A 57,671-nucleotide genomic window follows, 5' to 3' on the forward strand; every position below is an offset into this window, starting at 1 on the left:
CAGGTAGGTGAACTCCCAGTGGCCGGTCATGATGTCGACGCCCAGGCGGTTGCAGGCGCCGACCATGTCCATGCCGCGGGTCCAGTAGGCGGTGCCCGAGCCCTGCCAGGTGTCGCCGCCGTCCAGCAGCAGGCTGTTGCCGTCGCCGCGGTCCGCGCGAATACGGTCTACCAGCGTCTTTAGATGCGCGAAGCCGCCGACGGCGCCGTACTGCTCCGCCGCCTCGGCAAAGTTCAGAAACGAGAACGCATGCGCCTGGATGCCGCCCGGCTCGATGTCAAAGTGCTTCAGCAGCGCCTCGCCCACCAGGTGCGGCGCTTTGCCGAAGGCCGGCCCGATGCCGATGTTGACGTTCGGCTCCCGGAAGTAGATCGGGTTCAGCTGCGCGTGGCAGTCCGTCATGTGCAACAGGGTCACATTGCCGAACTTGGGCACTTCGTAGAGATCGCTCGGTTGCTTCGCCTGGGCGAACACCGAGCGGGGCAGCATGCCGGCGGCGCCGGCGAGTCCCATCAGGCGCACGAATTCGCGTCGTGAAATGGACATTCGGTTATGATCTCCTCTGGTTTTCACTTAGGGCGGCTGGGGCAGACCCGGAGCGCCGCAGCCTCAGGGCGCGAGGGGCGGGACACCGACAGGGGCGCAAACATCACCGCCGCTGCACAGATCCGGATGGGATCGAAGGCCGCAATAGTATGCATGTGCAGGTGTCGGATTTGCCAACAACAGGCCACCGCCGCAGCGCCGACACCGCCAGGACCGCCGCCAAACGCTTGACCGCCCGCCAGATGCCGGCATCGATCCTGTTTCTTGCTTTGCTTGTTTGCGCGGCGCTGCCGGGCGCTGCGCCAGCCGATGCGCCAACGGCCACCGACCGGCAGGTCCTGATCGGTGTGCTGAGCCACCGCGGCGATGCCCGCACGCGCAGCGCCTGGCAGCCTACCGCGGACTACCTGAGCGCACAGGTGCCGGGCGCTCACTTCACTGTCGTCCCGCTGGACTTCGCCGCCGTCGAGCCAGCAGTGGCCGCGGGCAGCGTCGATTTCGTGCTGGTCAACCCCGCAATCTACGTGGCGTTGGAGCAGGAGCACGGCGTGTCGCGCATCGCAACCTTGCGCAACGGCTCCGGCGAGCACGCGCGCAACCTCTTCGGTGGCGTCATCTTCACACGCGCGGAGCGCGACGATATCCAGCGCATCGAAGACTTGGCCGGCAAGCGCTTCATGGCGGTGGACCCCAACTCTCTGGGCGGGTTCGAGATGGCGCAGGCCGAGCTGCTGCAGCGCGGCATCGACCTCACCGACGATCTGAGCTCCCTGGCCTTCGGCGGCATTCACGACGCCGTCGTGCTGGCCGTGCGCGACGGCGAGGTGGACGCCGGCACCGTGCGCACCGAGGTGCTGGAGCAGATGGCCGCGGCCGGCGTCATCGACCTCGCGGACTTCAAAGTGCTCGGCGCCCGTGACACACCGGGCTTCGCGCCGCTGCACAGCACCCCCCTGTACCCGGAATGGCCCTTCAGCAAGCTCGATGGCACGCCCATGGACCTGGCGCAGTCCGTGGCCGTGGCGCTGCTGCGCATGCCCGCGGACGGGCCCGCCGCACGCGCGGGCGGCTATGCGGGCTGGACCGTCCCCCTGGACTATCAGCCCGTGCACCAGCTGCTGCGCGCGCTCCAGCGTGCACCCTACGACGACGCGACGCCCTTTACGCTGGCGGACGCGCTGGCCAAGTATTGGCTGGCGGTGGTCATCGGCACGCTGGCACTGCTGACCATGGCCCTGCTCACTAGCCGGGTGCTGCAGCTGAATCAGCGCCTGAGCCGCGCCAACACCCGCTTGGAGCGGCGCCACCAGCTGATCCTGGACTCCGTCGCCGAGGGCATCTACGGCGTGGATCTCAACGGCTGCACCACCTTCGTCAACAAGGCCATGGAGCGCATGACCGGCTGGCGTGCCGAAGAGCTGATCGGCAACGAGACCCACGAGATCCTCCATCACACCCGCCCCGACGGCGAGCCGCATCCGCGCGAGGACTGCCCGGTCTGCGCCACCTTCGGCGACGAGCAGTCGCGCTTCGTGGACGACGACATCGTCTGGCGGCGCGACGGCACCAGCTTTCCCGTGGAGTACAGCGCCACGCCCATCCGCGACGAGCAGGGCCAGACCCTCGGCACCGTCGTCGTCTGCCGTGACATCACCGAGCGCCGCGAGGCCGCCGAGCGCTTCCGCCGCCAGGAGGCCGAGCAGGCGCACTTCACGCGGCTGTCCACGCTGGGTGAAATGGCCTCGGGCATCGCCCACGAGCTGAACCAGCCGCTGACGGCCATCACCACCAACGCCCGTGCCTGCGTGCGTATGATCGACGCCGCGCGCGCCGACACCGGCACCTGCAAAGAGGTGATGGACAAGATCGCCGAGCAGGCGGAGCGCGCCGGCGAGGTGATCCGCCATATTCGGCGCTTCGTGCGCAAAGAAGAGCCGGAGATGGCCCCCGTCACCGTGACGGACATGTTCGAGACCGTGCTGGTGCTCATGCGCCAGGACGCCCGCCGCGCCGGTGTCGCCCTGCATCGCCAGATCGGCTTCGGCGCCGACACCGTGATGGCGCAGCGCACCCAGATCGAGCAAGTCCTGCTGAACCTGGTGCGCAACGCCGTCGAGGCCATGGCCGATCAGCCCCGCGAGCGGCGGGTGCTGCTGCTCGCCCGGCGTAACGGCGATGTGGTGGAGATCCGGGTCGTGGACACCGGCCCGGGACTCGGCAAAGGCTCCCCGGAGCACCTGTTCGAGCCCTTCGTTACGACCAAGCCACAGGGACTCGGTGTCGGACTCTCCATCAGCCACGGCATCGTCGAAGCCCACGGCGGGCGCCTGCGGGTGGACTCGACGCCGGGCATCGGTGCGACCTTCTTCTTCAGCCTGCCCTATGTCGACAAGCGCCACGGGGTGACTCCCACCGCCGTGCCATTACAATCCGACGGTAACGAGACCGACCATGCCGGAGAGCACGCATGAGCAAAGATCCGACGGTGTTCATCGTCGATGACGACGACGAGGTCCGCGAGGCCATCGGGCTGTTGATGGACTCCGTGGGCCTCGCCGCCGAGACCTTCGATTCTGCCTGGGCGTTTTTGAACTGCTTCGACCCCGAGCGCCCGGGGTGCCTGGTGCTCGATGTGCGCATGCGCCACATGAGCGGCCTGGAGCTCCAAGAGCGCCTGTCCGAAGAGCCGCTGCATCCGCCCATCATCATCATCACGGGCCATGGCGACGTGCCCATGGCCGTGCGGGCGGTGAAAAATGGCGCGGTGGACTTCATCGAAAAGCCGTTCAACGACCAGGCCATGTTGGACGCCGTGCACCGCGCGCTGGAAGTGGACGGCGACCAGCGCGGCCACGCGCTGGAGGTCGCCCAGATTCAGGACCGCGTCGAGCGGCTCACCAAGCGCGAGCGCGAGGTGCTGGATCAGATCCTCGCCGGCAAGCGCAACAAGGTCATCGCTGCCGATCTGGGCATCAGCCAGTCCACGGTGGAAGCCCATCGCGCCAAGGTCATGGAGAAGCTGGAGGCCCGGTCCTTGTCCGAGCTGATGCGCATGATGCTGATGCTCTATCCGGACCGCGCCAAGAGCGCCCAGGAGGGCTGAGATCGGCGCGGCGAAGCCCCTGCGCACGCCGTCGGCATGCACCGCTGCGGTGCATGCCGACGGCCAGGCCGGGGAATTTATCGAGCTGTATGGCGTCTGACTCCGACGTGGCCGCAACCGGCGCGGCAAAACCTTGCGTTTTGTCTATGGCGCGGGCACCATCCGCGGCGTCGAGCGGGCAGCACAATGACAAAACGCGGGGCTCGCACCACCGCCGACCCGCCACTGTCCCTCACGGTCAAATCACAACAACCAAGCCACTGCGCCCTGCTCGGTCCCATGACCGGCGTTGCACGACAAGGGCCAAGCGAGCCAACCGGTGCCGTCGCAACGACGGTGTCCGTCGAAACGAGCCATAACCCGACAAACCTCAGGAGGTATTGCATGCCCTTCAAACAGCCGTTGCTCGCCGTCTCGGCGGCGACACTCCTGACCCTGGCCGCCGCCGGTGCCCAGGCCGAAATGCCCGAGATGGAGCTGAACGGCAACGTGGAAGCGGGCAAGGAAGTCGCCCTGGACCGCTCACGCGGCAACTGCATCGCCTGTCATGTCATGCCCGATGGGGAGGCACCCGGCGCCATCGGGCCGGCCTTGGTCGCCATGCAGACCCGCTATCCGAGCAAGGAGGATCTGGCTGTGCAGATCTGGGATCCAACCATTAAGAACCCGGGAGTCGTGATGCCGCCCTTCGGCAGGCACGGCATTCTGAGCGACAAGGAGTTCATCGACGTCGTCGAGTACATCTGGCAGCTGTGACCGCCCGGCACGCGCGGGCGTCGGCACGCCCGCATGACGCCGACAGCGGGGAATACGGCAGCCCGCCGTCAGCCGCGCAGCGGCCATAGCACCGCCACCGGCGACGACCCCGCGAACTTCTCATCGGAGACCGCAACCCCATGAACAAGACCATCACCACCATCACCGCCGCCTGTGTCGGCGGACTGCTGGCCGCGCCCCTGTTCGCCAGCCCGGAGGAAGACCGCGAGGTCTGGCAAGCATACTTCCAGCAGCGCTTCCCGCAAGTCGAAAAAGACGAGTTCGTCAACGGCGTTTATTCCATTGACCCGGTGGGCCGCGAGAACTGGGAGGCCATCGAAGAGTTCCCGCCCTACGAGGCCGCCATCTCCGACGGCGAGGAGATGTGGGGCACGCCCTTCGCCAACGGCAAGACCTACAAGGACTGCTTCCCGGAGGGCCCGGGTGTCGCCGCCGACTACCCCCATTGGGACAAGGAAAAGGGCATGGTCATGACCCTGCCGCTGGCCATCAACAATTGTCGCGAGGCCAATGGCGAGGAGCCGCTCAAGTACAAAAAGGGACCCATCAACGACATCCTGGCCTATATGGCCTACGAGTCCCGCGGCGACGTCGTCGATGTCGAGATCCCCGAAGACGACCCCCGCGCCCTGGATGCCTACCAGAAGGGCAAGGAGTTCTACTTCGCCCGCCGCGGCCAGCTCAACTTCTCCTGCGCCAGCTGCCACGTCGGCAACTCCGGCAGCACGCTGCGCACCGAGATCCTGAGCCCCGCCTTCGGCCACACCACCCACTTCCCGGTATACCGCTCCAAGTGGGGGGCCATGGGCACGCTGCACCGCCGCTACTCCGGCTGCAATAAGCAGGTACGCGCCAAGCCTTTCCCCGCGCAGGGCGAGGAGTACCGCAACCTCGAGTACTTCATGACCTACATGAACAACGGCCTGGAGCTGAACGGCCCAGGCGCGCGTAAATAACGAGCCACCCGACTGAGCCCGGCCGACGCGCTGGCTGTGCCCGCACGCACGCACGCAGCGCAGCTCGGACCGGGCTCGACCCGCACGAGAGGAGTTGCAAATAGATGAAAATGACCAGGCTTGCCACAGACCTGATCCTGATCGTTCTGCTGGTCGCCGTACCGCTGACCAGCGCCTGGGCCACCACCCGCACCGAAGCCGAGGAAGCCATTGCCGAAGCCGAAGCAATGCATGAGAAGGCCCTGGCCGCAGGCGCCGAAGACAGCCAAGCGCAGGACATGATCGACGAGGCCAAGTCCCTGCTGCCTTCCCGGCAATACACCAAGGCGCGAATGATTGCGCAATGGGCAGTCCGTCAGTCGGAGTTCGCAATCAAGGTCGCTGAAGGCGATGCCACCGTCGAGGAAGACAAACAAGCCCAGGCCGAATCCCTCATCGCAGCGGCGGAAGAGGCCCGCAAGAAGGCCGCTTCCGTCGGGGGCGAGTGGCGCGACACCGCCAAAATGATCAAGAGCGCGCGCACGCTGGCTGGTGCCGGCGAATTCGACGAGGCCATCAAAGCCGCCGCAGCAGCCAAGTTCCAGGCAGAGCGCGGCTACGAGCAGGCCATGGAAGAGAAGGGCGCTGGCTTCCCCGACTTCATGCGGAAGGCCATACAGGAATGACGCCCGCCCAGCGCCTGCTGCGTCCCGACCTAATTCGCCCGCGAGAGGAGACAGAAACAATGACCAATGCCATCACCCGTCCCGCGCTCCAACGCCAGGCCCTGCGGCTGGGTGCCACGGTCTGCGGCCTGCTGGCCGCCGGCCTCGCCTGGGGTGCCGACAACATGATCGCGCCGGGCCTCGAATCCGTCGAGGTCGCGCACGACGGCGAGATGGTCGTCGTCAAGCGCGGCCACAACCTCGATGCCACGCTGCCGGAGGCATTCCAGAAGACCGAGCGCGGCTGCCCGCCCTTCTGTGTGCAGCCCATGGAGGCCCTACCCGGCATCGACACCGTCGGCGAGCTGGAGGTGCTGCAGTACCTGGAGCGTATGACGGCCGGCGACGAGCGCATCATGCTCATCGACTCCCGGACCCCGGATTGGGTCATGCGCGGCACCATTCCGGGGGCCGTCAATGTCCCCTGGAACAAGATCAACACCGACGCCGCCGGCACCTTCGAGACCCCCGGCGAGGCGGACACCCTGGTGCAGATCCTCGCCGATCAATTCGGGGCGGACTACGACGCCGGCAGCGACAAGTGGGACTTCAGTGAGGCCAAGACGCTGATCCTCTTCTGCAACGGTATCTGGTGCCCGCAGTCCACCGCCAACCTCAGGACCCTGGCCGACATGGGGTATCCCCTGCACAAGCTGAAGTGGTACCGGGGTGGCATGCAGGACTGGGTGAGTGTCGGCCTGACGACCGTCAAGCCCTGAGCGTCTCCCCGCTCACCCACCCGCACTTCCCAAGGCGCCCGCGGGGCGCCTTTTTTGTCTCCCACCTTTTTTCACCCAATCACCGGCGCAGCCGCCAAGCCGGCCACCCAGCGAACCGCATCCCACCGTCTCACCCGCCGTCTCCCCCACCATCTCCCTGGAGCGCCGGGCGCTCAATCCTCAGCATTGACGCTGGTCGTCTCGGGCGCGCCGGCGTTCGGCTATATTGCGGCGTTACTTCCAACGGGTTGCGAGTCCGTCACGGGCGCGCCCGACCACCGCGCTGAGGCCTGCTGCAATGACCGAATCCGTACGTTGGCTTTCCGAACTGGGCATGGACGATGTCGGCATCGTCGGCGGTAAGAATGCGTCCCTCGGGGAGATGATCCAGCACCTGACGGCCGTGGGCGTGCGCGTGCCGGGGGGCTTCGCGACCACGGCGGCGGCCTATCGGGAATTCCTCGCCGCCAGCGGGCTGGCCGAGCGCATCGCTGCAGAATTGGACAAGCTGGACGTGGATGACATCGCGGCGCTCAGCGAGGCGGGGCCGAAGATCCGCGGCTGGATCATCGAGCAGCCCTTCCCGCCGAGCCTGGACGCGGACATCGAAGCCGCCTACCACGAGCTCGTGGGCCGGGACGGCAACGACGGGGCCTCCTGGGCCATCCGCTCGTCGGCCACGGCCGAGGACTTGCCCGACGCCTCCTTCGCAGGCCAGCAAGAGACTTTCTTGAACATCCAGGGGCTCGACAATGTCAAGCGCGCCATCCGCGAGGTGTTCGCCTCGCTGTACAACGACCGTGCTATCTCATACCGCGTGCACAAGGGCTTCGCACATGCCGATGTGGCATTGTCCGCTGGCGTGCAGCGCATGGTCCGCAGCGACCTGGCCGCCGCGGGCGTGATGTTCACGCTGGACACGGAGTCCGGCTACCGGGATGCGGTTTTCATCACCGCCAGCTACGGCCTCGGCGAGATGGTGGTCCAGGGCGCCGTCAATCCGGACGAGTTCTATGTCCACAAGCCGACGCTGGCAGCCAAGCGCCCGGCCATACTGCGGCGCAGCGTCGGCGACAAGGCGATCCGCATGGTCTACGCGGAGCCCGGCACACCCGATGCCGAGCGATCTCCGGTGCGCACCGAGGACGTACCGCAGGCCGAGCGTCAGCGCTTCAGCCTCACCGACGCCGAGGTCGAAGACCTCGCCCGCCAAGCCATGCTCATCGAGGAGCACTACGGCCGGCCCATGGACATCGAGTGGGCCAAGGACGGCACCGACGGCCTCCTGTACATCGTGCAGGCCCGACCCGAGACGGTGCAGAGCCGCCCGGGCCAAGTCATTGAGCGCTATATCTTGAACGCGCAAGGCGAGGTCCTCGCCACCGGGCGCAGCATCGGCCACCGCATCGGCGCCGGCAAGGCACGGGTGGTGGAGTCCATCCGCGACATGGAGCACGTGGAGCCCGGCGACGTACTGGTCACGGACATGACCGACCCCGACTGGGAGCCCGTCATGAAGCGCGCGGCGGCCATCGTCACCAACCGCGGCGGGCGCACCTGCCATGCGGCCATCATCGCCCGGGAGCTGGGTGTGCCCGCCGTCGTCGGCTGCAACGACGCCACCGACAGAATCCCGGACGGCGCGGATGTGACCGTCTCCTGCGCCGAGGGCGACACCGGCTACATCTTCCAGGGCGCCTTGGACTTCGAGCACAAGACCGCCGAGCTGGACAAGATGCCCGAGGTGCCGGTCAAGGTCATGATGAACGTCGGCAACCCGGAGCGCGCCTTCGCCTTCGCGGCGACACCCAACGCCGGCATCGGCTTGGCCCGGCTGGAATTCATCATCAACAACACCATCGGCATCCATCCCAAGGCGCTGCTGGAGCTCGACGCCCTGCCAGAAGACCTCCAGGCGCAGATCAGACCGCGCATCGCGGCCTACCTGAGCCCGACAGGCACGCCGCGGGACTTCTATGTGATGCGCCTGGCCGAGGGCATCAGCATCCTCGCGGCGGCCTTCGCACCGAGCCCGGTCATCGTGCGCATGTCGGACTTCAAGTCCAACGAGTACGCCAACCTCATCGCGGGCCCGCGCTACGAGCCGGACGAAGAGAACCCGATGATCGGCTTCCGCGGCGCCGGGCGCTATGTGGCGGACGACTTCCGCGAGTGCTTTGCCATGGAGTGCGAGGCGCTCAAGTACGTCCGCGACGAGATGGGCCTCACCAACCTCCAGATCATGATCCCCTTCGTGCGCACCCTGGGGCAGGCCAAGGCCGTGACCGAGGCGCTCGCCGAGCAAGGACTCGAGCGCGGCAAGAACGGCCTCAAGCTGATCATGATGTGCGAGATCCCATCCAACGCGGTGCTCGCCGAGCAGTTCCTGGAGTACTTCGACGGCTTCTCCATCGGCTCCAACGACATGACCCAGCTCACCCTCGGCATCGATCGCGATTCATCCTTGGTGGCCGCCGACTTCGACGAGCGCGACCCGGCCGTCAAGGCCCTGCTCTCCATGGCCATCCAGGCCTGCCGCAAGCAAGGCAAGTATGTCGGCATCTGCGGCCAGGGTCCCTCCGACCACGCCGACTTCGCCGACTGGCTGGTCAAAGAAGGCATCGAGAGCGTCTCCCTGAACCCGGACACCGTCATCGACACCTGGCTGTATCTGGCGGAGCACGCGGGGAAAGGCTGACGCCTGCGGAAGCAGTGCTAGAGTTGTGGCTGAGCTTCCTCGAGAATCCCACCCCGGCTGACCCACACAGACCATGGCAGCACCAAACGCCAGCGCGACCCAACCGGTGCATTTGCGCCTGCCGGCCGGCATGCGGATGGACGATGAGCAGTTCTTCGACTTCTGCGAGGCGAATGCCGATTATCGAATCGAGCGCAACGCGAACGGAGACATCGAGATCATGCCACCCACCGGCGGAGAGACCGGCCGCCGCAACTCGGACCTGATTACGGACCTGAACATCTGGGCACGCCAGGACGGCCGCGGCGTCGTCTTCGACTCATCCACCGGCTTCCGGCTGCCCAATGGCGCCACGCGCTCACCAGACGCCGCTTGGGTCTCCCGGGCGCAGCTCGCGCGCCTCAAAGACGCCGACAAGGACCGTTTCCTGCCCCTGGCACCGGATTTCGTCCTGGAGCTGGCCTCGCCCAACGATGATCCGGTCGCGCTGGACGCGAAGATGCAGGAGTACCGGGCAAACGGTGTGCGTCTCGGCTGGCTACTGATCCCGGCAGACAAGCAGGTGCGCATCTATCGGCCGGCGACACTACCGGCGACGCTGGATGCGCCTGCGAGCTTGGACGGCGATGATGTCCTGGCGGGCCTTGAGCTCGATTTGACACGGATCTGGGAGCCTGCCCTCTGATCCCGATCCGCGGACGCTGCGGCGGGCGGGAGGGCGGAGAAAAGTGTTGGCAGGTCGCCCCGCCCTGCAGGCCCTGCGGATATCGCTGCGTCGCGTTGACGCGGCCTGCCGCGCTTGAGCGCCATTCGAGCCTGGCCCCTTTTCCCTTTTCCGCTGGCGCCTTTTCCGCTGTGTGCGCCCCCCGTAACGCCGGCGCCTAAGCCAACGCGCCTAATCAGAGCGTCCGCGGAACAGGTCGGCAACAGGCAATGTGAAGCGGGGCAGCATGGGCTCTGCCGTGAGGATACCCGCTGGACCGAGCACCTCCAGATCGCCAGGACTATGGTGGCAACTGACGCAACGGCGTTGCGGATCCACCAGCCACACCAGCTCAACGCCGATGCTGAAGTAGTCATCCAGCTTGCTCGCCACCGCCGTCCAGCGGTCGCTGGGGGAGATAATCTCGACAATCAGTTCCGGGGCGACGTCCAGGTAGCCCGCTGGAGATGCCTGCGCGATGCGCTCGTTGGAGACGAAGGCCAAGTCCGCACCGCGCAGCGTATCCGGGCTGCGGCGGATGATGATGCCGGCCTCACCGCTCAGCACGACACCAATCGGGTTGGCGTCCACGTACTGCTGGAGCCTGGCCGTCACCCGGGCCTCGGTGGATGCATGCGGCCAGCCCGTGGGCGGCATCGGCACAAACCTCCCTGCAATGAGCTCTCCGGAGGCGTCGCCGACGAGGTCGGGCAGCTCCTCGATGGTCAAGAGCCGTTCCTGTTCCGGTTTCCAGGCAGCTAGGGTGGACATAGGCGCAGTCATGGCGGCAGGCGAGACGCAGCGCGCAGGTTGCACAGACACTCGCACCTGCTCGGCGTCGAGGTCAGATCATCCCAAGCTTAGTCTGCTGCACGCACGCGTGTCATCTTGATCGCACCTGTCGGCGAATGGCCGCGCAGGCCTGGGCTAGGGAGACGCCGATTATTGGCCGTCCTGGCCCAAAATCGGCACGGGATTCGAAAACGCGGTTTCCGAACGCCTTCATCTTCAGCGGCTTAGGCCGCTGAAAATGGCGGGGCACCCTGCCCCGCACGGGAAACGCCAATAAATCGGCGTTTCCCTAGCTGAGCGAGAAGCCCTAGTTATACGCCACTTCGGCTTGTCTGTGATGTTGAAGCTGGCGCCTGACGGCCTCGGGCAGGTCAAGCTCTGCGAACATCCCGGCACTGTAGAGATAACCTCCGGGCTCGGAGGTATCTTCATCCAGCACGCGGAGCATGGCATGTTTGGCGGCGGCGGAGTCCTCTACCGTTTCGTAGACTTTGCCGACGATGAGGCTGGCCTCGTTGCCGCTGTTGTCGATGCAGATAACAAATTTGCTCATGGAATCAGCCGCTTGATTTTGAGGTCGCGCCGACCTAACCCGTGGGCTTCGAACCAGTGGATTTCAGCGTCGCTGATGGTGCCATCGGCGAGTCTCACGGTGGCGAAACCCTTCATCTTCCGCCAACGCCCGCTGCCGTAGCTGCGATTGAGGTGTTGCCTGATCCGTACCCCGGAACCACTGGCAATGACGACAGCGCCGGTGATCGGGGTGATTATCTCGAATCTCATGCTGTCCGGCTGGCCACCTAACGCTGCCCTTGCAGTCTAGCAGGGGCGGGCCGCGCGGGAGAAAAGGGCGGCAGACCGCCGACACGAATGCGTGAACGGCGCAGCATGCTGGAAGTCCAGCAAGAATTGAGCCCGGTCCCTTGTCCAGCCCCGTTTTCAAGCCGATCGACAACGGCTCGCCCCGTACACGTGAGATGCAGCGCGGCTCAGCGTACCGCATAACCGGCCTGGCGGGGCCAGCCCCACACTCGGCCTTGCCGCGGATTAGCCAAATTCGGAGCGAACTGCCGGCGGCGATGTGCTCAAGCGCTGCGTTGGCAGCCTGCCGCGCCCAGAGGCCGCTGCCACGGCGGCAATGCCGGGCGAAGTCCCCGCCGGAATCTGAGACAATATGCAGCGTTTGTCAGAACGCACGAGGTATTGCATGAGTAAGTACGACGTCTACGCCCTGGGTAACGCACTGGTGGACATGGAGTACGAGGTCCAGCCCGAGGATCTCCAGCACCTGAGCATCGACAAGGGCGTGATGACGCTCGTGGACGAGGCGCACCAGCTGCGCATCATGGAGCATCTGCGCGAGCGCCATCACCAGCGCGGCTCCGGCGGCTCCGCAGCCAACTCCGTGATCGCGCTCTGCCAATTCGGCGGCACCGGCTGGTATTCCTGCAAGGTCGCCAACGACGAGCTCGGCCACTTCTACCTCAAGGATCTCTGCGACGGCGGCGTCGGTACCCGCGACACCACCTTCCTGGAGGAAGGCGACACCGGCCGCTGCGTGGTGCTGGTCACGCCGGACTCCGACCGCACCATGTGCACCTATCTGGGCATCAGCGGCAACCTGTCGCTGCACGAGCTGGACCAGGAGGCGCTGACGGCCTCCGAGTGGTTCTACACCGAGGGCTACCTGGTCACCTCCGACACCGCCCACGTCGCCGCCATCGAGGCCCGCAAGCTCGCCGAGCGCAACGGCGTCAAGACGGCCCTCTCCCTGTCCGACCCCAACATGGTCAAGTTCTTCAAGGACGGCCTCAAGGAGATGATCGGCGAGCGCATGGACATGGTCTTCGCCAACGAGGAAGAGGCCATGGGCATGGCCGAGGCCGACAACCTCGACGACGCCGTCGCCTACATGAAGACCATCGCCCGCGAGTTCGCCATCACCCGCGGCCCCAAGGGCGCGCTGGTTTGGGACGGCGAGCAGGCCATCGACATCGACCCGGTGCCGGTGAAGCCCGTGGACACCGTCGGCGCCGGGGACATGTTTGCGGGGGCCTTCCTCTACGGGCTGACGCAGGGTTGGAGCCATCAGCGCGCAGGCGACTTGGCGTCAGCCGCATCGGCAAAGCTCGTGACCAGTCTTGGACCGCGCATCGGACGTGATGAGACACAGGCCATTCTCACGAAATTCGGGTGAAACCAGTGTATCTTTGCCAATGCTTCGATGAGTATGGACTCACGATCCGACAAGCACGCTGTCAGGCACTTGGAGCGCACCCATGAGACCATTTTTCGCATTTCTACCGGCCCTTCCCCTCTTAGCCACAGCGGCGCCGGCGTTTTCCGATTGTCCCGCTGAAGGTTACGAGACGCTTCTCGGCGCTGCTGCTCTGGGAACAAACATCGCGGGCGAATCCATCAACGCGAACGCACCTGACGGCGAAAACTGGAAGGAGATCCATTGCGGGTCGGGCACCAGCGGTGATCTGCAAAAAGTCGGTCTCGGCCCAAGCGACCCAGTTGATCCACAACGCAAGGTCGGCACGTGGAGCATCGTCGGCGACACCATGCAGTACGCTTACGATGGTGGCGGTGGTACCTACCAATGGCGCATCTACCGCGACGAGAATGCTGACGCCAGCAATGCGCTGTGTTGGCAGGAAAACACCGATGGTGGGGGCGTAATTGCGGAAGGTGATATCACGTCCGTGTCATGCGTGCCGTAAACAGCCACTAATCGACTGTGACCAGGCGGCGAGCTTAGCTCGGACCGACCGTTAGCAGACCGCGACCGACCTAGTGGTCTGCAAGACATCGACGAGTCAGGGCAACGCGGCGGCTGTCATCCCGCCTGAGCTTGGTCAGGCGCTTGCCGGCGCCGCCAGCACGGTGGCGCGGCTGTCCATCGGGCTGCCCGCGCCGCCAGCCGCCCCCTGTGTCTTTCGGCGCCGCCGACGTTGATCGGCCCCACGCAACAGTAGCGTGGCGCAAAACGCCCCCAGATAGAACAACATCGCAGTGCGCGGCGCATCCACGGTGCTGCCGAGCAGACCGACGCTCAGAAATCCCGCCAGCGCACCGGCAAAGGCCACTGCCTCGTAGCGTCCGCCGCGGATCGCCGGCACCACCACAGAGGTCGCAGCGATGAGTAGCACCGCCGTGGCGAGCAAGCCCAGCAGCCCCTGCGCAAAATATGTCTCCACGAACTGCTCGTGGATATGCCAAGCGAGGTCCTGGTCCGTGACGAAGAGCCAGCGCTCTGCACCCTGCTCAAAGCCACCGTTGGTAATCAACTCCTGCCCATCCGGCGACTTCAGGCTCACGTCGTCCAGATCGAGACGCCCCTGCCCCGAGTTGTAGAGGGACAGCTTCACCGGACCATGGGGCCAGCGCCCGCCTCGGCCGACCTGGTCGGTCTGGATGCTTGCGCTCAGTGTCTGCCACTGATCCGCAACTTCCGGCGTCACGCTGCGCCACACGCAGGTAAATGAATACAACAACGCCTTCTCGCACAGCGGAACGCTCAGCTTGGCCTGGACCGCCTCTGCACGTAACCGAACCGTCAGCTCATATGTCGTCCCTGCGCGCGCGGGGACACGCTGATCTAGGTAAACGGGTTCGCCCTTCCCGAGACGCAAGAAACCGTTACCGCCCTCCTCCAGCACTTCGTACGTACCGGCCGGGGTGTCCGGACGCGGCGAGAACAAATAGAGTGCCGGATAACGGCCATAGCCTTCGCCGAAGAGCAAGGTCGGCAGATCGTTATCCATGAGCGCAATGGCGTGTCGCCAATGGGCCAGTCTGGTATCCATATCGGCGCGAGCTTGGGCCAGTCGTTCGCTGGCGAAGCCCGTGGACAGAGCCGGCACGGCAGCGATGCTCACCACACCCAGCAGGCCCAGCAACACCAGCCATTGGCTGCGCACCAATCGGACCCGACCGACCAGCAGGCCGCCCATCACGACCAAGGCGCTGACGGCAAATGCGCCATAGCCTGCGCGGGAGAAGGTCACCAGCATGACGTAGGCCGCCACAGGAACAAGCAAGCCACCTAGCACCTGGAGCCACCGCTGCTGGGCCATCAAAATCCACACCAACAGCATCGGGAAAGTGAACGCCACGTAAGCCTCGATATAGGCACCGCCGTCATTCATGCTCGCGAACGGGCCGGTGACGCGAAACACGTCGTCGAAATCGAACAGCCCGACGTGGACCAGGCGCTCATACAGCACGTTGGCGCAGACCAGAGCGAGTCCGGCTACCGCCCCCGGCAGCACCAACCGAGCCGCGGCCGTGGAGCCCAGCCAGCGCCGATAGCGGCGCAGCAGCGGCACCGCCAGCAGCGCCCAGAGCAGACCCTTGCCCAGGTGCCAGGGCGCAAGCGGCGGATGCGACGACGCCACCGGCAGGTCGCTCCCAGCCGCCGGTGCCAGCCCGATACCCATGGACAGGAGCCAGCTCACCCAAAGCAGCAGCAGCGCCAGCGCGAGCCAGGCATTGGGCAAGCGGGCCGGCTTGACGCCGGAGAGTCGCAGCCCCGCCACGGCGAGCCCCACCAGCACGAAAAGATCGAAGGCGTTGAGCAGGACAAGACCGCTCCAGGGCGTCAGGTCCAGCACCGGCAGTGCAGCCGGCACCACCGCAAGCCAGAGCCAGGGCCAGCGCCAGAGCGCCGCGCCAAAGAACAGCAGCGCCGCTGCGAGCCAGAGCTGGCCCACTGGATAGAGCAGCAGCCCGGCAATGACCGCAGCACCACCGCCGAGTAGATACAGGTAGCCGATGAGCGTTGGCTCGGGCAGCGCCTGCTGCTGCGGCAGCGAAAACGCGATGCCCTGTCTGGCACTGCCCCGCCTGCTGGGCGCAGCCATCGCTGGCTTGGCCGGTGCCGGGGCGTCGGCCGGCACCCGCGAAACAGCTGACAGCGCACCAGAGTCCGCAGCCGATTCCGGACTCGGACCCCGCCGCCCGCCCAGAAGCCCGTGTGCGCTCGCCGGGGTCGGCTCGGCCGACCACCGCGGCACCGGCGCATGCCCGGGCCAGGCTGTCGGGACCTGCCCTGCCCGCGCTGGCTTTATCTGCGACACTACCCGCGCAAACCAGCTTGCCAGCGCCTGCGCCAGCCAGGCCCCGGCGGGGGCGATGAGCAGGTTCGTGGGGTCCGGGCGCGCGCCCGGCGCGAAGAGCTTGCCCGCCTCCACCACCAGCGCCAGGCCGACGGCGATGAGCGGCGCCTGCCAGGCATGCGCCGCCCGCAGCCGACCGCCGTAATGCCAGGCCCAGACAGCCAGACCCACCGGCATATAGAGCGCCAGTTGCGAGAGCAGACTGGTCATGGCCACCGGCTCGGAGGTCCAGTAGTGATAGTAAAACGGCACCCACCCCAGCTCGTCGAGCCTCGCCAGCCCTTGGGCGAGCGACCGCCAAGCGCCGCTCCACCAGCCGGACAGCGCGGTGAGCGCGAGCAGATACGGCACGGCGAGCCCCGGCAGTGCTCGCCGGGTCAGCCCGGCCAAGACCACCAGATCGAGCCGGGTGCTGAGCAGATACCCCACCCAGGCGCCGAACAGCGTTCCAGCCCCGCGCAGCAGCACCGAGAAGCCCTGCGCCTTGCCGGACACCAGGAGCAGCTGCAAGGGCTCCAACAGGAGCCCTGCCCCGATACCCACCAGCGCGAAGCGCACCCAAGACCAGCGCGGATACAGCAGCGCCAGCAGGAATCCGAGCGGCGCGATGGCGAGGACTTCCGCCAGCCAGAACGCAGCACACCGCAGCCATTGCCCGCAGCCGCTCATGAGCCAGGCGTGATTCCGGCTGGTCAGCTGTTCGGCGAGCTCGTCGCCGGAGACGACAAAGTCAAACGGAAAGAGCGAGAAGAGGCCGTAGGCCAGCACGAAGAGCACGAGCGCCGCGAGCACCGACGCACGACCGCCCTCTGCGAACGCAAGCCCCAGGCGCACCACCCGCCAACGCCCGAACAGCCAAAGGCCGACACCGATGCCGGTGCCGAGGGTCTCCGCGAGCAGATCGTTCAACGAGACCGTGCGCGGCGCGAAGAAGATCTGCGCGAGCTCCACCGCGGCCGCCAGGGCCACACCAAGGACGAAGACCGTCAGTGCCCCGATCAGCGCCAGGGCACCATAGGCACGGATGCCGAACAGGGCCGCGCAGGCGAGAAAGCCCAGCGGCACGTAGAGGACGATATTCGCGACCCAGTCCGCGCGGGACGCGGTCCCGAGCTCGAGGAAACGGATGTTGGCGAAGCGCGAGAGCGCCTCGTCGAAGGGCACGGCACGCCATTCCAGCGGCACCAGGCTGCCGTAGACCACGAACCCGAGATAGACCAGGCAAAGCAGCCACCAGCGCGGCTCACGAAAGCCGGCCGCTGGATCTGGATACCGCCCGGCGGGCTGTACGGTATCCCAGTGCATGGTCACGGCCAGGCGGGCCGGTGCGCCAAAGCACCGGCGCCGCGCAAAGCCAGGGCGGCCGCCGCTGAGACCTCACGGCACCGACACCTCCGGCCCCTGGACTGGTGAGTCCTACGGGTGTGCGGGGCTGGAGCGCTCGCGCCCCCGACGAGCCGACGCGCCGTGCTCGCAGGCATCAACCGGCGTCGTTGGAACCCGCGCCTGCGGCCTCGTCGGCGGGCACCGAGCCGAGCGGTGCGGGGCTTGGCTTGCGCGCGAAGCGCCGCGTCGAGTACGCCACCCAGACGGGGTACTGCGCAAAGGTCAGCAATAGCATCACGGCGACATAGGCCGCCGCGTAGCGCAAGAAGAGCTGCAGGTCACTCAGGCCGTACTCGTTGCGGCTGGCGCTCAACAGGAACTCCAGCGCTGAGAGGCGGGAGTCCGGACCCAGCACTTTCGGCTCCGTCGCCAGGAAGGCAACGCTATAGGTCACCACCAGCAGCAGCACCTGTGCGAACACCGCGGCCAGGGTACCGGCAAAGACGCCGGCGAGCCGCTCCGCCAGCACCGACGCCCCAAAGGCCATCAACAACATCCACAGCGAGATGGCGATCCAAGACAGGGGATTCGCGTCCCCCCGCAGCAGCAGGGTCACATTGTCCGTGGCAGCGAGCACGACCACGACCCAGTAGCCAAAGCCCAGAAAGACCACCGCGTAGAGCAGCCACCACAGGAAGCGCAGGGGCTCGTAGGAGCGGTTGATGGCGTAGAGCATCGCGGTGCCCCCGGCGATGGCCACCGAGAACACCAGAAAGACGGCGATGAAGCGCACCAGACGCTCCAGCTCCGCGGGTACGGGCCACAGCGGCATGCCAACCAGGTCGTGCACGCTCTCGATGGGCGTCGCAAACCGGAAGATCAGGAAGATGACCACGGCGTGGGCCAACAGTGCGATCGGGAACAGCCAAGCCCAGGGCTTGGGCTGGCGGATGAGCTGGAGCCCAAACAACGCAGGCGGCCCGAGCGCCAACAGCACCATCACGGCGAACAGCAGCGCTTGCAGCGGCGTGGGACCAGACCCGAAGAGCTCGCGCACGTGATAGGGCACGCCCGGCGTCACCGCCACGGCATAGAGTAATGCCGCGGCCGCCAACAAAATGGCGAGCACGCGGACCGCAAGAAAGGCCAGGGCCTGGCGCCGCTCGGCTCTGCCAAAGACGTGTCGAGGGTTCATGATGCTGTCCCTATGCCGCGCGTCAATACGCCGTGTCGGCGTCAGAAGGCCGCCTCGCAGAGCGCCAAGAGCGTCGCCGGGAACATGCCAAGAACCAGCATGGACAGTCCATTGACGCTCACGGCGATGCGGGCATCACGCGAGCCGTCGACAGCGGCATCCAGCTCCGGCTTGTCGAAGTAGATCATCTTCACCACCCGCAGATAGTAGAAGGCGCCGACGATCGAGAACACCACTGCGACGATGGCCAGCCACACCAGGCCGATGTCGATGACCGCCTGCAGCACCAGCAACTTTGCCATGAAGCCCACCAGCGGCGGCACCCCGGCCATCGAGAACATGACCAGGGTCATCATCGCCGCGAGCCAGGGGTCGCGCTCGCCGAGGCCCTTGAGGTCGTCCAGGTTCTCGGCCTCGAAGCCCTGGTGGGAGATCATCACCAGCACGCCGAAGGCGCCTGCCGCCATCAGGGCATAGACCACGGCATAGAACATGGCCGCGGCATAGCCGTCCGGGGTGCCCGCCAGCAGGCCCAGGAAGATGAAGCCCACATGCGAGATGGTCGAATAGCCGAGCATGCGCTTGATGTTGCTCTGGGCGATGGCGACAACATTGCCGATGGCCAGCGACAGCACCGACAGGATCACCAGGATCTCGGACCACTCGCTGGCCAGGCCCGGCAGGCCATCCACCAGGATGCGCACCGCCATGGCGAAGGCCGCCACCTTCGGCGCGCTGGACAGGAACAAGGCCACCGGCCCGGGCGCGCCCTGGTAGACGTCGGGAATCCACATGTGGAAGGGCACGGCTCCGAACTTGAAGGCGATGCCGATGATGACGAACACCAGCCCGAACACCAGGAAGCGGTTCTCCATGCCCTGGATCGCTACTGCCTCGGCCACCGGCGCGAAGCCCAGCGCCCCAGTGGCGCCGTAGAGCATGGAGATGCCATAGAGCAGCATGCCCGAGCCGAGCGCACCGAGGACGAAGTATTTCATCGCCGCCTCGGCGCCGGTGCTGGAATCCCGATTGAAGGCCACCAGCGCATACAGGCACAGCGCCAGCAGCTCCAGCCCCAGGTACATCACCAGGAAGCCGTTGGCGGAGATCATGATCAGGATGCCGAGCAGCGCGAAGAGCACCAGCACATGGAACTCGCCGACCCACATGTCGCGCTCGCGCATGTAGCGCGCCGAGTAGGCGAAGGCGAGCAGGGTCACCACCAGCACGGCACCCTTGAGCAGGTCGCTCATGGGGTCGCGCACGAAGGCATCGCCGAAGGCGTAGGTCGGCATCGGCCCCCAGGCGAGACCGACGACGCCGACGGCGGCGATGGCGATGCCCAGCCCGGCGAAGCTGATGAGCTGATTGACGTCCTTGCGCTCCTGCGGCAGGTAGAGGTCCACGATCAGCACCACGCAGGCCGTGATCAGCACCACCAGCTCCGGCAGGAGGGTGAAGAGGTCGATGGCTTGGAATCTCATCGGCGGTTTCCTGTCAGTCGGCCTGCGGCGTTACCTGCGCGAGGCCCGCCGGCTGGCCGGCGGACGGCGGCGCGGCCTGCACGCGCACGGCGGCGCTCTCGGGCAGCTTGCTCACCTGCACGTGCTGCACCAAGTGCTGGATGGACGGCTCCATGACGTCCACCAGGGGCTTCGGCCAGATGCCGATGGCCAGCGTCGCCGCGGCGAGCGCGCCCAGATTCAGGGTCTCGCGGCGATTGAGGTCCTTCAGGGCCGCCACTTGGTCGTTGCCCACGGGGCCGAAGACCACCCGCTTGACCATCCACAACGTGAAGGCCGCCGCCAAGATCAGCGTCGTGGCCGCCAGCAGCGCGTACCAGAAGTCCGCCCGGAAGCTGGCGAGGATCACCATGAACTCCCCGACGAAGCCCGACGTGCCCGGCAGCCCAGCATTGGCCATCGCAAAGAAGACCACGAAGGCCCCGAACCAGGGCATGGTGTTGATGACCCCGCCATAGTCGGCGATCTGTCGGGAGTGCATGCGATCGTAGAGCACACCGACGCACAGGAACAGCGCCCCCGAAATGAACCCGTGGGAGATCATCTGCACCATGCCGCCGGAGATGCCCATGGCGGCACCCTCGGCGCTGCCGGTGTGGCGCACGATGCTGAACACCACGAAGAAGCCCAGGGTCACGAAGCCCATGTGGGCGATAGACGAATAGGCGATGAGCTTCTTCATGTCGTCCTGCACCAGCGCCACGAAGCCGATATAGACCACGGCGATGAGCGACAGGGCGATGATGAGCCAATCCAGCGACGCGCTGGCGTCCGGCGTAATGGGCAAGCTGAAGCGCAGGAAGCCGTAGCCGCCGATCTTGAGCATGATGGCCGCCAGGATCACCGAGCCGCCGGTGGGTGCCTCCACGTGCGCATCCGGCAACCAGGTATGCACCGGGAACATCGGCACCTTGACGGCGAAGGCGATGAGGAAGGCCAGAAAGATCAGCACCTGCGCCGTCATGCCGAGCTGGAGGCCGTGGAAGTCCGGAATGCTGAAGCTCTCGGCCTGGAAATACATGTAGATGAGCGCCACCAACATGAACACCGAGCCGAAGAAGGTATAGAGAAAGAACTTGATGGTGGCGTAGACCCGGTTCGGGCCGCCCCAGACCCCGATGATGAGGAACATCGGGATCAGCATCGCCTCCCAGAAGAAATAGAACAGGATGGCATCCAGGGCGGAGAAGACGCCCACCATGATGCCTTCCATGATCAGGAAGGCGCCCATGTAATAGGACGGCCGATAGCTGATCACCTCCCAGCCGGCGACGATCACGAAGATGGTCACGAAGGTGGTCAGCAGGATCAGCGGCATGGAGATGCCATCGACCCCCAGGTAGTACTCGACGTTGATCGCCGGGATCCATTGGGCGCGCTCCACGAACTGCATGTCGGCGGTGCCCGCCTCGAACAGCAGCCAAAGCGGCAGGCTCGCCAGGAAGGCCGCCACGGCCACGCCAAGCGCGATGCGCTTGGTTTGCTCGGCGTTCTTGTCGCCGTTGGCGATCACCGCCAGGCCGCCGATGATGGGCAGCCAGATGACCAGCGTCAGCCAGGGGAATTGGGGCAGCATCCGGGTGTGACTCCTTGCTCGTTATGCTCAGAAGGCGACGAAGAGCGTCAGCAGCGCCACCAGGCCCACGATCATCGCAATGGCGTAGTGGTAGAGGTAGCCGGTCTGCAGGTGGCGCATCACCCCTGCCAGATAGCCCACCATACGCGCCGAGCCGTTGACCACGGCGCCATCGATCAGCGTGCGGTCACCGGTCTTCCACAGGAAGCGGCCGATGTCGAGCCCGCCGCCGGCGAAGACCTTTTGGTTGAAGTCGTCGAAGCCGTACTTGTCCTGCAGCACCCGGGTGAGCCAGCCGCCCTTGGCCTGAAGCTCGGCATCGATGCTCGGATTGCGCTTGTGCAACACCAGCCAGACCACTGTCGCCAGCACCAGCCCGCCCATGGACAGCCAGAACGGCAGTGCACCCATACCGTGCAGGATGAACGCCACCTGCCCATGCCAGTGCTCCGCCAGGTGGTGCAGGGAGTCGTGCTCGGGCTTGACGTAGATGGCGTCGCCGAGCCAGTTGTTGACCAACAGGGGCTCAACAGTCAGCCAGCCGATGGCGATGGAGGGCACCGCCAGCGCAATCAGCGGCACGGTGACCACCCAGGGCGTCTCGTGCAGGTGCGAGCGGGTGTGCTCGTCCATGCGCGGCTTGCCGTGGAAGACCAGGTAGTACATCCGGAAGCTGTAGAGCGCCGTCACGAAGGCGCCGACGGTGAGCAGCAGCCAGGCGATGCCGGCGCCGACGATATGGGAATCACCCACCGCCTCGATGATGGCGTCCTTGGAGAAGAAGCCGGAGAAGCCCGGAAAGGCGATGAGCGCCAGGGAGCCGATGAGCGCCGTGGCCCAGGTGATGGGCATGTACTTGCGAAGCCCGCCCATGTTGCGGATGTCCTGATCATGGTGCATCGCGATGATCACCGACCCCGCCGCCAGGAACAGCAGCGCCTTGAAGAAGGCATGGGTCATGAGGTGGAAGATGCCGGCGGCATAGGCCGACGCGCCCAGGGCCGCGGTCATGTAGCCGAGCTGCGAGAGGGTCGAGTAGGCCACCACCCGCTTGATGTCGTTCTGCACCAGGCCGATGAGCCCCATGAAAAAGGCGGTGATGGCCCCCACCAGCAGCACGAAGGACAGCGCGGTGGCCGAGAGCTCGAACAGCGGCGACATCCGCGCCACCATGAAGATGCCGGCCGTGACCATGGTGGCGGCATGGATCAGCGCCGAGATGGGCGTCGGGCCTTCCATGGAATCCGGCAGCCAGACATGCAGCGGCACCTGTGCCGACTTCCCCATGGCGCCGATAAAGAGCAGGATGCACACCAGCGTCATCAGCGACACGCCACCGAAGACGGCCACTTGCGTATCCGCCAGCTCGGGGGCCTTGGCGAAGACCTCGGCATAGTCCATGGAGCCGAAATACATGCCGATGGCGGCGATGCCCAGGATAAACCCGAAGTCACCCACCCGGTTCACCAGAAAGGCCTTGAGGTTGGCGAAGATTGCGGACTCCCGCACCGACCAGAAGCCGATCAACAGATAGGATACCAGGCCCACCGCCTCCCAGCCGAAGAACAACTGCATGAAGTTGTTCGACATCACCAGCATCAGCATGGAGAAGGTGAACAGCGAGATATAGGCGAAGAAGCGCTGATAGCTGTTGCGCCCGGTGAGCGCCCCCTCCGGCCAGTTGTGGTCGTCGTCGGCCATGTAGCCAATGGTGTAGACATGCACCATCAGCGACACGAAGGTCACGGTGGCCATCATCAGCGCCGTCAGCCGGTCCACCAGGAAGCCGATCTCGAAGTGCATGCCGTCGGACACCAGCCAAGTGTAGACGGCGCCGTTGAAGGTCTGGGCGTCGCCCCAGATGAAGCGCGCCAGCACCCACAGCGACAGCACGGCGGACACACCCACGCCGGCGATGGTGGCCCGATGCGACCAGACCCGGCCGATGCGACCGCCGAAGAAGCCGGCGGCGATGGCGCCCGCCAGCGGCGCCAGCACAATGATGAGATAGATGAGCTTCATCGCCGTCAGCCCTTCAGCAGGTCGAGGTCATCGACGTTGATGGTGCCCCGGGCGCGGAACAGCACCACCAGGATGGCAAGACCGATGGCGGCCTCGGCGGCGGCGACGGTGAGGATGAAGAACACGAAGATCTGCCCGGCCCCGTCCTGCAGGAAATGCGAGAAGGCGACGAAGTTCATGTTCACCGCAAGCAGCATCAGCTCGATGCACATCAAGAGCACAATGACATTCTTGCGGTTCAGGAAGATGCCCGCCACCGAAATGGAAAAAAGCACGGCGCCGAGCAGCAGATAATCCGAGAGCGCAATCATGGCGCCATCTCCTTGTCCTCGTCGTTCTGTGTCTTGGGCTCCTCGGCGGCCACCGGCCGCGGGATCTGCTCCGCCGGCATGGAGACCATGCGAATGCGATCCGGCCCTTTACGCACCTTCACCTGCACGCCCGGGTCCAGATACTTGGTGTCCGGGCGCCGGCGCAGCGTCAGCCGTATGGCCGCGACGATGGCCACCAGCAGGATCACCGCGGCGATCTCGAACTGATAGACGTAGACGGTGTACAGGTTGAGCCCCAGCTCCGAGGTGTTGCTGAAGTCCGCGGGCTTGGGCGCCGGCTTGGGGAAGGCCTCGAGGCCGAAGCTCGACGGTCCCAGCACCAGAAAGAGGTTGAACACCATGAGCGCGGCGATGCCCAAGCCCAGCGGCAGATGCTTGATGAATTGCGCACGCATCGCCGCGATGTCGACATCCAGCATCATGACGACGAACAGGAACAGCACCATGACGGCGCCGACGTACACCAGCACCAGCGCAATGCCGAGGAACTCGGCCTCGATGAGCAGCCACAGCGCCGCGCTGCTGGCGAAGGCGAGCACCAGATAGAGCACGGCGTGCACCGGGTTGCGACGGGTCACGACCATCCCCGCTGCGAATACGGTTATGGCCGCGAACACGTAGAACAGAAACTTCTCGAAACCCATGGGATATCCGCTGCTGAGCCCGGGCGATCGTCCATGATCGCATCCGGGCGGAGATGGCGCTCGAAAACGGCGCCGCGCAGAAGGGGATGGCTGCGCGCGCCGCGCTAGCCTGTTGTGCGCTCGGGCGCGGCGCGCTCGGCCTTGCGGAGCGGGCGGCGCGCTCGCGCCCGCACCGTTGCGGCTCGGATTGCCGTTACCGCGACCTCAGCGATAGGGCGCATCCGCGGCGCGGGCCGCGGCGATGTCGGCCTCGTACTTGTCCCCCACGGCGAGGAGCTTGTCCTTGGTCATGATGTTCTCGCCGCGATTTTCGAAATGATATTCGTAGATGCCGGTCTCGACGATGGAGTCCACCGGGCAGGACTCCTCGCAGAAGCCGCAGTAGATGCACTTGAACAGGTCGATATCGTACCGCGTCGTCCGCCGCGAGCCATCGGCGCGGGGCTCCGCCTCGATGGTGATGGCCAGCGCCGGGCAGGTCGCCTCGCAGAGCTTGCAGGCGATGCAGCGCTCCTCGCCGTTGGGATAGCGGCGCAGGGCATGCAGTCCGCGGAAGCGCGGCGAGATGGGCGCCTTCTCCTCCGGATACTGGACCGTGAACTTGCGCTTGAAGAGGTAGCGACCCGTGAGCCCCATGCCGCGGAGCAGCTCCGTCAGCAGCAGGCTGTCGACGTATTGGCGTGCGGTGTCAAGCATAGTGTCGGGTGTCGGGTGTCGGGTGTCGGGTGTCGGGTGTCGAGTATCGAGTTGCGAGTTTCGGGTTTCGAGTTTCGAGGATCGAGTACCGAGGACGGCGTCCAGGCTGTGTCGGAGCCCGCGGCCTTGTTCTTCCTCGTCACTCGCAACTCGCAACTCGCCATCAATTCCACCACGGCGGCAGGCCCACCAGCACGGCTAGGGCCACCACCAGGATCCAGACGATCGTGATGGGGATGAAGACCTTCCAGCCCAGGCGCATGATCTGGTCGTAGCGGTAGCGCGGGAAGGTCGCCCGCAGCCACAGGAACACGAACATGAAGAAGAAGGTCTTCAGCACGATCCAGACGATGCCGGGCACCCAGGCGGTGGCCGCCCCGAGCACCGGAATGCCCTGCAAGGGCGACAGCCAGCCGCCGAAGAAGAGCAGCGTCGTCAACATGGCGATCAGCACCATGTTGGCGTACTCGGCGAGGAAGAAGATCGCGAAGGCCATGCCGGAGTACTCGACATGGAATCCGGCGACGATCTCGGACTCGCCCTCGGCGACATCGAAGGGGGCGCGGTTGGTCTCGGCGACGCCGGAGATGAAGTAGACGCCGAACAACGGCAGCAGAGGCAGCCAGAACCAGGTCAGGAAGCTGCCGGACTGGGCCTCGACGATGGCGCTCAGGTTCAGGCTGCCGGCGGCCACCAGCACCCCCACCAGTGCAAAGCCCATGGCGATCTCGTAGGCCACGATCTGCGCCGCCGCGCGCATGGCCCCCAGCAGCGCGTATTTGGAGTTGGACGCCCAGCCGGCGATGATGACGCCGTAGACGCCTAGCGAGGTCAGCGCCAGCACGTACAGCAGCCCGGCGTTGATGTCCGCCAGCACCACGCCGGCATCGAAGGGCACCACGGCCCAGGCCGCCAGCGCCGGCACGATGGAGATCAGCGGCGCCAGCAGGAACAGGCCCTTGTTGGCCTTGCTCGGGACGATGATCTCCTTCACCAGGAGCTTCAGCGCGTCGGCGATGGGCTGGAGCAGTCCGCGCCAGCCCACCCGGTTGGGGCCGATGCGCACCTGGATGTAGCCGATGACCTTGCGCTCGGCGTAGGTGTAGTAGGCCACCACGCCGAGCAGCGGCAGGACGATGGTCATGGCCGCGATAATGCTCTGAAGCGGCAGCGGCAGGGCATTCCAGAGATCCATCATGCCGGCTGCCCTCCGAGCATCTGGGTGGCGGCGAGCTGCGAGGCGTCGGCCTTGGCAACGGCGATGGGTCCCATTGCCGGGCCGAGGACGCCGCTGCCGGGCACCGCCGCCGGCACGCGGGCGGCGCCCGGCGCCACGGCATCGTCGATCACCACCGGCACCACGGTATGGCGCTCGCCCTGGGCCACCTCGGCGGCATCGCCGTCGGCGAGACCGAGGCCGGCGGCGGTATCCGGATGCAGATGCAGCGCCAGGGGCTCGGCCAGCGGCGTGTGCTGAAGCGCCGGCGCCGCGCGCACCGTTTGATCCCCCGCGTAGATGGGCACATTGCCCACGCGCATCAGCCCGTCGGGCGCCGGCAGCGGCTGTTTCAGACCGTAGTCGCCACGGCGGGCGTTGTCCGGCTGAGTCCCGCCGTCGCAGACCTGCGCGCCCCCGCCCCGGGTCTGCGCACACAGCGCGGCCAGCTCGTCGTGCACCTGCTTGCCGCTGCTGTAGTGAAAGCCGTCCAGCTCCAGTATGTTGCCCAGCACCCGCAGCACCTTCCACCCGGGACGGGCGTCGCCCGCCGGCGGCACGGCACCCTGGAAGCGCTGCCAACGCCCTTCGGCGTTGACGAAGGTGCCGGAGGTCTCGGCGAAAGCGGCGATGGGCAGCAGGATGTCGCAGGCCGCCTCGAGGTCCGGCGTGCGGAAGGCGCTGCAGCCGATGACCTGCGCCGCGCCCGCCAGCGCCTCCCGCGCACGCGACGGATCAAACAGGTCCAGCTCCGGCGACAGCCCCCAGAGCACATAGGTCTGGCGGGGCTCGGTGATCATCGCCAGCGCATCCAGCCCGGGCGCCTCCAACGCCTGCGCACCCGGCCCGAGGTGCGGCGCGGCACCGGCGAGGGCGGCACCGACGCTGTTGGCCGCCACCGGCAGGAAGCCGAGCCGGCAGCCGGCGGCATCGGCCACCAGGTAGGCCAGCTCCTTCAGCAGGGTGTAGTCCGGGTCCGCCTCGGCCAGGGCGCCCAAGAGCACCAGGCCGCGGCCCTGCTCGCCGGCGGCTCGGAGCTCCTCGGCGAGGCGCGTCTCGGCCTCGGCGGGCTGCGCACCCGAAATCAAGCTGCCGGCGGCCCCCTCGGCACTGGCGGACAGCGCTCGGGCCACGGCGGCCAGGCGCACGCTGAGGCGCCCGGGCGGTGCCGTGAGTTGTCGCGCCGGATGGGTCAGCGCCAGCTCATAGGGGTTCAAAAAGCTGACGGCGGCATCGTCCAGCACCGCTTTGCGCAGCCGATGGGCCAGCAGCGGCTGCTCCTGGCGAATGTCGCTGCCCACCACGAGCACGGCCTGCTGGCGCTCCAGCTCGGCGATGGGCAGGCCGAGCCAGGGTACGGCGGGATCGGCGCGATCGCCGCGGAAGTCCTGCCGGCGCAGTCGGGTGTCGATGTGGCGCCCGCCGAGGCCGCGCAGCAGGCGCTGGGCCAGATAGGCCTCCTCCAGCGTCGCATTGGGCGCCATGAGCCAGCCGATCTGGTCCGGGTCGGACCCGCGCAGCACATCGGCCGTCAGATGCAGGGCTGCCTGCCAGTCCAGGGCCTCCCAGGTGCCGTCGGCACGCTTGCGCAGGGGCTCGGTGAGCCGGGTATCGCTGCTCAAGCCCTCGTAGCTGAAGCGGTCGCGGTCGGAGATCCAGGTCTCGTTGACCGGCTCGTTGTCCCGCGGGTGCACGCGCATGACCTGCTCGCCGCGGATGTGCAGGTACAGGTTGGAGCCCACCGCGTCGTGGGGCGCGATACCCTCCTCGGACGTGAGCTCCCAGGCCCTTGCCGTGAACCGGTAGGGCTTGGAGGTCAGCGCGCCCACCGGGCACAGGTCGATGACGTTGCCGGAGAGCTCGTGCGCCACCGCACTCTCGACATAGGTGCCGATGCGCATGTCCTCGCCGCGGCCCGTAGCGCCGAGCTCGCGCACACCGGCGATCTCCGCACCGAAGCGCACGCAGCGGGTGCAGTGGATGCAGCGGGTCATGTCCGTGGCGATCAGCGGCCCCAGGTCCTCGTCCTTGACCACGCGCTTGCGCTCGGAGAAGCGCGAGACGTCTTCGCCATAGCCCATGGAGACGTCCTGCAGCTCGCACTCGCCGCCCTGATCGCAGATGGGGCAGTCCAGCGGGTGGTTGATGAGCAGGAACTCCATGGTGCCGCGCTGGGCGTCCAGCGCCTTCGCCGAGCGCGTCTGCACCTTCATGCCCTCGGCCACCGGCGTGGCGCAGGCGGGCACGGGCTTGGGGAAGGGCCGTCCGCCGGCTTCCGCTTCCACCAGGCACATGCGGCAATTGGCCGCAATGGAGAGCTTCTCGTGGTAGCAGAAGCGCGGAATCGGGATACCCTCGCGGTCGGCCACTGCGATGATCATCTCGCCGGCGGCCGCCTCGCAGGTCCGGCCGTCGATCTCGATGCTGATCTGCTCCGCCATGATGGTCTGCTTCCGCTCCAAGGCCCATTCGGGGCTGCTGGTTGTAGGCACCCATCCTTTGGGATCTGTCTCGCTTTGAGCCGGGCCCGTGCTGACGCCAGCCCGGCGGCGGCGTGCGGCGGCCGCGCCGACCGCCGCGAGCCGTTCGACCTAGGCCGCCTCCACCAGCGGCGTGCCATGCTCGATGAGGTGCTCGAACTCGTGCCGATAGTGCTTCAAGAAGCTCTGCACCGGCATGGCCGCCGCATCCCCGAGCGCGCAGATGGTGCGCCCGCCGATGCGACCGGCGACATTGTCCAGCAAGTCCAGGTCGGACGGGCGCCCCTGCCCGTGCAGGATGCGCTCCAGCACCCGCTCCAGCCAGCCGGTGCCCTCGCGGCAGGGCGTGCACTGACCGCAGGACTCGTGGGCATAGAAGTGCGCCAGGTTGGCGAGCACCTTCACCATGCAGGTGCCCTCGGCCATGATGATGACGGCCCCAGAACCCAGCATGGACCCGGCCTTGGCGATGGAGTCGTAGTCCATGTCCGTCTCCATCATGACCTCGCCGGGCACCACGGGCACCGACGAGCCGCCGGGGATGACCGCCTTCAGCCTGCGCCCGCCGCTGACGCCGCCGGCCAGCGCCAGCAGGTCACGGAAGGGCGTGCCCAGCGGCACCTCGACATTGCAGGGCTTGTTGACGTGCCCGGTCACCGAGAACAGCTTCGGTCCGCCGTTGTTGGGGCGGCCCTGCTCCAGGAACCACTGCCCGCCCTTCTCCAGGATCACGGGCACCGAGGCCAGGGACTCGGTGTTGTTGATGGTGGTGGGCTTGCCGTACAGGCCGGCCTGCGCCGGGAACGGCGGCTTGAAGCGCGGCTGACCCTTCTTGCCTTCCAGGGATTCCAGCAGCGCCGTCTCTTCGCCGCAGATGTAGGCCCCGGCGCCGAGATGGGTGTAGAGATCGAAGTCGATACCGGAGCCCTGCAGATCCTTGCCGAGCAGGCCGGCCTGGTAGGCCTCCAGCAGCGCCTCCTCGAAGCGGTCGATGGGCTCGTAGAACTCGCCGCGGATGTAGTTGTAGCCAACCGTTGCGCCGATGCAGTAGCCCGCGATGGCCATGCCCTCGATGAGCTGGTGCGGGTTGTAGCGCATGATGTCGCGGTCCTTGCAGGTGCCGGGCTCGCCCTCGTCCGAGTTGCAGACGATGTACTTCTGCCCCGGCTTGTTGCGCGGCATGAAGCTCCACTTGAGCCCGGTCGGGAAGCCGGCGCCGCCGCGCCCGCGCAGCGCCGAGAGCTTGATCTCTTCGATCAAGGTCTCGGGCGAGGGCTTTTCGCGCAGGATGCGCTCCCATTGCACATAGCCGCCGACGCTGCGATAGGCCTTCAGCGTATGGCGGATCTTGGGCCGCAGGCGCATGGTGCGGAAGCAGACGGTGTCTTGATGGTCGACCATGGCGGATGTTGCTTGTGGCTTGTCCGGGTGGCGGCCGCGACGGCGCAGGCGCGTGGGCCGCGGTCAGTCCAGCTTGGAGATGATTTTGTCGATGCCGTCCCGCGTCACGCACTCGTGGTACTCCTGGTCCACCATGACCACGGGCGCATGGCGACAGGCACCGAGGCACTCGAACTCCTTGAGCGTGAACTTGCCGTCCTTGGAGGTCTCGCCCGGCGCGACGCCGTGGCGCGCCTCGACGTGCTCGAGCAACGCCTCGGCACCGCCGAGCATGCAGGAAATGCTATTGCAGACGCAGATCTTGTGGCGCCCCACCGGCTCCAGGTCGTACATGGCGTAGAAGGTGGCGACCTCGTAGACCGCCACCTCCGGCATGTCGAGGTAGGCCGCCACCTGATCCATGAGGTCCTGCGTGAGCCAGCCGCCGTTGTGCTCCTGCACCAGCGTCAAGGCCGGCATTACTGCGGATTGCTTCCACTCCGGCGGATATTTGCCGACATGTCGGTCGATCTCGGCGCGCAGCTCCGGCGTGAGCAGCGTGCTCTTGTCCACGTCGTGGACGACGGCGAGGGGTGCGGTGCGAAAGCTCATCAGCGGTCGATCTCCCCGAAAACGACGTCCATGGTGCCGATGATGGCCACGACGTCCGCCAGCATGTGCCCCTTGGACATTTCATCCATGGCGGCGAGGTGTGCGAACCCGGGCGCCCGGACCTTGAGCCGGTAGGGCTTGTTGGCACCATCGGAGACGATATAGCAGCCAAACTCCCCCTTTGGCGCCTCCACCGCCGCATAGGCCTCGCCCGGCGGCGGGCAGTAGCCCTCGGTGAAGAGCTTAAAATGGTGGATCAGGGCTTCCATGTCGTCTTTCATGTCCACGCGGCTCGGCGGTGTCACCTTGTAGTCGTCCACCATCACCGGACCGGGGTTGGCGCGCAGCCAGTCGATGCATTGCCTGATGATCCGGTTCGACTGGCGCATCTCCTCGATGCGCACCAGATAGCGGTCGTAACAGTCCCCGTTTTGGCCCACCGGGATGTCGAAGTCCATGTCGGCATAGGCGGCATAGGGCTGTTTCTTGCGCAGGTCCCAGGCGAAGCCGGAGCCGCGCAGCATGGGGCCCGTGAAGCCCAGGCTCAGCGCCCGCTCGGGGCTGACGACACCGATGCCCACCGTGCGCTGCTTCCAGATGCGGTTGTCCGTCAGCAGGGTCTCGTACTCGTCCACCAGTCCCGGGAAGCGGTCGGTGAAGTCCTCGATGAAGTCCAGCAGCGAGCCGCTGCGGGGCTCGTTCAGCTTGCGCACGGCGCCCTTGCCGTGCCATTGGGTGCTGGAGTCCGGGAACCGCGGCATCTGCGCCGGCAGGTCCCGGTAGACACCGCCGGGGCGGTAGTAGGTAGCGTGCAGGCGCGCCCCCGAGACCGCCTCGTAGCAGTCCATCAGGTCTTCGCGCTCGCGGAAGCAGTAGAGAAAAACGCTCATGGCGCCGACATCGAGCGCATGCGCCCCGAGCCACATCAAGTGGTTCAGGATGCGCGTGATCTCGTCGAACATGGTCCGGATGTACTGCGCACGGATCGGCGCCTCGATGCCGAGGAGCTTCTCGATGGCGCGCACATAGCCGTGCTCGTTGCACATCATGGACACATAATCCAGCCGGTCCATGTAGCCGATGCTCTGGTTGAACGGCTTGGACTCGGCGAGCTTCTCGGTGCCGCGATGCAGCAGCCCGATGTGCGGGTCGGCGCGGTCGATGACCTCGCCGTCCATCTCCAGCACCAGCCGCAGCACGCCGTGGGCGGCGGGGTGCTGGGGGCCGAAGTTCAGCGTGTAGTTGCGGATCTCAGGCATTGGCGGCTTTCCCCGTGGCGTCCTTGGCCTCGCGCGCGGCCTGGGCCTGCTCCTCGGTCAGATAGCGGCTGTCGTTGCGGATGACCTTGGGCACGAGCACGCGCGGCTCGATCTCCACTGGCTCGTAGAGTACGCGCCCTTGCTCAGGGTCGTAGCGCATGGCCACGTGGCCGCTGAGCGGGAAGTCCTTGCGGAACGGATAGCCGACGAAGCCGTAGTCCGTCAGGATACGGCGCAGATCCGGGTGGCCGCGGAAGAGGATTCCGAAGAGGTCGAAGGCCTCGCGCTCGAACCAGTCGGCGGCGGTCCAGATGTCCAGCACCGAGTCCACCATGGGCTGAGCGCCGCCGGCGTACACCTTGACCCGCAGCCGGCGGTTGTACTCCAGCGACAGCAAATGGTAGACGACGGCAAAGCGCTGCGGGTCGTCTGCGTCCAGCTCCACGTCACGGTCGACGCCGCGCCCGAAGCCGGTGGTGCTCGCCTCTTCGGTGGCCCACTCGGATTTGCCGTAGGCGGCATAGTCGACGCCGCAGAGATCGATCAGCTGCTCAAAGCGCAGTGCGCTGTCGTCGCGCAGCTGGGTGCAGACGCCCTTGACCTCGGCCGCCGGCACCGTGAGGGTCAGCTCGCCGAGGGCGGATTGCAGCTCGAATCCCTCGCCCTGCCAGCGGCTTTGCAGCACGTGCACAAGGGCATCGAGGCGGGCGTCGCCGGTGGAAGCAATGGTGTCAGACATGGAAGTGGTAGTGCCGCGTGCGCATGTCAGCGCGCGATGGTGTTGGTGCGCCGGATCTTGTTCTGGAGCTGCAATACGCCGTAGAGCAGTGCCTCCGCCGTCGGCGGACAACCGGGGACATAGACGTCCACGGGCACGATGCGGTCACAGCCACGCACCACCGAATACGAGTAGTGATAGTAGCCCCCGCCGTTGGCGCAGGAGCCCATGGAAATCACCCAGCGCGGCTCCGCCATCTGGTCATAGACCCGGCGCAGCGCCGGTGCCATCTTGTTGACCAGGGTGCCGGCGACGATCATGACATCGCTCTGGCGCGGACTGGGCCGGAAGATGATACCGAAGCGGTCCAGGTCGTAGCGCGCGGCGCCGGCGTGCATCATCTCCACGGCGCAGCAGGCGAGGCCGAAGGTCATGGGCCACAGGGAGCCGGTCCGCGCCCAGTTGATCAGCTTGTCGGCGGTCGTGGTGACGACGCCCTCGTCGAGCACGCCCTCAATACCCATGGTGCGCTCCTCCGATTCGGGGCAAATGCAGCTGTTGGGAGCCGAGGCCGACCTGCGGGCGGATCACTCCCATTCCAGGGCTCCCTTCCGCCACTCGTAGATGAAGCCGACCACGAGAATCCCTAGAAACACCGACATGGCGATGAAGCCGGCCATGCCAAGGTCTTCCAGCACAATGGCCCAGGGAAATAGGAAGGCAATCTCCAGATCGAAGATGATGAAGAGGATCGCGACCAGGTAGTAGCGCACGTCGAACTTCATGCGCGCGTGCTCGAAGGCCTCGAAGCCGCACTCGTAGGGCGAATCCTTGGCTTGATCCGGCCGGCGCGGGCCCAGCAGTGCACCCAGCACGCGCGGCACGAAGCCGATCAGCAGCGCGATGATGAGGAAAATCAGGATGTGGAGATAGTCTTCCAGCACGCGCCGCTCACTCAGTGATCTGTTGTTGTGTCGGCGCTGTATTGCACAACGCCTGGGGCGCGCGGGAGTCTAGTGCAGGGGGTGGCGGGTGTCAAGCTAACAGAGCACCCAGAAACCCTTTTCTTTCAGTAAGTTGTTGCTACAGACCCAGTCCCTGCGGGCATTGTCCGGAACGCCCGTGGGCGCCCGGTCAGAGTCGAAAATGGTGCCGACGGCCGGACTCGAACCGGCACGGCTCGCGCCACTGCCCCCTCAAGACAGCGTGTCTACCAATTCCACCACGTCGGCAAAATCGTCTTCCGGCGGGCCACCCTGGTCAGGCCATGGGGACAGGCCATGGTGGCGACGCCGGCTCAGTTCGTGCCCGTCGGCTGCTCCGCGGGAATGGGCGGCAGATCCGACCCACCGCTTTGCGGCACCGCATCCGGCGAGACCGGCACGTCCACCGGCGGCAGATCGCCACCGCCCGACCCGGCATCCGCCGCGGGCACGTCGGCCTCTGCGGCCGGCGCTGGCACCGTCGGTGCGTCGGTGTCCGCCGGCTCGGGCGCCGGCTCCGGCCCGGGGCCCATGGGTGCCGGCATCTGGACGTCGTCCATCAGGCCTTCGGGCTCGCCCACCTGCGCCGCAAAGTAGGCAAGCGCCATACTGGTCAGGAAGAACGACGTGGCCATCACCGCGGTCATCCGCGTCAAGAAGGACGCCGAGCCCTGCGAGCCAAACACCGTCGACGACGCACCGCTGCCGAAGGCGGCACCGGCATCCGCGCCCTTGCCGTGCTGGATCAGGATCAGCCCGATCAGCCCGAGGGCGAGCACCAAGTGCAATACGGTCAGGAAGAGCTGCATGATCTTCGGCGGTTCGAGTCGGTGTGGCCGGTTTTCAGCACTTAGGCAGCACTTAGACGCCGTCGTCGCCGGCCTGGCAAATGGTGATGAAATCGGTGGCCTTCAGCGACGCCCCGCCGATGAGGCCGCCGTCGATATCCGGCTGCGCAATGAGCTCGGCGGCGTTGCCGGGCTTCATGCTGCCCCCGTAGAGCAGACGCAGCCCCTCGGCGATGTTCTTGTCCCTGGCGGCGATGCGCTCGCGCACGAATGCGTGCACTTCCTGTGCCTGCTCGGGCGTCGCTGTAACACCGGTGCCGATGGCCCAGACCGGCTCATAGGCCACGATGCCGGCACCAAACGCCTCGACACCGGAGCCGCTCAGCACCGCGTCGATATGCCTGGCCACGACCTCCTCGGTCTTGCCGCTCTCGCGCTCTTCCAAGGTCTCGCCAACACAGAGGACGGGCACGACGCCGCTGGCGACTGCCTGCGCGTATTTGCTCGCGACCAGCGCATCGCTCTCACCGTTGAACTGGCGGCGCTCGGAGTGGCCGACGATGGCATAGCGACAGCCGAAGTCTTTCAACATGGCCGCCGAGATCTGGCCGGTGAAGGCGCCGCCCGCGTGCTCGGAGACGTCCTGAGAGCCCCAGGCGATGGCGCTGTCGGCGAGCAGCTGCTCAGCCAAGTATAGGTACGGGAACGGCGGACACACCGCCACATCCACCCGCTGCATGCCGGCGACACCCGCCTTGATGCCGTTTAGCAGCTCGGCGGCTTCGGCCTTGGTGCCGTTCATCTTCCAGTTGCCAGCAATCAGAGGCCGTCGCATCGGTTATCTCCCGGTGAAAAGCCGTCTAGTGTAGCTGGGCGAGGATCACCGCGCAACAATGGTTACCGGCGCCCCGCTTCCAACAGCCCGGCCGCATAGCTTACACTCCCGACCATGGCAAAGGGAAAAAAGAAAAAGTCCGCCACCGGCGGCAGCACCATCGCGCTCAACAAGAAGGCCGGTCACGAGTATCACATCGAGCAGCGCTTCGAGTGCGGGCTGGCCCTGGAGGGCTGGGAGGTCAAGGGCCTGCGCGCCGGCCGCGTCCAGCTCAAAGAGAGCTACGTCAAGATCCTACACGGCGAGGCCTTCCTGATCGGCGCCCACATCTCGCCGCTGACTTCCGCGTCCACCCATGTGACCCCGGACCCGACGCGCTCCCGCAAGCTACTGCTGCACAAGAGCGAGCTGAACCGGCTCATCGGCCAGACCGAGCGCGCCGGCTACACCTTGGTGCCCACCGCGATGTACTGGAAGCGCGGCCGCGCCAAGCTGGAAATCGGCCTCGCCAAGGGCAAGAAGCTCCACGACAAGCGCGCCACCGAGAAAGACCGCGACTGGCAGCGCGAGAAGGAGCGGCTGTTCAAACAGGGCTGACCCGGCGGCGCCGGTTTCCCGATGCGGCGGCTCGGGCTACGGTACCCGGCTGCTTTAGGCCACCTCCGCCCGCACACGATGCCGCATCATGAGCCAGAACAGCACCGCGCCGAGCAGAATGCCCACGGCGTCCGCCGCCAGCGGCAGCGTCTTGTCCACCGCCGCGGCACCACCGCCGCGAAACTCCCAATAGAGGGCGCCGCCCGCCGCCAGCGCGATGCCGAAGAGCGCGCTGCGCGCCGGCGTGAGGCCCCGCCGCCAGTCCGATGGCATGGTGTGCAGCGAGAAGTGCAGGAAGACCAGGAGCAGCACCAGGACGATGGCTGCATTGATCCACAGCGACTCCGCCGCGCCCCAGGCTGCGCGCTCGGTGGCGGCGAGCGGCGCGGCACAGGCGAGCGCCAGGATGGGCAGCGTGACAGTCATGTAGACGCGGATACAGCGCGAGCGGAAGGCGTCCACATAGGCAAGCGCCAGGATGGCGCTGCCGGCGAAGATCAGCGCCCGGGACCAGTGCGCCGCATCCAGCCCGAACAGCCCGCCCTGCGGAGACGAGACCCCGATCCCGACGAGCACGGCCGCCAGCAGCACGGTGAGCACGAAGGGCAGGCGCCGGCAGTCGGCTTGGGTTTCACTCATCGGTGGTCCTCTGCCTCCAACGGGATGAGATGGTAGGAGCGCCGCGCCGAACGCTGCGCGAAGCGGTCAGCGGGGATGGGCGATGCGCCTGACGGCGCGGCTGCGGTGTCCCGCCGCGAATAGGCTACGACTGCGGCGTCGGCTCGATCAGCCCGGCAGCCTCGCGGCACAACGCCGCATGATCGACCGTCCAGGCGAGCTCGCTGTCGTCGTCGCGGCCATGGTCGATGTGCTCGCGAAGCTCGTGCAGCTCTTCCATCCTGTTGGCTCCAGGATAAGGGCACTCGTCGGATCCATCCTAGACCGATTGCGCCGTGAGCACGACGGGCCCGGGACTTAGCCCCGCCCCGCCCGCTTGCGCTCGTGCTCCTTCAGGAAGCGCTTACGGATGCGGATCGCCGTCGGCGTCACTTCCACCAGCTCGTCGTCCTCGATGAACTCCAGCGCCTGCTCCAGGCTGAACTTGACGGGCGGCGTGAGCAGGATGTTCTCGTCACTACCCGCGGCGCGGATGTTGGTGAGCTGCTTGGCCTTGAGCGGATTCACGACCAAGTCGTTGTCGCGGGAGTGGATGCCCACCACCTGACCTTCGTAGACGGCATCCCCCGGCGAGACCAGCATGCGTCCGCGCTCCTGGAGATTGAACAGCGCATAGCCGAGCACCTTGCCCTGGGCGTTGGAGATCATGGCGCCGTTGTGTCTGGGTGCGATGCCGCCCTGGTTGGCGGGGCCGTAGTGGTCGAAGATGTGGTGCTTCAGGCCCGTGCCGGAGGTGAGCGTCATGAACTCGGTCTGGAAGCCGATGAGCCCCCGGGACGGAATCTGATAGTCGAGGCGCACTCGGCCCTTGCCGTCCGGCACCATGTCCTTGAGCTCGGCCCTTCGCTCGCCCAGCGCCTGCATGATCGCGCCCTGGCTCGTCTCCTCCACGTCCACGGTGAGCAGCTCGTAGGGCTCGCAGATCTGCCCGTCGATCTCGCGGAAGATGACCTCCGGGCGCGAGACGGCCAGCTCGTAGCCCTCCCGGCGCATATTCTCGATCAGAATCGACAGGTGCAGCTCACCGCGGCCGGACACCCGGAACTTCTCCGGATCCGTGCCCTCCTCCACCCGCAGTGCGACGTTGGAAATGAGCTCCCGCTCCAGGCGGTCCTTGAGCTGACGGCTGGTCAGATACTTGCCCTCCTTGCCGGCGAAGGGCGAGGTATTCACCTGGAAGGTCATGCTCACCGTCGGCTCGTCCACCGACAGCGCCGGCAGCGGCTCCACGGCCTCCGGGTCGCAGAGGGTATCCGACACATTCGGCGCCTCGATACCGGTGATGGCGACGATCTCGCCGGCGCCGGCGTCTTTGACCTCATAGCGCTCCAGGCCGAGGTAGCCGTACACCAGCCCGATCTTGGCCCGGTGGCGGTCGCCGTCGCGCTTGACCAGCACGATCTGCTGGTTCGGCTTGACCCTGCCGCGCTGGATGCGGCCGATGGCGATGGCGCCGACGAAGGAGCTGTAGTCGAGCGTCGAGACCTGCATCTGGAAGGGCCCCGACGGGTCAACATCCGGCGCCGGGCAGTGCGCGACGATGGCCTCCAGCAAGGGTGTCATGTCGCCGGCGGAGACCGTGTCCTCCAGCCCGGCGTAGCCGTTGATGGCCGAGGCATAGACGATGGGGAAGTCCAGCTGCGCGTCGCTCGCGCCGAGCTGGTCGAAGAGGTCGAACACCTGGTCGATGACCCAGTCCGGGCGCGCGCCCGGCTTGTCGATCTTGTTCACCACCAAAATGGGCCTGAGCCCGTGCTGGAAGGCCTTGGCCGTCACGAAGCGCGTCTGCGGCATGGGCCCCTCCTGGGCGTCCACCAAGAGCAGCACCGAGTCCACCATCGACAGCACCCGCTCGACCTCACCGCCGAAGTCCGCATGTCCGGGCGTGTCGACAATGTTGATGCGGTAGTCGGTGTCACCGAGGGAGACATCGAGCGCTGTATTCTTGGACAGGATGGTGATACCGCGCTCCTTCTCCAGGTCATTGGAGTCCATGACCCGCTCCACGGGCCCGAAGCGCTCGCCGAGGGTGCCGGACTGCTGCAGCAGCTTGTCCACGAGCGTGGTCTTGCCGTGGTCGACATGGGCGATGATGGCGATGTTACGCAGGTGATCGATCAAGGGGCCGTGAGTCCGGGGCTCGGTTCGGGCAACGAAGGCGATGGCTATGCGCGACGGCACTGGGGTTCTGCCGGGAGCGGCGCAGCGCAAGCCGGGCCGGCCCAGCAGGCATGCGCCGCGGCAGGGCTCACGCCGGGCAGCGGCCCAGTATAGCGGGAACATGGTCCTCGCGGCGCCAGTGCGCGCAAACAAACCGACAAAGGGCGGGAGTATGCGTGCCACCATGCCGAAAACAGCCACTTACAGCCCGAACCTCCAATAGTTTCTCCCCTATTACAGACAAGGCATTTGGCCGTCATAAGATCTTCGCATCCGCCAACAACCCCTGTGGACAAACCTGTGGATAGTCATTGGGGGAAGCGCCTAAACCCCGGAAAACAGGGGGCGCTCTTCGGATTGGATCATTGCTGACCAGCAACCCAAGTGATTGATTCTTAGACAATCATGACATTGCGCCGCGCGCCGTGCGGCGAGGAGGCGTGCAGCCGCTGCGCGGCGCCGCAGCTGTGAACAACCCCAGCACCGAGAACGCTGCGGGTGGCCCTTGTCAACAGCGTCACCGCACCCGGCTGACAGCAAATCCCTTAGAGTGAGGCGCCAGAGCGGCCGCCCGACTGCAATCCAGCAGCGGTCTTTCCACGGGGCAACAGCAGCGCCAGGGGCCCCAGTATCAGCGTGCTACCCAGCAGAAACAGGTGCAGGCTCACGGTACCGGCCAGCGCGGCGCCGACACCGACGCCCAGGGGCACCATCGCGGCCATCCCGGTGAGCTCATAGGACCCTGCACCGGCAATGCCGTGAAAGGGCAGCACGCTGGAGAGCTCCGCGCCAAGCACACCAGCGAGGCGCTGCCAGAGCGCCGCGTCCACGAAGTGCCCGAGCACCAGCGCAAATGCGAAGAGCTTGGCGCCCCAGGAGAGAAGGGTCCAGAGATAGAGCCGGTACAACAGCGGCGTATCCCGCGGCGCCGCGTCCAGCAGGAAGAGCAGCACATGGCGCAATCGCCCCGCAGGCAGCCGACTCACCCAACCGCTGCGGCGCACCGCGAGCCCCAGGGGCACCAGCGCCAGCCAGAGCGCGCCGAGCACGGGCCACCACCAGCCAGGCAGCCGCAGCCACAGCACCACCAGCGCGGCCAGCACGAGGCAGTGGAGATCCATGATCCGAATCCACAACAGCGAGGCGCCCGATGCCAGGAAGCCGTGCCCGAAATAGCGGTGCATGAGCCAGGGGAAGACCACCTCGCCGATGCGCATGGGCAGCAGATTGTTGGCGGTGTTGTGCAGCATCGACAGCCGCAGCACCGCCGTGAAGCGCCCCACCACCAGCGGGCCAAAGTACTCGTAGACGCGGAGCCCGCGCAGCACATAGCTCGCCGCCGTCAGGGCGAAGGCGGACACCAGCAGCGACACCGACAAGGTCTGCCAAGGCGCGATGAGCGCCCGCCAGCCCACCCGGTGCTCCACGGCGATCACGAGCCCGATCAACAAAGTGAGACCGATGAGCCAATCGCGGGCGCGCCCGAGCCGGGGCAGCCGCGACGCGCCGGACCTGCTCGGGGCGTCGCCCCGGGATGCGCCCCGCGATGCGCCCGGGCCGCTCATGTACCGAGGCTGTCCGCACCTGCCCGTGCCCGGCGCCGACGCGCGCGGCGGCGCGACACCGGATAGATCGGTGGCGCGCCCGCCGGGCGTGTCTTGAAACGCCGGTGGACCCAAAAATACTGCGCCGGCATAGCGGCCAGCCGGGCCTCGATGACTCGGTTCATGCGCGCGGTATCCGCCGCCTCATTGCCGCTGGGAAAATCCGCCAGCGGCGGATCGAAGCACAGCTCCAGTCCCTCGCCCCGCGGCAGGAAGCGCGCGAAGGTCGGGATCACAGCTGCGCCCGAGAGCCGCGCAAGGCGCCCCAGGGTGGGCACCGTCGCCGCAGCGACACCGCAGAAGGGCACGAAGATGCCCCGCCGCCGACCCGGATCCTGATCCGGCAGGTAAAAGAAGGGAACGCCCCCGCGGATGCGCCGGATCAGGCCCCTGAGATCATCGCTGCGCTCCACCGGCACGCTGCCGAAGCGCGTGCGCCCTTGCCGCACCTGGGCGTCGAAGACGGGATTGCGGATGCGCTGGTACATGTACATGCCCGGATGTACCAGGGCCGTGAAGGCGGTGCCGCCGAGCTCCAGCCCCACGAAATGCGGCACCAGCACGATCACCGGTCGGCCCGCGCCGAGACAGGCGTCGATGTGCTCGCGGTTGGCGATGCGCACGATGCGCGCGAGCCGTCGCCGCCCGGCATGCCAGCTGAGTCCCTGGCAGACGGCGGCGACGCCGAGCCAGCCGAAGTGCTCGCGCAGCAACCGGCTGCGGGCCCTGTCGTCGAGCTGCGGCTGACACAGCGCGAGGTTGGCCCGGGCCACCGCGCGCCGGCCGGGCAGCACCAGCCAGCCCAGCCGCCCCAGGGCCTGGCCCAGTGCCCAGAGGACACGGAAGGGTAGCAGCGCCAACAGGGAGAAGACTCCGACCGCGAGCCACGCGGGCCACTGCTGCGGTGCCGCCAAACCCCGGCTCCGGGGCACCGGCCGGCTACTCGAGCCAGGCGCGTTCGATGCGCTCGACATAGGGGAGATCGGCGAGCCGCTGCAGGACGAAGGCGAAGTCCGGACCCTGGGTGTTACCCAGCACCAGCACTTGATCAGGCCCGCAGCCGATGCGCCCCGGCGAGTGCGGCTGGAAGCGCGCACTGTCGTCGATGGCCTGCACCTCGGCGACAAAGCGCTCTCCGACCGGGATACAGAGCTCATAATCCAAGGCCACCTTGCCGCCGGGCGGCCCGACGAGGCCATCGGCATCGATTTCGCACAGATCAAAGCCGATCACACCGAGAACAGGTCCCTGCGGCTCCACGGCCGCCGCAGCGACCGCGACGAGCGCCAGCACCGCCGCGAGCACCGACGCTGCCGCCCCCGGCGGGCAGCCGCCGGCGCCGCCGCGTGGACTGGGATCGCGTCGCGCCGAGTCTGCCGGGATCTGGGCTGTCACGCAATCACAAGGCATGGGTGCACCGGAACAGGGCAACAACAGGGCACAACAGGGCGACATAGGGATGGCGCGATGTTCGACGCAATGCCGGCCTAGATCAAGCCCTGCTCACACCGAGGCGGGGGCGCCGGCCCACGCGCATGATGGCCGCGGCGCCCCTGCATTGGCGACAGCGTGTCATTCTCTCTGGCGTCAGTTCTCGAACTTGAAGAAGATGTCGGCGCCCTGGCTGTCGCCGGTTTCGGTCTGGAGCTCGATATTCTTCGACACGTCATAGCGCATCTTGACACTGTCGGTGGTGTCGCTGGTGGCTCCTTCGTATTCCATATACAGCTTGGGGGCGACATAAGTGCCGACGGCAACAGCGCGCTTGTCCGACTCGGCGTCGCGCTTTGGCGGGATGCCGGTGACCAGATACTGGGTCACCTCGGCCTGCGTCAGGTTGGGATCGGACTCCGAAAAGAAGGCGAGCTTCGGATTGCGGATGGTGCCGAGCACCTGCACCCCGGCGGTGATGTCGCCGCCCTCGCGCTGGGCGTTCAGAATCAAGCCCGGATTGCCGATGGGCGTCTTGGCGAAGACGACGAAGCCCTGCTCGATGGTGAGCGGCTTGCCGATGGCGGTCATGACGCCGAGCGTCGGCAGGGTCACGCGGTAGGTGCCGTCGACGATCTCCAGCTGGCCGTCGCCGAGGATCTCGCCTTGCGGGGATTTCAGCACCCGCAGCTCACCGCGCAGCCGCCCGCGCAGTCCGAAGGCATCGATGCTCACCTCGTCGCCGAGCTTGGCCACCACATCGATGCTGAGCGGCATACCGCCGTCGTCGTCCGCCGGCGACTCCATCACCACGTCCGGAGACGGCCGCACCGCCCCCGTGGGGATCGAGCGCGGCTTGATCCGGGCCTCGGGGACTTCGATCCGACCCTTCACCGCGGTACCCGCGGCCCCCACGCCCACATTCATGTCCAACGACACCAGGGCGAAATACTCGCTGCTGTCCGCGACCTTGAGGTCCTGGCCGCTGAGGCTGATCTGCGCCGCCGGCGCGCCGGCGCCGAGATCGATATCCCCGGCGAGGGTCGCCCGGCCGCCGCCGATATCGGCCCCGCCGCTCAGCGCCAAGGCACTGGCGCCGCGGCTCGTGAGCGTGAAGTCGCCGTCGGACAGCGCGAAGCCGTACAACGGCAGCCGCAGCGCAAGCCCCCGTGCGCGCAGCTCGCCGCGCAGATCGGGCTGGCCCAGCGTGCCCGCAAGGCGCAGATCGCCGTCGATATCGCCGCTGATGTCCGTGATATCCGGCACCAGCTTCGACACGCGCGCCAGACCATCCAGCGACACCTGTACATCGCCGCGCAGCGCCTGCGCAGGGCCGGTATCGAGCCGAAAGCCCGGCAGCGACAGGGTCGCCCGGACGCCGCCCAGGTCGGTCACCGGCAGATTCAGGCGCGCATCCACACCGCCGGCGCCCGCATCCAGGTCGAGACGCGTACTGGAGAACACGAGACGATCGCGCGTCTGCTCATCGCCCTCGCCGAGGGCCATCATGAGCGCACCCGTGGGCACCTCCACCCGGGCGCTGCCGCTGAGCCGATTGCCCTCGCCGGTGAAGCGCCCCTCGGCACGCACGTAGCCCTCCATGACCATGAGCTCCGGCAGCAGCGGATTGACAATGCCAAAGTCGAGCCGCTCCAGATCCAATGACACCTCGAAGCGCCCCGGCTGCGGCTGCTGGAAGCTGACACAACCGCCGGAATCGCGGCCGTCGCCGAGGCAGAGCGGCCCGACAGAGACGGCGCCGTCGCCGAAGGCCAGATCCGCAGGCCGGCGCAGGGTCCAGTTACCGAGCTCCTCGGTCGCAAGCTCCAGGGTCGCGAGCCGACCGGTATAAGCACCATCGGCGCCGAGCCCGCCGCTGGCGCCGAGCTCCAGCGCCAGCAGATCACCGGCGACGGCGGCGCGCAGCTGGTGGCGATCCATGCGCCCGCTGCCCGTGACGGCAAGGGTCTCGAAGCGCTGGCCACCGGCGATGAGATTCTTGCCGCTGATGTCCACCTGGAAGTCGTCGTCCGGGCCGAGACCCACATCGGCGCTGGCGGTCACCTCGGCGATCCCCTGACCGTTCAGCTCCGCATCCCGACCCTGCAGGTTGATCTGCACCCTGGGGGCGGCGAGGGTCCCGCCGAGCTCACCGGCAACATCCAGGCTGCCCCCGGCACCGGGCAGCAGCGCCGCGAGGTCCGGCGAGGCGAGATCGAAGCGCAGATCCAACCGCTCGCCGCCGACGCCGCCGGCTGCCGTGAGCTGCGTCGAGCCGGAGCCGGCGCTCAGGTTGCGCAGACTGATGTCCTGACCCGTCATACCGAGCTCGGCCGCCAGGCGCACCGGATAGCCCCGCAGGGTGCCGGCGATATCGCTGATACGGGCCGTCAGATCCGGCCCCTCGTCGGTGATTCGCCCGCTGCTCTCCACCAACCCGCCGATGCGCCCGGGCCAATCCGCCAGCACGGTGCCCGGGTCCAGCTCGGCCAGCCGCAGCGCCGCCTGCCATTGCACGGCCGGCGCCCAGGCGATGCGCCCGTCGCCGCTGATGCGCCCGTCCAGCACCTGGATGTCCAGGGTCTGTATCCGGGCAGACTCACCCGTGCCCTCGCCGCTCAGGTCGATCACCGCCGGTGGATAGCTCGCGAGTGCGGCACTGGCCTGAAGGGCATAGTCGAACCCCGCTTCCAAGCCGCCAGCACTGTTCAGCGCGAAGCCCACCCGGCCCGTCAACTCCGGGTACTGCTGGCCGGGGTCGAGGTCGTCGGCCCGCAGCGCCAGATCCCAGGCGAGCGTCGGTGCCCAGGCGACCTCGCCGCTGCCGTCCACGAGCCCGCCCAGGGTCTCCACCGTCAGGGTCTCGAGCTGCACCCGCTCCAGATCGCCACTGCCGGCTGCGTTGACCACCGCATCCGGATAGGCGCTCAATGCCGCGCTGAGATTGGCGTCGAAGCTGTAGCCGTCGTCGAGCCCACCTCGGGAGCTGGCCTTCAGGGCGAGGGTGCCGTCGAGGCCCGGGATCTGCACGCCGGGGTCCAGGTCGGCGGCGGTGACCGCCAAGTCCCAGGTGACCGCAGGCGCCCAAGCGGCGGTGCCCTTGGCCTCGATGCGCCCGCCCAGGGTCTCCAGCAGCAGGGCGTCGAGCCGGGTGTCCTCGGCGCTGCCGCTGCCGGCCAGGGTCAGCGTCGTCGCCGGGATGTCGGCGCCTCGGACGGCGCCGTCCAGCCGGTAGTCGAAGGCGTCCAGGTCGCCGCTGACGGACAGCGTGCCGCTGGGCGCCGTCACCAGGGCATCGCCGGTGAGGGGCCAGCGCAGCTGCTGCCACTGCCCGCTGAGGTCGAAGGCCGGCACGGCACCGGCCAGGTCCGCATGCCCGCTCAGATCGAGCGTGGCACCGGAGGCGCTCTCGTTGAGCTCCACGGCGCTCAGTGTCAGGCGCTGCTCCGCCCAGGCCAGGTCCAGGGCGGCGCTGAGCTGACCGAGCTCCGCAAGCGCCGGTGCATCGCCGCGAAGTGTGCCGGTCACCACCGCCCGCTCGAGGTCGCCCCGGGTCTCGAGCCGAGCACTGAGGTCCACCGCCGGCGCGTCCGGGACCACGGCCGGCAGGTCCACGCGGGTCAGCGTCAGCTCGCCGTCCCAGGACGGCGCCTTCAGCACATCGCGCACCGTCGCCGTCAGCGTCAAATCCGCCGCGCCCTGCACCTGGTGCGCGATGTGCAGCGCAGCCAAGTCGCCGTCGAGGGTGCCCTTGCCGGTGAGTGCGAGCGCCGGCGGCTGGCGAAACCGCCAGTCCAGTGCCAGCGCCAGCGGATAGTCACCGGTGAGGCGCACCTCGCCGTCGGCATTCACAGCCGCCTGCGGCTGCGCGACATCCAAGCTCAAACGTCGCAGCGCGACCCGGTCGCCGTCGGCGCTAGCGGAGAGCTCGGCGCGGGCAACGCGGATGGCCGTTGCCGGCGACGCGCCCTCCGCGCGGACAGCCACGCGCTCCACCAGCACCCGCTGGATATCCACGGCAATGGGCAGACGGATCTCGGGGAGGGTGAAGGGCTCCGCGGGTGGCTTCTCCGCTGCCGGCGGCTTGGTCACCACATCCACGTCGCTGGCGCTGAGGTCGGCGACGCGCAGTCGTCCCGTGAGCAGGGCACCCGGCTGCCAATCCAGATGTAGCCGACCGAGCGCGAGGTCGAGTCCCGGCAGCTCCAGGGCCAGCTCGGTGACAGTCAGCTCGCCCAACACGCGACCCTCGACGCGGCCCACCTGCACCTGCTCGGGGGCCAGCTCCTCGGCGACGGCGACCGCCATCCGCAGCCCGGTCTGCGTGCCGAGCACGAAGCCGACCGCGAGCACTGCGATGAGGATCAGCAGGCCGGTCAGTCGTAGCAGCAGCCCGACGAGCGGAAAGGCAATGAAAGAGCGGCCGGCGGTGCGCTTGGCCATGCGTGCTCTTAGGTACGGTGCGGCCGGGCGGCCGTCGGTTGGCAGCGAGACATCCGGGCGACCCTACAAGTCCGGGCCCAGCCCGACGTGCAGCCGAAAGCCGGCGGGGTCCTTAGTAAGGGCATAGGCCACGTCCACGCGCACCGGCCCGATGGGAGTACCAAAGCGCAGACCCACACCGGCGCTCTGCTCCCAGTCGGCGTTGTAGTCGGGGTCGAAGGCATTGCCGAAATCCGTGAACACGACACCACTCCAAGGCCCGGTAATGCTGCGCTGGTACTCCAGGCTGCCGACGGCGAGGTAGCGCCCACCGATGACTTGGCCCGTTTCGCTGTCACGCGGTCCGAGGGCGTCCAGACCCCAGCCGCGGATGCTGTTGTCGCCGCCGGCGAAGAAGCGCTGGCTTGCCGGCACATCGCGAATGCCCTCGGCCCAGGTGGCGCCGAGGTCCATGCGGCCGATGAAGCGGTTGCCGGTGCCGAGGGTGCGGATGCCCTTGTAGTTGAGGCTACCGCTGAGGTAGCTGGTCTCGGACAGGACGTTGCGTGCGGTGCCTTGGAGCAGGAGCTTCAGCCGATAGCCATTTTTGGTGTTGATGGGGTCGTCGGCCACCACCCGGGACCACGAGGCATGCGGCACCAGACCGCTGAAGCTGTCGCTGTCGTCCTCGGCCACTTCGTAATCCTCATAGCGATAGTCGACGCCGAGGTTGCGCCGCCAACCGCCGGGCATGACCACCGACTGGAGCGCACCCACCTTGACCAGCGTGCCCTGACGACTTGCGGTGTCGAAGGAATAGACCTCCGGGCGGATCTGCACATAGTCCGAGACGGGGTCGCGAAACGGAATGCGGTACTCGGCGACGAAGGACTGGGTCACCGGTGCAATCTCGAGCTCCGCCTTCAGCTTGTGCCCGCGCGGGCCGATGTAGCGGCGGCGATAATCGAGACTGAAGCGCGGCCCCAGATCGGTCGCAAAGCCGACGCCGACGCGGTACTTGTTCGCCTTGTTGCGCTCGGCCACCACCCGGATGGGCACCTGCCGATCGGCGCCCGCCTGATCCTTGAGGGGCACGATCTCGATGTTGCTGTAGTACTCCATGCCGATGAGCCGTCCCTGGAGTCCAAGCAGGACATCGGGGTCGTAGACATCGCCGGGGGCGAAATCGACGAACTTCTCCAGATAATCCTCGGCGAGCAGGTCCTGCTCGAAGCTCACCGGCCCAAAGTACCAGCGCGGACCGGTGTCGAGGTGGAGCTCGATATGGGCGTCGTAGGCCACCGGATCGATGAGCACGAGGTGGCGCTTCAGCTCGGCGTCCAGGTAGCCCTGCGCCGAGGCGATGGTGGTGATCTCGCCCTTGGCCTTGTCATAGTCCGCATGTAGCAGGACGTCGCCCGGCTGCATCGGAAACGCCTTCGGGAAGGCCGGATCGCCCGCGCCCGGCCCGATGATGCGGTAGTCCACCGAGGCGATCTTCACCGGCTCGCCCGGGTCGATACGGAAGCTCGCCACCCAGCGCCCGTCCGGCTCCTCGGGTCGCACGAGGCGGTCCTCGATCTCCACTCTGTACAAGCCGAAGGGCGCCAGGGCGTCGCGGATCTGCTCCGGCGCGCGGCGATACAGGGCCAGGAGCCGCGGTACCGTGAGCTCGCTGTCGCTCTGCTCCTGGTGGATGGCGAGCAGCGCCAGGACGTTTTTCTCCTGCTGGCCTTCCAGGCCCGAGACCTCGACCTTGAGGGAGGGCGCGGCTACTGCGGGCGAGGCCAAGAGTGCACCCACGCAAAGCAGCGCCGACCAGCGCCAGCGCCGGCGGCGGAAGACGCACCAGCGCTTTCGGGCGGTCGCTCGCATAGGGGAGATACTAACGAGATCAAGCCAATGTGCAACACTTATGAACGGCTTTGTCAGAGCGATGTCCCGTCTTCCGAGGCTGAATCCCCGACTTTGCCCGCGCCGTGCAGCTCCGCGCGGAGCCCGGCGACCTCCCGTTGCAGCCCCCGAATCTCCGCCAGCAGCCGGTCGGCATCCGCATGCATGGCACCCTCCATTTCGCGGCGATCGGCGGCGTGATCCGCCTCGTGCATGGTCTGCATGGTATCCACGATGATGCCGATGAAGAGGTTCAGCATGGTGAAGGTCGCGATCAGAATAAACGGCACGAAGAAGGCCCAGGCCGCCGGGTAGGCCTCCATCACGGGCCGCACGATGCCCATGGACCAGCTCTCCAGAGTCATGATCTGGAACAGGGTATACATGGACGCGCCGATACTCCCGAACCACTCGGGAAAGCGCTCCCCGAACAGGCTCGTGGACATGACCGCGAAGACATAGAACAACAGCAGCATCAGCCCGGCGATGGACGCGATGCCGGGCACCGCCGCCAGCAGGGCCTCCACCACGAACCGCAGCCGCGGCACCGTAGACACCAGCCGCAGCACGCGCAGCACCCTGAGCGCCCGCAGCACCGCCAGCGGCCCGCTCGCCGGCACCAGCGCAATGGCCACGACGGTGAAGTCGAAGAGGTTCCAGGCGCTGCGGAAAAAGCGCAGACCGAAAGCGTAGAGCTTGAGGCCGATTTCCACCACGAACACCGCCAGCGCAGTCCGATCCAGCGCCTTCAGCACCCCGCCCCACTGCGCCATCAGGAAATCCGAGGTCTCCAGTCCGAGGGTGACGGCGTTGACGATGATGACGGCGATGATGACGCGCTGCACCGGGCCGGACTCGATCCAGGCGCCGATGCGCTCGCGGGATGGCATAGGGTGGGCTCCTCGGTTCAGCACGAAGGTCGAAGCGCGAAGAAGAAAGCACGGAGAACGCAAGCAGGTGCGAGATATAAGGTGCGAGGTGCGAGGTGCGAGGTGCGAGGTGCGAGGACAAGGCTATCTGCCCTCGATCCTCGTCACTCGTCACTCGTCACTCGCCACTCAGCCACTCGCCACTCAGCCACCAACAAACCGCGCCGCACCCAGCAACGGCACGTCCTGGCTCAGGATGACGCGCACCGGCATCCGCTCCATCAGCCCGCGCATCCGACCCTTGTCCAGAAAGCCTTCCAGGAAACCGCCTGCGCGCAGCAGCGCCAGCTGCTTTGGCGCGATGCCACCGCCGAGGTAGACGCCGCCCAACGCCAAAAGCTTGAGCGCCGTGTTGCCCGCCTCACGACCATAGAGCAGCCCGAAGAGGTCCATAGCCTCGGTGCAGGGATGCACGCCCTCGGCCGCACACTGCGCCACGGCGGCCGGCACATCGCCGTCGCCCGCCAGGGCATCCGCCACTGCCGGCGGATGCTCGGTCCGGTGCCAAGCGGCCAGGAACTCATAGATGTTGCCGATCCCCATGCCGGAAACCACCCGCTCCCAGCTGACGCGCCCGTAGCGCTGTTGAAGGTGCTTCAGGAGCGCGAACTCGCGCTCGTCCGCCGGGGCGAAATCCGTGTGCCCCCCCTCGGTAGCGAAGGCGTGGTGGCGCGCGCCGTCCCAATACAGTCCGGCCTCACCGAGGCCGGTGCCAGCGGCGACCACACAGGCGTTGCCGACGCTGCCGGGCTCGCCCGGCTGGATCTCGGCGACGTCCTCGGCCCGCAAGGCGGCGACGCCCCAGGCCACGGCCTCCAGGTCGTTCAGCAGATGAGCGCGGCGGAAGCCCAGCGCCTTGGCCAGCGCCGCGGCGTCCAGGCTCCAGGGGAGGTTCGTCGTCTTGCTGCGGCCCTGCACCACCGGACCCGCCACGGCGAAGCTGCCGAGGTCGCAGCTCGCGCCCGTGTCCTCGAGGTAGCGGCGCACCAGGCTCGCGAGGTCGGAGAAATCCTGGCTCGGGTAGCGCGCCGGTTGCGACAGGGTCACCGCATCCCCAGCCACTTCCGCCAGGGCAAGGCCGGTCTTGGTGCCGCCGATATCCCCCACCAATACACGCATGTCTCTCTCCAGTTACCGGCTCTCACTCGGGCTGGATCATAGCAGGGCGGGACGGCCCAGGGCGGTGCGGGCAGGTGTGGAGCCGGCGGCGGGGGTGGCGCGCCGCCGGCTCGGGCCGCCGCCTACGGGCTGGGCGGCGGCAATGGCGCTTAGTCAGAGGACTCGCTGCCGGCAGTCGGCGCCGGCGCATAGGCGTAGCCCGGGTAGCCGTAGGCGTGCGGGTAGGCGCCGTAAGCGTAGGGATAGCCGCCCCAGTAGCCAGGGTAGCCGCCCCAATAGCCCGGGTAGCCATAGCCATAGCCCGGACCGTACCAGGGGCCGCCCCAGCCCGGCCCCCAACCGTTGCCCCAATTCCAGGGGTTGAACGGGCCCCAGAAGGCATGCGCAGAGCCGGCGGCGAACACAGTGGCGCCGGCGAGGCCGGCGGCAAGCAGAAGACGCTTCTTGACGAGCATTCTGGCTCCTCCGTCATTGCATACGATCGGTTAACGGAACCGGCCGTCGGGCGCGGTCCGGCAACAGCTTAAGCGGAGCTCCCGACGCCCGGTTTGACGCCCGTCAATATTGGAATATTCTCATATTATAAAACCATCCGGCATGTGCCGAAGCCGACGGAGTCAATTTAGTATACCGTCCCCTTGTCTTCGGGCGGGCTCAATCGGCGCCGGCAGCGCCCGCGCCGGGGCGCGTGGTCGGAAAGCGAAACGGCGCCGCCAGGGTGCCGTCCGGCAGATGCAGCAGGACCCGTGCCTCCCAAAGCATGCGCTCGCGCACGCATACGGGCAGCATTGCGGAGCCGGTGTAATGGGTGGGGTCCCCGCGCGCCGGCGTCAGGGGCACGCGGTTGTAGCCCATGTCCATGTTCACGCCGGCGAAGTCGAGCTCCACCCGCTCGGGCGTCGGCAGATCCGCCAGGCGCACGTCGGCGTCGAGCGGCTTGGCGGTGGGGATGCCGCGGGGGCGAAGGTCGAGTCGGACGCTGCCGCCGCCGGGGAAACGGGCGGTGCAGGCGCCGCCCCTGAGGTCGCAGCTCGGGCTCAGCGGCGCCCGCTCGGCGATGGCGGGGAAGAGCACCGGCCAAGCCTTGTGGACGGCGACGCCGACGACCGCGGCGGCGAGCAGGGCCGCGGCGACCCAGAGCAGGGCGACGCGGGCATCGGCGCGACGCGGGGCCGGCGCAAGAGCGCCCGGCGGGGGCGAATCAGGCTTTGAATTGCTAGCCAAAGGTGCCGACGGGCGGATGCGGGCGCATCCTCAGAAGCTTACCCCAATCACTCGCCGCGGTCCCAAGTCTGGCGCTTGCGGTAGATGGTCGACGGGCTGACGCCGAGGGCGGCGGCGGCCTGGGGAATATTGTCGTCGAAATGGGCGATGGCCCGCTCGATGGCCTCGCGCTCGATGTCCTTGAGGGGGCGGATGGGCACTGCTGCGGATTGCCCTTGATCCTTGGGTGCCCGCGGCCGGTGCATCGGCGGGGCCGCGCGCGCGTCCGGCTCGATGGTGTCCAGTGGCGGCGGCAGCATGGCGCGAGAAACATGCTCGCCGTCATAGAGTACGACGACGTTCTGAATCACGTTCTGCAGCTGGCGTACGTTGCCGGGCCAGGAGTAGGCCAGAAAAACCGCCTCAACGTCGGCGTCGAAGCCCGCCAGCTGCTTGCCCTCCTCTGCCGCATAGCGCACCAGGAAGGCGTTGGCGAGCTCCAGGATGTCGCCCTCGCGCTCGCGCAGCGGCGGCAGCTGGATCGGAATCACGTGGAGGCGGTAGAACAGGTCTTCGCGAAAGCGCCCCGCGGCCACTTCGGCCAGCGGGTCGCGGTTGGTAGCGCAGACGAAGCGCACGTCCACCTGCTCCGTGCTGGAGGCGCCCACCGGCTGGAAGCTGCCGGTCTGCACGAACCGCAGCAGCTTGGTCTGAAGATCCAGGTCCATCTCGGCGATCTCGTCCAAGAACAGCGTGCCGCCATCCGCCTGCCGGGCCGCACCCTCGCGGTCGCGCACCGCCCCGGTGAAGGCGCCCTTGACGTGGCCGAAGATCTCGCTCTCCATCAGGTCCCGGGGAATGGCCGCGCAGTTGATGGCGACGAAGGGCTTGTCGGCGCGGTCGCTGCGGCGGTGGATGGCCTCGGCGCAGACCTCTTTACCGCTGCCGCTCTCGCCGGTGATGAACACCGTCGCCCGGCTCGGCGCCGCGCTGTCGATAATCCTGTACACGGCCTGCATGGGCAGCGAGCTGCCGACGAAGCCATGGTAGCCCTCGCGACGGAAGTCGTCCGCGAGCCGGTCGACGAAATTGCGCATATGCACCTTTTCGACGGCATTGCGCACGGTGACGATGAGACGCTCGGAGGCCACGGGCTTCTCGACGAAATCGAAAGCCCCGTAGCGCATGGCATCCACCGCCTTGTCCACGGAGCCATGCCCGGTGATGATCACCACGGCGACGGGCATACGCCGCTCGTGGACGTGGCGCAGGATATCCATGCCGTCCATGTCCGGCAGCTGCAGGTCGAGCAGCAGCACATCCGGCGGATCACGCTCCAGGCGCGCCATGGCGCTAGCGCCGTCCGGCACATGGCTCACCGCATAGGGCTGGTGGCGCAGGTAGGCGCGGTAGACGCTGCCGAGGCTCATGCTGTCCTCGACGATCAAGACAGCTACAGGTTCGCTCGCCATCGACCTCTGACTCCTGGGATGGGTCCGCAACCGCGACGCGCAGATCGCAAGCGCCGAGCCCGGAAACCCTGGGACCGGCTCGGCTCGGCGGTGCGCGGCATGTGTCGATATCATAACGCCGACCCGCACCGATCTTCGGTCAGGCAAGGCCGATGCATCAGGGCCTCCCCAAGCGTATCCTGACTGGCGACTATGGTGGCGTTGACCGCTCGACGTTGTCCACACCGCCCCAGCGCCGCTCGAGCACTTCGACCACCGCCTCGCCGCAGGCGCCGAGCCCCGCGGCCAGTGCTCGCACCTCATCGATACGCCCGGCGTGGCCCGCCCGCTCGATGGCCAGCGCCCGCGCATGCAGCGCCGCGGCACCGAAGGTCGCGGCGCTGCCCTTGAGCGCATGCCCCTGCGCGCCGGCGCGGGCGCTGTCGCCGGCGGCCGCCGCCTGCTCGATGGCAAGGATGCGCTCACGCACCTCGCCGGCGAAGGTGGTCACCACCGGGGGCATCAAGGCATCACTGAGGTCCCGGGCAAGCGCGCCGGCGACGGCCTCGTCCAGAATCGGCTCCGCGGCATCCGCCTTCCCATCATCGACCTCGACCGCGCCGGTGCCCGCGGCCGCTGCCGTGTCCGCGGCGGCGGACACGGCGGTGACGGGCGCCGCCGCGCCCTCCGGCAGCCGCTCGGTGCGCCCGCCGTCCGCCCACTCGAGCAAGGCCTCCAGCAGCTTGCGCCGATCGATGGGCTTGCTCAAATAGCCATCCATGCCGGCCTCCAGGCACCGCCGGCGATCGTCATCGAGGGCATAGGCGGTCATCGCCACGATGGGGACGCGCCCGCGGCGGCCCGGCAGGGCGCGAATGCAGCCCGTCGCCTCCAGACCATCCATCTCCGGCATCGCCAGGTCCATCAGCACGACGGCATACGCACGCTGCTCCGCCGCAGTCACCGCCTGCCGGCCGTTCTCCACCACGTCCACGCGGAAGCCTGCTTTCTCCAGCATATTGGTGGCCACCAGCTGGTTGGCGGGGCTGTCCTCGGCCAACAATATCGGCAGCGCGTCCACGGCACGGCGGGCGACGCGCTCGATCAGGCCGTCCGCAGTCGCCGCCGCGGCAGCGGGCGTCGGCGGGCTCGCCGCCTGACAGAGCGCGGCCACCAACGCGGTCGGCGTTACCGGTAGACGCACAGACGCGACAAAGTCCCCGCTCTCTGCCCCATCGCCGCAACCACCGCCCCACCGATGCAGACCAATGCGCCGAATCTGCTCCGGCCTGTCCGCCTGTGTGAGCTGCACCACGCCGCAGCAGCCCGCGGGCAGTGCGCTGCGCGGCGGCGAGCCCTCGACGACGACCCCGAGCGCCCGCAGCTGCGCCATCAGCGCAGCCGCCAGCGCGGCATGGTCCGCCCACAGGGCCACGCGCCAACCGGCCAAGGGCGCCGCGGCCGCCGCTCGCTCGCCATCCGGCACCGCCGCCGGCAAGGGCAGCGTCAGGCACAGGCAGGAGTCTTCATCGGCCTTGCCCTCGAGCCCGAGGTCCCCACCCAGCACGCGCGCCAGACGCCGACTGACCAGCAGTGCCAGGCCGGCGCTGTCCTGCGCACGCCCGCCGTGACCAGCGCCCGTCGCCGCCGCGCCGAGCAGCGCCGGCTGGGCCTCACGGGCAAGGCCGGCACCCGGAGCCACCACCGCGATGCGAAGCGATTCTCGGCTCGAATCCCGGCACAACCGCACTTGCACGCCGGCCTCGGTCGCACAGCCGACGGCATGCGCGACGAGGTTGAGCAGGATCTGGCGCAACAGGCTCGGGTCCGTGGCGACGCCCGTGGGCACCGCCGGGTCGCAGAGCACGGTGAGCACGACTCCGCGCGCGTGCGCCCGTGCCGCGAGCAGCTCGAGGACGCGCCTGACGATGACCTCCGGGTCGCAGGCTCGCAGGCGTGCGCCAACGCCGTGGCTGTCCAGCTGTGCGTGGTCCAGGCCCTGGTTGACGATGGTAAGCAGACCCAGCGCGGACTCTGCGTCAGCGCTGGCTTGGCGACGCTGCGCCTGCTCCAGCTCGGCCTCCAGGAGCAGCGCATGCATGGACGCAATGGTGTCGAGCGCCTTATCCCCCAGCTGTCGCAGCCGCGCATCGCGCTCGCGCACCTCGCCCGCCAGGCGCTCGGCGTCGGCGAGGGCGCGCCGGTGCGCTGCATCGCTCTCGCGCGCGCGACGCGAAAGGCACTCCACGGCATGGATCAGCCGCGCGTGCAGGCGATCGGCGCGGCGGGGTGAGGTGCGATCGGGAAGATCGCCAGGGTCTCGGTCCGCCACACGCTCTAACCACGCCGCCAGCCCAGCCAGCCGGCGGCGGTGCAGCCCGACTGCGGCGGCCGCCGCCGGCAAGAGCAGGGCCATCAAGGCGAGCCAGCGCAGGCCGAGCGCGACCGCGGCGGCCAGCAACAGCAGCCCGCCGACCACCAGCGCGAGGGGATTGTCTTGCAATGGGCGCATAAGCGACGACACCGGTACGCCTGTGATCGGCATCGGCACCGCCCGGAGGTTACCATAGGGCTGGCCCTGGCCCTGGCCTTGCGCCATGCATGTCGCAGCGGGCTCATGCACGCCACAGACGCGCCGCTGTGCCCGGCGCGCTGGCGGCCTCGAGCTCACCGAGTAGTCGGCTCACCACCGCCGCCCGGGCGGCCAAGGCATCGTTGGCAACCCGTTTCCGCCGCAATGCGCGGCGCTCGCGCGGCTCGGCAGCCGCCGCTTGCAGCGCAGCTGCGGCGCCGTCGGCATCGTCCACGCATGTGGACAGATCCGCATAGCCGCCGAAGCGATAGGCCCCCGCCGCAACCGTCGGCAGACCGGCGGCGAGCGTCTCCAGAAAGGGCAACGGCGGCACCGGCGCAGGCGGCACGGCAGGTCGGCGTAACAGCAGCGAGGCAGTCCAGAACTGCAAATAGCGCGGCAGCTGGTCTTGGGGCCTGATACCGGCCATTCGCACGTTCGCGAGATGCCCCAGCATGGAGAGGTCACAACAGACGGGTCCGAGCAGCATGAAATGCCAATCCGGTAGCCGGCGGGCAATGGCCGCCAGCAGGTCCGCATCGAAGGTCTCGTCGAAGCAGCCGTGGCAGCCGGCGACCGGCCCGTCGGTGGGCAAGTCTCGGGCCGGCTGCGCCCGGGTGGAGAAGAGCTCCAGGTCCACGCCCGCCGGCAGCAAGCGCGTCTGGGCCCGCGCTGCGGCAGCTGCGTGCTCGCGAGCGGGTGGGAGCACCAGGTCGGCTCGGGCCAAAATGCGCTCCTCCAGAGCCGCAGACTCGCGGGCGGCGGCGGCGTCTGCTGCCGGCGGCCCGGCGCACGGCTGATAGATCACCGGGCCGGCATAACCGCCGTCCAGCATTGGCGCGGCCCAAGGCGACGCCAGCCAAAGCATCGGATGGCGCAGCCCGCGGCGCCGGGATACTCGCTCGACTCGCCGAGTCAGGAGCCGCGGGCTCACCAGGCGCGCCAGGGGGTGGCTGCCGCCGCCGAGGTCCTCGGCGCTCAGCACCGGGAAGGGCGCCGCTGTGGTCGGCGCCATGCCGGCAGTCCTGGCCGAGCGCGGCGCGGCGCGCTCGGGCCGGAAGGCGGCGGCATCCACCCACAGGAGCTGGCGATCCAACAACAGCCGCGACATGAGCTGAGAGGTGGCACTGGGTACCGAGGGTCGCCAGTCGGCGACAACGATCAGGTCTGAGCTCATGTAGGCCCTGCGCTGGTTGCGGAGCCAGTCCGGCGGACCGGCGCGTCGCCCGCCCATTGACCGCTGCCGCGCGGAATTCCTCAAGGGTAAAACGGGCCGTACGCCCGCTGCCGCGACCCCCTTCATCGCCAACTCTAGTCACCCCGTCGGGCGAAAACTGCATCCGCGTTAACGTTTTGGTGCGGGACGCACGAAACCCGACGTGTTGTCCATGCGCAGAGTCCGCCGCGGCCGTCGGGCACTCGAAGCGCGCGCGCACGGCCACCACATGCACCGGCGCGGTGCGCGACTGCCAGACCCACCCACTGTGCCATTACAGCCGACGGAGAGCTGCCAACATGAAATACCGGGACCTGCGTGACTTCATCGAGCAGCTGGAGGCGCGCGGGGAGCTCAAGCGCATCCGCGTGCCCGTGGATCCCTATCTGGAAGTCACCGAGATCTGCGATCGCACCCTGCGCGCAGGCGGCCCGGCGCTGTTGTTCGAGCGGCCAAAAGGCTCGTCGGTGCCGCTACTGGGCAACCTGTTCGGCACTCCGCGGCGGGTGGCGCTGGGCATGGGCGAGGAATCGGTGGACGCGCTGCGGGAAATCGGCAAGCTGCTGGCGTTTCTCAAGCAGCCGGAGCCGCCGAAGGGCATGAAGGCCGCCTTCGAGAGCCTGCCCGTGTTCCGCAAGGTGCTGGACATGGCACCCAAGGTGCGCCGCAGCCCACCCTGCCAGGAGCAGG

Annotated in this window: 49 protein-coding genes and 1 tRNA gene (2 of these 50 only partly in view); 12 read left to right on the forward strand and 38 right to left on the reverse strand. The window is 67.5% G+C overall.

Annotated elements, in window-relative coordinates:
* Positions 1-546, reverse strand: partial view of a thiosulfohydrolase SoxB gene (soxB, locus tag CKO31_RS00540; protein ID WP_200232968.1) — the 5' portion only. Its footprint begins 1,242 nt before the window's first position; 546 of the gene's 1,788 nt are visible here — the first part of the coding sequence; the start codon lies at positions 544-546; its stop codon lies beyond the left edge, outside the window.
* A 242-nt stretch (positions 547-788) separates the two neighbouring features.
* On the opposite strand from soxB, the gene CKO31_RS00545 reads away from it, so the two are divergent.
* From CKO31_RS00545 to CKO31_RS00580, 8 genes are all read left to right on the forward strand, one after another.
* Positions 789-3,017 carry a PhnD/SsuA/transferrin family substrate-binding protein gene (locus CKO31_RS00545; RefSeq protein ID WP_200232969.1) on the forward strand — a complete coding sequence of 743 codons (2,229 nt, stop codon included), beginning with the start codon at positions 789-791 and terminating at the stop codon, positions 3,015-3,017.
* Entirely contained in the window at positions 3,014-3,649 is a 636-nt protein-coding gene (locus tag CKO31_RS00550) for a response regulator transcription factor (RefSeq protein WP_200232971.1), read from the forward strand. The genes CKO31_RS00545 and CKO31_RS00550 overlap by 4 nt, the downstream gene beginning before the upstream one ends.
* Before the next feature lie 384 nt (positions 3,650-4,033).
* The gene (gene soxX / locus CKO31_RS00555) at positions 4,034-4,405 is read left to right on the forward strand and encodes a sulfur oxidation c-type cytochrome SoxX (protein ID WP_200232973.1); all 372 of its coding nucleotides are present in this window, start codon (positions 4,034-4,036) and stop codon (positions 4,403-4,405) included.
* A gap of 140 nt (positions 4,406-4,545) precedes the next feature.
* On the forward strand, positions 4,546-5,382 hold the full coding sequence (gene soxA / locus CKO31_RS00560) for a sulfur oxidation c-type cytochrome SoxA (RefSeq protein ID WP_200232975.1): 837 nt from the start codon (positions 4,546-4,548) through the stop codon (positions 5,380-5,382).
* Between the two features lie 104 nt (positions 5,383-5,486).
* Positions 5,487-6,047 (forward strand): hypothetical protein, encoded by a 561-nt coding sequence (locus tag CKO31_RS00565; protein ID WP_200232976.1) that lies wholly within the window; start codon positions 5,487-5,489, stop codon positions 6,045-6,047.
* Positions 6,048-6,106: 59 nt separating this feature from the next.
* A complete protein-coding gene (locus tag CKO31_RS00570; protein WP_200232979.1) occupies positions 6,107-6,805 on the forward strand; it encodes a rhodanese-like domain-containing protein in 699 nt (232 codons plus the stop codon).
* Positions 6,806-7,103: 298 nt separating this feature from the next.
* Positions 7,104-9,503 carry a phosphoenolpyruvate synthase gene (gene ppsA / locus CKO31_RS00575; RefSeq protein WP_200232982.1) on the forward strand — a complete coding sequence of 800 codons (2,400 nt, stop codon included), beginning with the start codon at positions 7,104-7,106 and terminating at the stop codon, positions 9,501-9,503.
* Positions 9,504-9,576: 73 nt separating this feature from the next.
* Positions 9,577-10,188, forward strand: a complete 612-nt coding sequence (locus CKO31_RS00580) for a Uma2 family endonuclease (RefSeq protein ID WP_242475035.1) — start codon at positions 9,577-9,579, stop codon at positions 10,186-10,188.
* Between the two features lie 210 nt (positions 10,189-10,398).
* Here the strand turns inward: CKO31_RS00580 and CKO31_RS00585 are convergent, their stop codons facing one another.
* The 3 genes from CKO31_RS00585 to CKO31_RS00595 all read right to left on the reverse strand — a co-directional run bounded on the left by CKO31_RS00585 (position 10,399) and on the right by CKO31_RS00595 (position 11,781).
* On the reverse strand, positions 10,399-10,935 hold the full coding sequence (locus CKO31_RS00585; protein WP_200232983.1) for a Uma2 family endonuclease: 537 nt from the start codon (positions 10,933-10,935) through the stop codon (positions 10,399-10,401).
* 370 nt (positions 10,936-11,305) lie between these two features.
* Entirely contained in the window at positions 11,306-11,551 is a 246-nt protein-coding gene (locus CKO31_RS00590; RefSeq protein ID WP_200232984.1) for a hypothetical protein, read from the reverse strand.
* Positions 11,548-11,781 (reverse strand): hypothetical protein, encoded by a 234-nt coding sequence (locus CKO31_RS00595; protein WP_200232985.1) that lies wholly within the window; start codon positions 11,779-11,781, stop codon positions 11,548-11,550. The genes CKO31_RS00590 and CKO31_RS00595 overlap by 4 nt, the downstream gene beginning before the upstream one ends.
* Positions 11,782-12,205: 424 nt before the next feature.
* Here CKO31_RS00595 and CKO31_RS00600 point away from each other — a divergent pair, with 424 nt between their 5' ends.
* Both CKO31_RS00600 and CKO31_RS00605 read left to right on the forward strand, forming a co-directional pair.
* On the forward strand, positions 12,206-13,195 hold the full coding sequence (locus tag CKO31_RS00600; protein ID WP_200232991.1) for an adenosine kinase: 990 nt from the start codon (positions 12,206-12,208) through the stop codon (positions 13,193-13,195).
* 82 nt (positions 13,196-13,277) lie between these two features.
* Positions 13,278-13,724 (forward strand): hypothetical protein, encoded by a 447-nt coding sequence (locus CKO31_RS00605; RefSeq protein ID WP_200232993.1) that lies wholly within the window; start codon positions 13,278-13,280, stop codon positions 13,722-13,724.
* A gap of 135 nt (positions 13,725-13,859) precedes the next feature.
* On the opposite strand, the gene CKO31_RS00610 is transcribed toward CKO31_RS00605, so the two are convergent.
* The 19 genes from CKO31_RS00610 to tpiA all read right to left on the reverse strand — a co-directional run bounded on the left by CKO31_RS00610 (position 13,860) and on the right by tpiA (position 35,706).
* Complete coding sequence (locus tag CKO31_RS00610) at positions 13,860-17,426, reverse strand: VanZ family protein (protein WP_242475049.1); 3,567 nt, start codon at positions 17,424-17,426, stop codon at positions 13,860-13,862.
* A gap of 175 nt (positions 17,427-17,601) precedes the next feature.
* On the reverse strand, positions 17,602-18,642 hold the full coding sequence (locus tag CKO31_RS00615) for a hypothetical protein (protein WP_200232998.1): 1,041 nt from the start codon (positions 18,640-18,642) through the stop codon (positions 17,602-17,604).
* A 41-nt stretch (positions 18,643-18,683) separates the two neighbouring features.
* Positions 18,684-20,126, reverse strand: coding sequence for an NADH-quinone oxidoreductase subunit NuoN (gene nuoN / locus CKO31_RS00620; RefSeq protein ID WP_200233001.1), 1,443 nt, complete (start codon positions 20,124-20,126; stop codon positions 18,684-18,686).
* A gap of 13 nt (positions 20,127-20,139) precedes the next feature.
* Positions 20,140-21,741 carry an NADH-quinone oxidoreductase subunit M gene (locus CKO31_RS00625; RefSeq protein WP_200233003.1) on the reverse strand — a complete coding sequence of 534 codons (1,602 nt, stop codon included), beginning with the start codon at positions 21,739-21,741 and terminating at the stop codon, positions 20,140-20,142.
* 27 nt (positions 21,742-21,768) lie between these two features.
* On the reverse strand, positions 21,769-23,763 hold the full coding sequence (nuoL, locus tag CKO31_RS00630; protein ID WP_200233008.1) for an NADH-quinone oxidoreductase subunit L: 1,995 nt from the start codon (positions 23,761-23,763) through the stop codon (positions 21,769-21,771).
* 5 nt (positions 23,764-23,768) lie between these two features.
* A complete protein-coding gene (gene nuoK / locus CKO31_RS00635; RefSeq protein ID WP_058554643.1) occupies positions 23,769-24,074 on the reverse strand; it encodes an NADH-quinone oxidoreductase subunit NuoK in 306 nt (101 codons plus the stop codon).
* On the reverse strand, positions 24,071-24,739 hold the full coding sequence (locus tag CKO31_RS00640) for an NADH-quinone oxidoreductase subunit J (RefSeq protein WP_200233010.1): 669 nt from the start codon (positions 24,737-24,739) through the stop codon (positions 24,071-24,073). The genes nuoK and CKO31_RS00640 overlap by 4 nt, the downstream gene beginning before the upstream one ends.
* A gap of 204 nt (positions 24,740-24,943) precedes the next feature.
* A complete protein-coding gene (nuoI, locus tag CKO31_RS00645; protein WP_200233013.1) occupies positions 24,944-25,435 on the reverse strand; it encodes an NADH-quinone oxidoreductase subunit NuoI in 492 nt (163 codons plus the stop codon).
* 163 nt (positions 25,436-25,598) lie between these two features.
* A complete protein-coding gene (gene nuoH, locus CKO31_RS00650) occupies positions 25,599-26,633 on the reverse strand; it encodes an NADH-quinone oxidoreductase subunit NuoH (RefSeq protein WP_200233016.1) in 1,035 nt (344 codons plus the stop codon).
* Entirely contained in the window at positions 26,630-29,092 is a 2,463-nt protein-coding gene (nuoG, locus tag CKO31_RS00655) for an NADH-quinone oxidoreductase subunit NuoG (protein WP_200233018.1), read from the reverse strand. The genes nuoH and nuoG overlap by 4 nt, the downstream gene beginning before the upstream one ends.
* Before the next feature lie 150 nt (positions 29,093-29,242).
* Positions 29,243-30,532 (reverse strand): NADH-quinone oxidoreductase subunit NuoF, encoded by a 1,290-nt coding sequence (gene nuoF, locus CKO31_RS00660; RefSeq protein ID WP_200233019.1) that lies wholly within the window; start codon positions 30,530-30,532, stop codon positions 29,243-29,245.
* A 63-nt stretch (positions 30,533-30,595) separates the two neighbouring features.
* The gene (gene nuoE, locus CKO31_RS00665; RefSeq protein WP_200233020.1) at positions 30,596-31,123 is read right to left on the reverse strand and encodes an NADH-quinone oxidoreductase subunit NuoE; all 528 of its coding nucleotides are present in this window, start codon (positions 31,121-31,123) and stop codon (positions 30,596-30,598) included.
* Positions 31,123-32,382, reverse strand: coding sequence for an NADH-quinone oxidoreductase subunit D (locus CKO31_RS00670; RefSeq protein WP_200233021.1), 1,260 nt, complete (start codon positions 32,380-32,382; stop codon positions 31,123-31,125). The genes nuoE and CKO31_RS00670 overlap by 1 nt, the downstream gene beginning before the upstream one ends.
* A complete protein-coding gene (locus CKO31_RS00675) occupies positions 32,375-33,121 on the reverse strand; it encodes an NADH-quinone oxidoreductase subunit C (protein ID WP_200233022.1) in 747 nt (248 codons plus the stop codon). The genes CKO31_RS00670 and CKO31_RS00675 overlap by 8 nt, the downstream gene beginning before the upstream one ends.
* Before the next feature lie 26 nt (positions 33,122-33,147).
* The gene (locus CKO31_RS00680) at positions 33,148-33,624 is read right to left on the reverse strand and encodes a NuoB/complex I 20 kDa subunit family protein (protein WP_200233023.1); all 477 of its coding nucleotides are present in this window, start codon (positions 33,622-33,624) and stop codon (positions 33,148-33,150) included.
* A gap of 63 nt (positions 33,625-33,687) precedes the next feature.
* Positions 33,688-34,044, reverse strand: coding sequence for an NADH-quinone oxidoreductase subunit A (ndhC, locus tag CKO31_RS00685; protein WP_200233029.1), 357 nt, complete (start codon positions 34,042-34,044; stop codon positions 33,688-33,690).
* 203 nt (positions 34,045-34,247) lie between these two features.
* Positions 34,248-34,332, reverse strand: a tRNA-Leu gene (locus CKO31_RS00690).
* A 65-nt stretch (positions 34,333-34,397) separates the two neighbouring features.
* Complete coding sequence (secG, locus tag CKO31_RS00695; protein WP_200233032.1) at positions 34,398-34,892, reverse strand: preprotein translocase subunit SecG; 495 nt, start codon at positions 34,890-34,892, stop codon at positions 34,398-34,400.
* A 52-nt stretch (positions 34,893-34,944) separates the two neighbouring features.
* The gene (gene tpiA / locus CKO31_RS00700; RefSeq protein ID WP_200233035.1) at positions 34,945-35,706 is read right to left on the reverse strand and encodes a triose-phosphate isomerase; all 762 of its coding nucleotides are present in this window, start codon (positions 35,704-35,706) and stop codon (positions 34,945-34,947) included.
* Between the two features lie 114 nt (positions 35,707-35,820).
* Here tpiA and smpB point away from each other — a divergent pair, with 114 nt between their 5' ends.
* Positions 35,821-36,303, forward strand: coding sequence for an SsrA-binding protein SmpB (gene smpB / locus CKO31_RS00705; protein WP_200233043.1), 483 nt, complete (start codon positions 35,821-35,823; stop codon positions 36,301-36,303).
* A 54-nt stretch (positions 36,304-36,357) separates the two neighbouring features.
* Here smpB and CKO31_RS00710 read toward each other — a convergent pair whose 3' ends face one another.
* From CKO31_RS00710 to CKO31_RS00775, 15 genes are all read right to left on the reverse strand, one after another.
* Entirely contained in the window at positions 36,358-36,942 is a 585-nt protein-coding gene (locus tag CKO31_RS00710) for a hypothetical protein (RefSeq protein ID WP_200233045.1), read from the reverse strand.
* A 124-nt stretch (positions 36,943-37,066) separates the two neighbouring features.
* A complete protein-coding gene (locus tag CKO31_RS27120; RefSeq protein ID WP_274607660.1) occupies positions 37,067-37,201 on the reverse strand; it encodes a hypothetical protein in 135 nt (44 codons plus the stop codon).
* Positions 37,202-37,278: 77 nt separating this feature from the next.
* Positions 37,279-39,102 (reverse strand): translational GTPase TypA, encoded by a 1,824-nt coding sequence (gene typA / locus CKO31_RS00715; protein WP_200233049.1) that lies wholly within the window; start codon positions 39,100-39,102, stop codon positions 37,279-37,281.
* A 584-nt stretch (positions 39,103-39,686) separates the two neighbouring features.
* A complete protein-coding gene (locus CKO31_RS00720; RefSeq protein ID WP_200233053.1) occupies positions 39,687-40,706 on the reverse strand; it encodes a lysylphosphatidylglycerol synthase transmembrane domain-containing protein in 1,020 nt (339 codons plus the stop codon).
* Entirely contained in the window at positions 40,703-41,659 is a 957-nt protein-coding gene (locus tag CKO31_RS00725) for a lysophospholipid acyltransferase family protein (protein ID WP_242475036.1), read from the reverse strand. The genes CKO31_RS00720 and CKO31_RS00725 overlap by 4 nt, the downstream gene beginning before the upstream one ends.
* 25 nt (positions 41,660-41,684) lie before the next feature.
* Positions 41,685-42,050: a hypothetical protein gene (locus CKO31_RS00730; protein WP_200233055.1), complete on the reverse strand. Its 366-nt coding sequence runs from the start codon at positions 42,048-42,050 to the stop codon at positions 41,685-41,687.
* 282 nt (positions 42,051-42,332) lie between these two features.
* Positions 42,333-46,619, reverse strand: a complete 4,287-nt coding sequence (locus tag CKO31_RS00735; protein ID WP_200233057.1) for a translocation/assembly module TamB domain-containing protein — start codon at positions 46,617-46,619, stop codon at positions 42,333-42,335.
* Positions 46,620-46,682: 63 nt separating this feature from the next.
* The gene (locus tag CKO31_RS00740) at positions 46,683-48,473 is read right to left on the reverse strand and encodes an autotransporter assembly complex protein TamA (protein ID WP_200233058.1); all 1,791 of its coding nucleotides are present in this window, start codon (positions 48,471-48,473) and stop codon (positions 46,683-46,685) included.
* Positions 48,474-48,526: 53 nt separating this feature from the next.
* The gene (locus CKO31_RS00745; RefSeq protein WP_200233059.1) at positions 48,527-49,381 is read right to left on the reverse strand and encodes an ion transporter; all 855 of its coding nucleotides are present in this window, start codon (positions 49,379-49,381) and stop codon (positions 48,527-48,529) included.
* A gap of 183 nt (positions 49,382-49,564) precedes the next feature.
* Positions 49,565-50,539 carry a glucokinase gene (gene glk / locus CKO31_RS00750; protein WP_200233060.1) on the reverse strand — a complete coding sequence of 325 codons (975 nt, stop codon included), beginning with the start codon at positions 50,537-50,539 and terminating at the stop codon, positions 49,565-49,567.
* Positions 50,540-50,688: 149 nt separating this feature from the next.
* Complete coding sequence (locus CKO31_RS00755; protein ID WP_200233061.1) at positions 50,689-50,994, reverse strand: hypothetical protein; 306 nt, start codon at positions 50,992-50,994, stop codon at positions 50,689-50,691.
* Between the two features lie 199 nt (positions 50,995-51,193).
* Entirely contained in the window at positions 51,194-51,763 is a 570-nt protein-coding gene (locus CKO31_RS00760) for a hypothetical protein (RefSeq protein WP_242475037.1), read from the reverse strand.
* Positions 51,764-51,810: 47 nt separating this feature from the next.
* Entirely contained in the window at positions 51,811-53,214 is a 1,404-nt protein-coding gene (locus CKO31_RS00765) for a sigma-54-dependent transcriptional regulator (protein ID WP_200233062.1), read from the reverse strand.
* Positions 53,215-53,404: 190 nt separating this feature from the next.
* Positions 53,405-55,705 carry a response regulator gene (locus CKO31_RS00770; protein WP_200233064.1) on the reverse strand — a complete coding sequence of 767 codons (2,301 nt, stop codon included), beginning with the start codon at positions 55,703-55,705 and terminating at the stop codon, positions 53,405-53,407.
* Between the two features lie 103 nt (positions 55,706-55,808).
* On the reverse strand, positions 55,809-56,942 hold the full coding sequence (locus tag CKO31_RS00775) for a glycosyltransferase family protein (RefSeq protein WP_200233066.1): 1,134 nt from the start codon (positions 56,940-56,942) through the stop codon (positions 55,809-55,811).
* Between the two features lie 338 nt (positions 56,943-57,280).
* Here CKO31_RS00775 and ubiD point away from each other — a divergent pair, with 338 nt between their 5' ends.
* Positions 57,281-57,671, forward strand: partial view of a 4-hydroxy-3-polyprenylbenzoate decarboxylase gene (ubiD, locus tag CKO31_RS00780; protein WP_200233068.1) — the beginning only. It continues 1,076 nt past the right edge of the window; only the first 391 of its 1,467 coding nucleotides appear in the window; the start codon lies at positions 57,281-57,283; the stop codon falls past the right edge of the window.

The organism is Thiohalocapsa halophila (assembly GCF_016583825.1).
Lineage (GTDB): Bacteria > Pseudomonadota > Gammaproteobacteria > Chromatiales > Chromatiaceae > Thiohalocapsa > Thiohalocapsa halophila.

Bases quoted from the DNA above. Each gene is read 5' to 3' on its own strand.
- CKO31_RS00605 (WP_200232993.1), top strand. From the start codon at position 13,278: ATGAGACCATTTTTCGCATTTCTACCGGCCCTTCCCCTCTTAGCCACA.
- secG (WP_200233032.1), bottom strand. From the start codon at position 34,892: ATGCAGCTCTTCCTGACCGTATTGCACTTGGTGCTCGCCCTCGGGCTG.
- CKO31_RS00765 (WP_200233062.1), bottom strand. From the start codon at position 53,214: ATGGCGAGCGAACCTGTAGCTGTCTTGATCGTCGAGGACAGCATGAGC.
- CKO31_RS00595 (WP_200232985.1), bottom strand. From the start codon at position 11,781: ATGAGATTCGAGATAATCACCCCGATCACCGGCGCTGTCGTCATTGCC.
- nuoL (WP_200233008.1), bottom strand. From the start codon at position 23,763: ATGAAGCTCATCTATCTCATCATTGTGCTGGCGCCGCTGGCGGGCGCC.
- CKO31_RS00570 (WP_200232979.1), top strand. From the start codon at position 6,107: ATGACCAATGCCATCACCCGTCCCGCGCTCCAACGCCAGGCCCTGCGG.
- CKO31_RS00550 (WP_200232971.1), top strand. From the start codon at position 3,014: ATGAGCAAAGATCCGACGGTGTTCATCGTCGATGACGACGACGAGGTC.
- CKO31_RS00670 (WP_200233021.1), bottom strand. From the start codon at position 32,382: ATGCCTGAGATCCGCAACTACACGCTGAACTTCGGCCCCCAGCACCCC.
- nuoK (WP_058554643.1), bottom strand. From the start codon at position 24,074: ATGATTGCGCTCTCGGATTATCTGCTGCTCGGCGCCGTGCTTTTTTCC.
- nuoI (WP_200233013.1), bottom strand. From the start codon at position 25,435: ATGCTTGACACCGCACGCCAATACGTCGACAGCCTGCTGCTGACGGAG.
- ppsA (WP_200232982.1), top strand. From the start codon at position 7,104: ATGACCGAATCCGTACGTTGGCTTTCCGAACTGGGCATGGACGATGTC.
- CKO31_RS00600 (WP_200232991.1), top strand. From the start codon at position 12,206: ATGAGTAAGTACGACGTCTACGCCCTGGGTAACGCACTGGTGGACATG.
- CKO31_RS00615 (WP_200232998.1), bottom strand. From the start codon at position 18,642: ATGAACCCTCGACACGTCTTTGGCAGAGCCGAGCGGCGCCAGGCCCTG.
- CKO31_RS00735 (WP_200233057.1), bottom strand. From the start codon at position 46,619: ATGGCCAAGCGCACCGCCGGCCGCTCTTTCATTGCCTTTCCGCTCGTC.
- CKO31_RS00710 (WP_200233045.1), bottom strand. From the start codon at position 36,942: ATGAGTGAAACCCAAGCCGACTGCCGGCGCCTGCCCTTCGTGCTCACC.
- CKO31_RS00740 (WP_200233058.1), bottom strand. From the start codon at position 48,473: ATGCGAGCGACCGCCCGAAAGCGCTGGTGCGTCTTCCGCCGCCGGCGC.
- CKO31_RS00775 (WP_200233066.1), bottom strand. From the start codon at position 56,942: ATGAGCTCAGACCTGATCGTTGTCGCCGACTGGCGACCCTCGGTACCC.
- CKO31_RS00720 (WP_200233053.1), bottom strand. From the start codon at position 40,706: ATGAGCGGCCCGGGCGCATCGCGGGGCGCATCCCGGGGCGACGCCCCG.
- CKO31_RS00580 (WP_242475035.1), top strand. From the start codon at position 9,577: ATGGCAGCACCAAACGCCAGCGCGACCCAACCGGTGCATTTGCGCCTG.
- nuoF (WP_200233019.1), bottom strand. From the start codon at position 30,532: ATGGTCGACCATCAAGACACCGTCTGCTTCCGCACCATGCGCCTGCGG.
- CKO31_RS00745 (WP_200233059.1), bottom strand. From the start codon at position 49,381: ATGCCATCCCGCGAGCGCATCGGCGCCTGGATCGAGTCCGGCCCGGTG.
- CKO31_RS00680 (WP_200233023.1), bottom strand. From the start codon at position 33,624: ATGGGTATTGAGGGCGTGCTCGACGAGGGCGTCGTCACCACGACCGCC.
- smpB (WP_200233043.1), top strand. From the start codon at position 35,821: ATGGCAAAGGGAAAAAAGAAAAAGTCCGCCACCGGCGGCAGCACCATC.
- CKO31_RS00770 (WP_200233064.1), bottom strand. From the start codon at position 55,705: ATGCGCCCATTGCAAGACAATCCCCTCGCGCTGGTGGTCGGCGGGCTG.
- CKO31_RS00640 (WP_200233010.1), bottom strand. From the start codon at position 24,739: ATGGGTTTCGAGAAGTTTCTGTTCTACGTGTTCGCGGCCATAACCGTA.
- tpiA (WP_200233035.1), bottom strand. From the start codon at position 35,706: ATGCGACGGCCTCTGATTGCTGGCAACTGGAAGATGAACGGCACCAAG.
- nuoN (WP_200233001.1), bottom strand. From the start codon at position 20,126: ATGAGATTCCAAGCCATCGACCTCTTCACCCTCCTGCCGGAGCTGGTG.
- CKO31_RS00675 (WP_200233022.1), bottom strand. From the start codon at position 33,121: ATGTCTGACACCATTGCTTCCACCGGCGACGCCCGCCTCGATGCCCTT.
- CKO31_RS00565 (WP_200232976.1), top strand. From the start codon at position 5,487: ATGAAAATGACCAGGCTTGCCACAGACCTGATCCTGATCGTTCTGCTG.
- soxA (WP_200232975.1), top strand. From the start codon at position 4,546: ATGAACAAGACCATCACCACCATCACCGCCGCCTGTGTCGGCGGACTG.
- nuoE (WP_200233020.1), bottom strand. From the start codon at position 31,123: ATGAGCTTTCGCACCGCACCCCTCGCCGTCGTCCACGACGTGGACAAG.
- CKO31_RS00610 (WP_242475049.1), bottom strand. From the start codon at position 17,426: ATGCACTGGGATACCGTACAGCCCGCCGGGCGGTATCCAGATCCAGCG.
- nuoH (WP_200233016.1), bottom strand. From the start codon at position 26,633: ATGATGGATCTCTGGAATGCCCTGCCGCTGCCGCTTCAGAGCATTATC.
- CKO31_RS27120 (WP_274607660.1), bottom strand. From the start codon at position 37,201: ATGGAAGAGCTGCACGAGCTTCGCGAGCACATCGACCATGGCCGCGAC.
- CKO31_RS00625 (WP_200233003.1), bottom strand. From the start codon at position 21,741: ATGCTGCCCCAATTCCCCTGGCTGACGCTGGTCATCTGGCTGCCCATC.
- nuoG (WP_200233018.1), bottom strand. From the start codon at position 29,092: ATGGCGGAGCAGATCAGCATCGAGATCGACGGCCGGACCTGCGAGGCG.
- soxX (WP_200232973.1), top strand. From the start codon at position 4,034: ATGCCCTTCAAACAGCCGTTGCTCGCCGTCTCGGCGGCGACACTCCTG.
- CKO31_RS00755 (WP_200233061.1), bottom strand. From the start codon at position 50,994: ATGCTCGTCAAGAAGCGTCTTCTGCTTGCCGCCGGCCTCGCCGGCGCC.
- CKO31_RS00545 (WP_200232969.1), top strand. From the start codon at position 789: ATGCCGGCATCGATCCTGTTTCTTGCTTTGCTTGTTTGCGCGGCGCTG.
- CKO31_RS00590 (WP_200232984.1), bottom strand. From the start codon at position 11,551: ATGAGCAAATTTGTTATCTGCATCGACAACAGCGGCAACGAGGCCAGC.
- glk (WP_200233060.1), bottom strand. From the start codon at position 50,539: ATGCGTGTATTGGTGGGGGATATCGGCGGCACCAAGACCGGCCTTGCC.